This window comes from Pontivivens ytuae (assembly GCF_015679265.1).
In the GTDB taxonomy this organism is placed as follows: Bacteria; Pseudomonadota; Alphaproteobacteria; order Rhodobacterales; family Rhodobacteraceae; genus Pontivivens; species Pontivivens ytuae.
Genome location: NZ_CP064942.1, coordinates 171,102 through 224,889, shown reverse-complemented (window position 1 = coordinate 224,889; position 53,788 = coordinate 171,102). Strand labels below are relative to the sequence as shown.

58 protein-coding genes (2 of these 58 only partly in view) are annotated in these 53,788 nt (G+C 67.7%); 22 read left to right on the top strand and 36 right to left on the bottom strand.

Annotation, left to right across the window (positions count from 1 at the left end; all coding sequences use genetic code 11):
• Positions 1–910, top strand: the 3' portion of a protein-coding gene (locus tag I0K15_RS00910; protein ID WP_196103582.1) for a Hint domain-containing protein. It extends 146 nt beyond the left edge of the window; the window shows 910 of its 1,056 coding nt (coding positions 147–1,056); its start codon lies off the left edge, out of view; its stop codon occupies positions 908–910.
• A gap of 142 nt (positions 911–1,052) precedes the next feature.
• On the opposite strand, the gene I0K15_RS00905 is transcribed toward I0K15_RS00910, so the two are convergent.
• The 12 genes from I0K15_RS00905 to I0K15_RS00850 form a co-directional block, all read right to left on the bottom strand.
• The gene (locus I0K15_RS00905) at positions 1,053–3,260 is read right to left on the bottom strand and encodes a 3-hydroxyacyl-CoA dehydrogenase NAD-binding domain-containing protein (RefSeq protein WP_196103581.1); all 2,208 of its coding nucleotides are present in this window, start codon (positions 3,258–3,260) and stop codon (positions 1,053–1,055) included.
• Positions 3,257–3,832, bottom strand: coding sequence for an NADAR family protein (locus I0K15_RS00900; RefSeq protein WP_230374220.1), 576 nt, complete (start codon positions 3,830–3,832; stop codon positions 3,257–3,259). The genes I0K15_RS00905 and I0K15_RS00900 overlap by 4 nt, the downstream gene beginning before the upstream one ends.
• 73 nt (positions 3,833–3,905) lie before the next feature.
• On the bottom strand, positions 3,906–4,388 hold the full coding sequence (locus I0K15_RS00895) for a cupin domain-containing protein (protein WP_196103580.1): 483 nt from the start codon (positions 4,386–4,388) through the stop codon (positions 3,906–3,908).
• Positions 4,385–4,831 (bottom strand): hypothetical protein, encoded by a 447-nt coding sequence (locus I0K15_RS00890; RefSeq protein ID WP_422393998.1) that lies wholly within the window; start codon positions 4,829–4,831, stop codon positions 4,385–4,387. The genes I0K15_RS00895 and I0K15_RS00890 overlap by 4 nt, the downstream gene beginning before the upstream one ends.
• Positions 4,832–6,043 (bottom strand): acetyl-CoA C-acetyltransferase, encoded by a 1,212-nt coding sequence (locus I0K15_RS00885; RefSeq protein WP_196103578.1) that lies wholly within the window; start codon positions 6,041–6,043, stop codon positions 4,832–4,834.
• A gap of 16 nt (positions 6,044–6,059) precedes the next feature.
• Positions 6,060–6,404: a hypothetical protein gene (locus I0K15_RS00880; protein WP_196103577.1), complete on the bottom strand. Its 345-nt coding sequence runs from the start codon at positions 6,402–6,404 to the stop codon at positions 6,060–6,062.
• Between the two features lie 7 nt (positions 6,405–6,411).
• A complete protein-coding gene (locus tag I0K15_RS00875; RefSeq protein ID WP_196103576.1) occupies positions 6,412–7,038 on the bottom strand; it encodes a glutathione S-transferase family protein in 627 nt (208 codons plus the stop codon).
• 132 nt (positions 7,039–7,170) lie between these two features.
• Positions 7,171–8,325 carry an acyl-CoA dehydrogenase family protein gene (locus I0K15_RS00870; protein ID WP_196103575.1) on the bottom strand — a complete coding sequence of 385 codons (1,155 nt, stop codon included), beginning with the start codon at positions 8,323–8,325 and terminating at the stop codon, positions 7,171–7,173.
• A gap of 136 nt (positions 8,326–8,461) precedes the next feature.
• On the bottom strand, positions 8,462–10,237 hold the full coding sequence (locus I0K15_RS00865) for an acyl-CoA dehydrogenase C-terminal domain-containing protein (RefSeq protein ID WP_196103574.1): 1,776 nt from the start codon (positions 10,235–10,237) through the stop codon (positions 8,462–8,464).
• 49 nt (positions 10,238–10,286) lie between these two features.
• The gene (locus I0K15_RS00860) at positions 10,287–10,682 is read right to left on the bottom strand and encodes a MerR family transcriptional regulator (protein WP_196103573.1); all 396 of its coding nucleotides are present in this window, start codon (positions 10,680–10,682) and stop codon (positions 10,287–10,289) included.
• Positions 10,683–10,857: 175 nt separating this feature from the next.
• Positions 10,858–11,265 (bottom strand): DUF7282 domain-containing protein, encoded by a 408-nt coding sequence (locus tag I0K15_RS00855; protein WP_196103572.1) that lies wholly within the window; start codon positions 11,263–11,265, stop codon positions 10,858–10,860.
• Positions 11,266–11,340: 75 nt separating this feature from the next.
• Positions 11,341–11,484, bottom strand: a complete 144-nt coding sequence (locus I0K15_RS00850) for a hypothetical protein (protein WP_196103571.1) — start codon at positions 11,482–11,484, stop codon at positions 11,341–11,343.
• 89 nt (positions 11,485–11,573) lie between these two features.
• Between I0K15_RS00850 and I0K15_RS00845 the strand changes: the two genes are divergently transcribed.
• The 3 genes from I0K15_RS00845 to I0K15_RS00835 all read left to right on the top strand — a co-directional run bounded on the left by I0K15_RS00845 (position 11,574) and on the right by I0K15_RS00835 (position 14,381).
• A complete protein-coding gene (locus I0K15_RS00845) occupies positions 11,574–12,470 on the top strand; it encodes a LysR substrate-binding domain-containing protein (RefSeq protein ID WP_196103570.1) in 897 nt (298 codons plus the stop codon).
• On the top strand, positions 12,467–13,288 hold the full coding sequence (locus tag I0K15_RS00840; RefSeq protein ID WP_196103569.1) for a glutamate racemase: 822 nt from the start codon (positions 12,467–12,469) through the stop codon (positions 13,286–13,288). The genes I0K15_RS00845 and I0K15_RS00840 overlap by 4 nt, the downstream gene beginning before the upstream one ends.
• A 112-nt stretch (positions 13,289–13,400) precedes the next feature.
• Positions 13,401–14,381 (top strand): hypothetical protein, encoded by a 981-nt coding sequence (locus I0K15_RS00835; protein WP_196103568.1) that lies wholly within the window; start codon positions 13,401–13,403, stop codon positions 14,379–14,381.
• On the opposite strand, the gene I0K15_RS00830 is transcribed toward I0K15_RS00835, so the two are convergent.
• Entirely contained in the window at positions 14,378–14,767 is a 390-nt protein-coding gene (locus tag I0K15_RS00830; protein ID WP_196103567.1) for a MerR family transcriptional regulator, read from the bottom strand. The genes I0K15_RS00835 and I0K15_RS00830 overlap by 4 nt on opposite strands.
• Before the next feature lie 166 nt (positions 14,768–14,933).
• Between I0K15_RS00830 and I0K15_RS00825 the strand changes: the two genes are divergently transcribed.
• Positions 14,934–15,395, top strand: a complete 462-nt coding sequence (locus I0K15_RS00825) for a PaaI family thioesterase (RefSeq protein WP_196103566.1) — start codon at positions 14,934–14,936, stop codon at positions 15,393–15,395.
• On the top strand, positions 15,392–15,901 hold the full coding sequence (locus I0K15_RS00820) for a PaaI family thioesterase (RefSeq protein WP_196103565.1): 510 nt from the start codon (positions 15,392–15,394) through the stop codon (positions 15,899–15,901). Before I0K15_RS00825 ends, I0K15_RS00820 begins: the two co-directional genes overlap by 4 nt.
• Positions 15,902–15,949: 48 nt before the next feature.
• Here I0K15_RS00820 and I0K15_RS00815 read toward each other — a convergent pair whose 3' ends face one another.
• From I0K15_RS00815 to serS, 8 genes are all read right to left on the bottom strand, one after another.
• The gene (locus I0K15_RS00815) at positions 15,950–16,570 is read right to left on the bottom strand and encodes an HAD family hydrolase (RefSeq protein WP_196103564.1); all 621 of its coding nucleotides are present in this window, start codon (positions 16,568–16,570) and stop codon (positions 15,950–15,952) included.
• Positions 16,567–18,018: a M23 family metallopeptidase gene (locus I0K15_RS00810; protein ID WP_196103563.1), complete on the bottom strand. Its 1,452-nt coding sequence runs from the start codon at positions 18,016–18,018 to the stop codon at positions 16,567–16,569. The genes I0K15_RS00815 and I0K15_RS00810 overlap by 4 nt, the downstream gene beginning before the upstream one ends.
• Positions 18,019–18,085: 67 nt before the next feature.
• A complete protein-coding gene (locus tag I0K15_RS00805) occupies positions 18,086–18,745 on the bottom strand; it encodes a protein-L-isoaspartate(D-aspartate) O-methyltransferase (protein WP_196103562.1) in 660 nt (219 codons plus the stop codon).
• Positions 18,742–19,533 carry a 5'/3'-nucleotidase SurE gene (gene surE / locus I0K15_RS00800; protein ID WP_196103561.1) on the bottom strand — a complete coding sequence of 264 codons (792 nt, stop codon included), beginning with the start codon at positions 19,531–19,533 and terminating at the stop codon, positions 18,742–18,744. Before surE ends, I0K15_RS00805 begins: the two co-directional genes overlap by 4 nt.
• A gap of 67 nt (positions 19,534–19,600) precedes the next feature.
• Positions 19,601–20,296, bottom strand: coding sequence for a hypothetical protein (locus I0K15_RS00795; RefSeq protein WP_196103560.1), 696 nt, complete (start codon positions 20,294–20,296; stop codon positions 19,601–19,603).
• Between the two features lie 64 nt (positions 20,297–20,360).
• A complete protein-coding gene (locus tag I0K15_RS00790; protein ID WP_196103559.1) occupies positions 20,361–20,828 on the bottom strand; it encodes a DUF1203 domain-containing protein in 468 nt (155 codons plus the stop codon).
• Positions 20,829–21,011: 183 nt separating this feature from the next.
• A complete protein-coding gene (locus tag I0K15_RS00785; protein WP_196103558.1) occupies positions 21,012–21,800 on the bottom strand; it encodes a nucleotidyltransferase domain-containing protein in 789 nt (262 codons plus the stop codon).
• Positions 21,797–23,086 (bottom strand): serine--tRNA ligase, encoded by a 1,290-nt coding sequence (gene serS / locus I0K15_RS00780; protein WP_196103557.1) that lies wholly within the window; start codon positions 23,084–23,086, stop codon positions 21,797–21,799. Before serS ends, I0K15_RS00785 begins: the two co-directional genes overlap by 4 nt.
• Before the next feature lie 184 nt (positions 23,087–23,270).
• On the opposite strand from serS, the gene yajC reads away from it, so the two are divergent.
• From yajC to I0K15_RS00755, 5 genes are read left to right on the top strand one after another with little or no spacing between them, the layout of a single operon-like run.
• Positions 23,271–23,594 carry a preprotein translocase subunit YajC gene (gene yajC / locus I0K15_RS00775; protein ID WP_196103556.1) on the top strand — a complete coding sequence of 108 codons (324 nt, stop codon included), beginning with the start codon at positions 23,271–23,273 and terminating at the stop codon, positions 23,592–23,594.
• A 3-nt stretch (positions 23,595–23,597) separates the two neighbouring features.
• Positions 23,598–25,229, top strand: a complete 1,632-nt coding sequence (gene secD, locus I0K15_RS00770; protein ID WP_196103555.1) for a protein translocase subunit SecD — start codon at positions 23,598–23,600, stop codon at positions 25,227–25,229.
• Position 25,230: 1 nt separating this feature from the next.
• A complete protein-coding gene (gene secF / locus I0K15_RS00765; protein ID WP_196103554.1) occupies positions 25,231–26,220 on the top strand; it encodes a protein translocase subunit SecF in 990 nt (329 codons plus the stop codon).
• A complete protein-coding gene (locus I0K15_RS00760; protein ID WP_196103553.1) occupies positions 26,213–26,965 on the top strand; it encodes a sulfite exporter TauE/SafE family protein in 753 nt (250 codons plus the stop codon). The genes secF and I0K15_RS00760 overlap by 8 nt, the downstream gene beginning before the upstream one ends.
• 10 nt (positions 26,966–26,975) lie before the next feature.
• Positions 26,976–27,332 carry an Mth938-like domain-containing protein gene (locus I0K15_RS00755; protein ID WP_196103552.1) on the top strand — a complete coding sequence of 119 codons (357 nt, stop codon included), beginning with the start codon at positions 26,976–26,978 and terminating at the stop codon, positions 27,330–27,332.
• Positions 27,333–27,705: 373 nt separating this feature from the next.
• Here I0K15_RS00755 and I0K15_RS00750 read toward each other — a convergent pair whose 3' ends face one another.
• The 4 genes from I0K15_RS00750 to I0K15_RS00735 all read right to left on the bottom strand — a co-directional run bounded on the left by I0K15_RS00750 (position 27,706) and on the right by I0K15_RS00735 (position 32,431).
• The gene (locus I0K15_RS00750) at positions 27,706–29,523 is read right to left on the bottom strand and encodes an ABCB family ABC transporter ATP-binding protein/permease (protein ID WP_196103551.1); all 1,818 of its coding nucleotides are present in this window, start codon (positions 29,521–29,523) and stop codon (positions 27,706–27,708) included.
• 312 nt (positions 29,524–29,835) lie between these two features.
• On the bottom strand, positions 29,836–30,546 hold the full coding sequence (locus I0K15_RS00745; protein WP_196103550.1) for an anti-sigma factor: 711 nt from the start codon (positions 30,544–30,546) through the stop codon (positions 29,836–29,838).
• Entirely contained in the window at positions 30,543–31,097 is a 555-nt protein-coding gene (locus I0K15_RS00740; protein WP_196103549.1) for a sigma-70 family RNA polymerase sigma factor, read from the bottom strand. The genes I0K15_RS00745 and I0K15_RS00740 overlap by 4 nt, the downstream gene beginning before the upstream one ends.
• 83 nt (positions 31,098–31,180) lie before the next feature.
• On the bottom strand, positions 31,181–32,431 hold the full coding sequence (locus I0K15_RS00735) for an Ig-like domain-containing protein (RefSeq protein WP_196103548.1): 1,251 nt from the start codon (positions 32,429–32,431) through the stop codon (positions 31,181–31,183).
• 137 nt (positions 32,432–32,568) lie between these two features.
• Between I0K15_RS00735 and I0K15_RS00730 the strand changes: the two genes are divergently transcribed.
• On the top strand, positions 32,569–33,129 hold the full coding sequence (locus I0K15_RS00730) for an LOG family protein (protein WP_196103547.1): 561 nt from the start codon (positions 32,569–32,571) through the stop codon (positions 33,127–33,129).
• A gap of 111 nt (positions 33,130–33,240) precedes the next feature.
• Here the strand turns inward: I0K15_RS00730 and I0K15_RS00725 are convergent, their stop codons facing one another.
• Both I0K15_RS00725 and I0K15_RS00720 read right to left on the bottom strand, forming a co-directional pair.
• Positions 33,241–34,119 (bottom strand): metallophosphoesterase, encoded by an 879-nt coding sequence (locus tag I0K15_RS00725; RefSeq protein WP_196103546.1) that lies wholly within the window; start codon positions 34,117–34,119, stop codon positions 33,241–33,243.
• 3 nt (positions 34,120–34,122) lie between these two features.
• Positions 34,123–34,722 carry a superoxide dismutase gene (locus I0K15_RS00720; RefSeq protein ID WP_196103545.1) on the bottom strand — a complete coding sequence of 200 codons (600 nt, stop codon included), beginning with the start codon at positions 34,720–34,722 and terminating at the stop codon, positions 34,123–34,125.
• 150 nt (positions 34,723–34,872) lie between these two features.
• On the opposite strand from I0K15_RS00720, the gene rpe reads away from it, so the two are divergent.
• A complete protein-coding gene (rpe, locus tag I0K15_RS00715) occupies positions 34,873–35,574 on the top strand; it encodes a ribulose-phosphate 3-epimerase (RefSeq protein ID WP_196103544.1) in 702 nt (233 codons plus the stop codon).
• Positions 35,571–35,945: a DUF2237 family protein gene (locus I0K15_RS00710; protein WP_196103543.1), complete on the top strand. Its 375-nt coding sequence runs from the start codon at positions 35,571–35,573 to the stop codon at positions 35,943–35,945. The genes rpe and I0K15_RS00710 overlap by 4 nt, the downstream gene beginning before the upstream one ends.
• Before the next feature lies 1 nt (position 35,946).
• On the opposite strand, the gene I0K15_RS00705 is transcribed toward I0K15_RS00710, so the two are convergent.
• Positions 35,947–36,330: a hypothetical protein gene (locus I0K15_RS00705; protein WP_196103542.1), complete on the bottom strand. Its 384-nt coding sequence runs from the start codon at positions 36,328–36,330 to the stop codon at positions 35,947–35,949.
• Positions 36,331–36,447: 117 nt separating this feature from the next.
• Positions 36,448–37,452: a porphobilinogen synthase gene (gene hemB / locus I0K15_RS00700; protein WP_196103541.1), complete on the bottom strand. Its 1,005-nt coding sequence runs from the start codon at positions 37,450–37,452 to the stop codon at positions 36,448–36,450.
• 120 nt (positions 37,453–37,572) lie between these two features.
• Between hemB and I0K15_RS00695 the strand changes: the two genes are divergently transcribed.
• The 4 genes from I0K15_RS00695 (at position 37,573) to I0K15_RS00680 (ending at position 42,759) form a co-directional block, all read left to right on the top strand.
• Positions 37,573–38,097 (top strand): hypothetical protein, encoded by a 525-nt coding sequence (locus I0K15_RS00695; protein WP_196103540.1) that lies wholly within the window; start codon positions 37,573–37,575, stop codon positions 38,095–38,097.
• Between the two features lie 39 nt (positions 38,098–38,136).
• Positions 38,137–41,589, top strand: a complete 3,453-nt coding sequence (gene mfd / locus I0K15_RS00690) for a transcription-repair coupling factor (RefSeq protein WP_196103539.1) — start codon at positions 38,137–38,139, stop codon at positions 41,587–41,589.
• Between the two features lie 72 nt (positions 41,590–41,661).
• The gene (locus tag I0K15_RS00685; RefSeq protein WP_196103538.1) at positions 41,662–41,946 is read left to right on the top strand and encodes a hypothetical protein; all 285 of its coding nucleotides are present in this window, start codon (positions 41,662–41,664) and stop codon (positions 41,944–41,946) included.
• 75 nt (positions 41,947–42,021) lie between these two features.
• Positions 42,022–42,759, top strand: a complete 738-nt coding sequence (locus I0K15_RS00680; RefSeq protein ID WP_196103537.1) for a HugZ family pyridoxamine 5'-phosphate oxidase — start codon at positions 42,022–42,024, stop codon at positions 42,757–42,759.
• Between the two features lie 78 nt (positions 42,760–42,837).
• Here the strand turns inward: I0K15_RS00680 and I0K15_RS00675 are convergent, their stop codons facing one another.
• Positions 42,838–43,479 (bottom strand): DsbA family oxidoreductase, encoded by a 642-nt coding sequence (locus tag I0K15_RS00675; protein WP_196103536.1) that lies wholly within the window; start codon positions 43,477–43,479, stop codon positions 42,838–42,840.
• A complete protein-coding gene (locus tag I0K15_RS00670) occupies positions 43,476–44,957 on the bottom strand; it encodes an acetate--CoA ligase (RefSeq protein ID WP_196103535.1) in 1,482 nt (493 codons plus the stop codon). Before I0K15_RS00670 ends, I0K15_RS00675 begins: the two co-directional genes overlap by 4 nt.
• A gap of 53 nt (positions 44,958–45,010) precedes the next feature.
• Here I0K15_RS00670 and I0K15_RS00665 point away from each other — a divergent pair, with 53 nt between their 5' ends.
• Together I0K15_RS00665 and I0K15_RS00660 are read left to right on the top strand one after the other, a co-directional pair.
• Entirely contained in the window at positions 45,011–45,631 is a 621-nt protein-coding gene (locus I0K15_RS00665) for a helix-turn-helix domain-containing protein (RefSeq protein ID WP_196103534.1), read from the top strand.
• A gap of 201 nt (positions 45,632–45,832) precedes the next feature.
• Positions 45,833–46,180 carry a hypothetical protein gene (locus tag I0K15_RS00660; protein WP_196103533.1) on the top strand — a complete coding sequence of 116 codons (348 nt, stop codon included), beginning with the start codon at positions 45,833–45,835 and terminating at the stop codon, positions 46,178–46,180.
• 48 nt (positions 46,181–46,228) lie between these two features.
• Here I0K15_RS00660 and I0K15_RS00655 read toward each other — a convergent pair whose 3' ends face one another.
• The 4 genes from I0K15_RS00655 to I0K15_RS00640 form a co-directional block, all read right to left on the bottom strand.
• Entirely contained in the window at positions 46,229–46,834 is a 606-nt protein-coding gene (locus tag I0K15_RS00655; RefSeq protein ID WP_230374219.1) for a pyridoxamine 5'-phosphate oxidase family protein, read from the bottom strand.
• 111 nt (positions 46,835–46,945) lie between these two features.
• On the bottom strand, positions 46,946–47,965 hold the full coding sequence (locus I0K15_RS00650) for a hypothetical protein (protein ID WP_196103531.1): 1,020 nt from the start codon (positions 47,963–47,965) through the stop codon (positions 46,946–46,948).
• Positions 47,966–48,228: 263 nt separating this feature from the next.
• Positions 48,229–49,287, bottom strand: a complete 1,059-nt coding sequence (locus I0K15_RS00645; protein WP_196103530.1) for a patatin-like phospholipase family protein — start codon at positions 49,285–49,287, stop codon at positions 48,229–48,231.
• Between the two features lie 91 nt (positions 49,288–49,378).
• Positions 49,379–50,164: a 3-hydroxybutyrate dehydrogenase gene (locus I0K15_RS00640; protein ID WP_196103529.1), complete on the bottom strand. Its 786-nt coding sequence runs from the start codon at positions 50,162–50,164 to the stop codon at positions 49,379–49,381.
• 376 nt (positions 50,165–50,540) lie between these two features.
• On the opposite strand from I0K15_RS00640, the gene I0K15_RS00635 reads away from it, so the two are divergent.
• The gene (locus tag I0K15_RS00635) at positions 50,541–52,304 is read left to right on the top strand and encodes an extracellular solute-binding protein (protein ID WP_230374218.1); all 1,764 of its coding nucleotides are present in this window, start codon (positions 50,541–50,543) and stop codon (positions 52,302–52,304) included.
• Complete coding sequence (locus I0K15_RS00630) at positions 52,279–53,145, top strand: endonuclease/exonuclease/phosphatase family protein (protein ID WP_196103527.1); 867 nt, start codon at positions 52,279–52,281, stop codon at positions 53,143–53,145. The genes I0K15_RS00635 and I0K15_RS00630 overlap by 26 nt, the downstream gene beginning before the upstream one ends.
• Here the strand turns inward: I0K15_RS00630 and I0K15_RS00625 are convergent.
• A protein-coding gene (locus I0K15_RS00625; RefSeq protein WP_196103526.1) for a DUF502 domain-containing protein crosses the window boundary here: on the bottom strand, positions 53,142–53,788 show its 3' portion. The gene runs 82 nt beyond the window's last position; the window shows 647 of its 729 coding nt (coding positions 83–729); the start codon falls outside the window, past its right edge; the stop codon is at positions 53,142–53,144. The genes I0K15_RS00630 and I0K15_RS00625 overlap by 4 nt on opposite strands.

Here is a 53,788-nt window from a genome sequence, read left to right as displayed (position 1 = left end):
GTCGGTGTCCGATACCGATAGCGGGACGACATCGGGCTCCGGCGGTGTGCCCAACAGTATCGTGTTCCAGGACGGGACCGGCCGCAGCCAGGTGACGAACGAGGCGATCACTCTGACGGTCGATACCGGCTCGGGTCCCACGAGCCAGACGATCCCGGCAGGCAGCCAGATCCAGTCGGAGTTCGCTTTCGTGGCGAGCGATGCGGAGGGGAACAGCTACCGCTTCCTCGCGATCCGCTTCAATCCGCCCGGAAGTGGCAACAGCGATCTCGTCACGGCGGGCTACACCACCGATGGTCCGCCTCCCCCACCCGGAACGGCACTGACGGTCGACTCCACGTCGGACAACGGCAACACGCCCTATTCTGACATCCCCTGCTTTCGCAGCGGCACGCTGATCGCGACGCCGACTGGGGCGTGCCCGATCGAGCGGTTGCGGCCGGGTGATCTGGTGGTCACGGCCGATCGGGGGCCGCGGCCGGTGGGGGCCAACCTTGTCCGCCGCATCCGGCCCCGTACGCTGCGCGAGCGGCGCGACGTGGCACCCGTGGTGCTGCCGCCCATTGCGGGACACGCGCCCCTCCACGTCTCGCGCAACCACCGGATGGTGCTGCGGCGGCCGGAATGCCTGCCGCTCTTCGCGGTGGAGGAATGCTTCGTGCCGGCAAAGGCCCTGCTAGCGCTTTCACCCGGCGTGGTCAGCCTGTTGCTGGAGGAGGTGACCTATCATCACCTGATGCTCGACCGGCACGAGGTGATCTTCGCGAACGGCTACGCGGCGGAGACGTTGCTGGCCGGGGAAGGGGCATTCGACATGGCGCCCCGCCCGCCGGTTGCGGGTGGCGCCGCGCGGCTCTGCCTGACGCCAGCGGAGATCAACCTGCTCGACCGTCCCCGTCTGGTAGGCTGATCAGGCAAAGACGCCTGCGCGGCTCCAGAGCGCCCCGCCCCGTATCACTCTCTTCAAATACGCAAATCCGACGACCGCCGCCGGGCGATGCGAAAGGGGCGGAGCCTCAGGCCCCGCCCCCACTCTTGGAATCGGGCCTGGATCAGGCCGCGGCCTTCGCAGCCTCCGGACCGAAGCGCCCGTAGAAGCTGTCGCCTTTCGCCGCGAGGTCGCGCAGCAGCTCCGGCGTGGTGAACCGCTCGCCGAAGCGCGCGGTCAGGTCGTCGCAGATCGCCACCGCCCGCTCGGCGCCGAGGATGTCGAGCCAGGAGAACGGGCCGCCGGACCAGGGCATGAAGCCCCAGCCGAGGATCGCGCCCACATCGCCCTCGCGAATGTCGAGGAGCACGTCCTCCTCCAGCGCGCGCACGGCCTCGAGCACCTGCGCCATGGCGAGGCGGTGCTGCACGGTCACGAGGTCCGGCTGCTCCTCGGCGTTCGGCCACTGCGCGCGCAGGCCCTCCCACAACAGCTGGCGCTTGCCCTTCTCGTCGTACTCGTAGAAGCCCGCATTGGCCTTGCGGCCGAGCCGCCCGGCCTCGTAGAGCGCGGTGATCACGTCGTCCGCGCCGGACTGCGGATAGGCGTCGCCCATCGCGGCCTTGGTCGCTTTCATGATGTTGTAGCCGAGGTCGATCGAGGTCTCGTCGGTGAGCTGAAGGGGCCCGAGCGGCATGCCGAGCTGCTTGGCCGCATTCTCGATCAGCGCGGGCTCGACGCCCTCGGCCACCATCCGCGCGCCCTCGTTCACGTAGGGAATGATGCAGCGGTTGGCGTAGAAGAAGCGGGCGTCGTTCACCACGATCGGCGTCTTGCGGATCTGGCGCACGAAATCGAGCGCCTTGGCCACGGCACGGTCGCCGGTCTCGGCCCCCTTGATGATCTCGACCAGCAGCATCTTGTCGACGGGCGAGAAGAAGTGGATGCCGATGAACTGCTCAGGGTTTTTCGACGCCTTGGCAAGCTCCGTGATCGGCAGGGTGGAGGTGTTCGTGGCGAAGATGCAGTCCTCCCCGATCACCTCTTCCACGGCCTTGGTCACGGTCGCCTTGACGCCGACATCCTCGAAGACTGCCTCGACGATCAGGTCGCAATCGGCGAGGTGCGCATAGTCCGTGGTCGCGGTGATGCGGCCGAGCACCTCGGCCTTCTTCTCCTCCGTCACTTTGCCGCGCTTCATGCCCTTGTCGAGCAGGCCCTCGGAGTAGGACTTGCCCTTGTCCGCGGCCTCCTGCTTCTGGTCGATCAGCACGACCTCGATGCCCGCATTGGCGGAGACATAGGCGATGCCCGCGCCCATCATGCCCGCGCCGAGGATGCCGACCTTCTTCACCGTCTGATCGGCCACGTCGGGGCGGTTCGCGCCCTTCTCCAGCGCTTCCTTGTTGAGGAAGAGCGAACGGATCATCGCGGCGGAGGACGGGTTCATCAGGACCTTGGTGAACCAGCGCGCCTCGATCTTCAGCGCCACATCGAACGGCACCATGGTCATCTCGTAGGCGGCGGAAAGAAGCGCCTTGGCCGCCGGGAAGGCACCCTGCGTCTTGCCGTGCACCATCGCGGTCGCGCCGACGAAGGTCTGGAAGCCTGCGGGGTGGTAGGCCGCGCCGCCGGGCATCTTGTAGCCCTTGGCGTCCCACGGCTTCACGATGTCGGCGTCGGTCGCGCCCTTCACCCATTCCTTCGCCGCGCTCAGCAGCTCATCGGCAGGCACGACCTCGTCGACCAGGCCCGCGCCCTTCGCCTTCTTCGGCTCGACCATCTTGCCTTCGAGCAGGAACTGGGACGCGTTCATAACGCCCAGCATGTGGATCAGGCGCGTGGTGCCGCCCGCGCCGGGGAAGATGCCGACCATGATCTCGGGCAGGCCGATCTTGGCCTTCGGGTTGTCCGCGACGAAGCGGCGGTGGCAGGCGAGGCCGATCTCCAGCCCGATGCCCGCGGCGGTGCCGGGGCAGGCCCAGGCGACGGGCTTGCCGCCCTTGTTGGTCTTCGCATCCATGTTGTTGCGCTCGATCTTGCGCAGCAGGTGGTGCATCCGCATCGTGCCGTCGAAGAGGCCCTTGGCGGGTTCGTCGCCCGCATCCTCGCGCATCTTGGCGAGGATGTTGAGGTCCATGCCGCCCGCAAAATCCTTCTTCGCGGAGGTGATGACGACGCCCTTCACGCTCTCATCCGCGAAGGCCTTGTCGAGCCCGTCATTGAGCTCCTGAAGGCCCTCCAGCGTCATCACGTTCATGGACTTGCCAGGCAGGTCCCAGGTCAGCGTCGCGATGCCGTCGGCGTCGACGTCGTAGTGGAAGATGGTCATGAGCTTCCCTCTTTCATGATTCCTGTCGGCTCAACAGCCGGAATTTCGTTGGTGTGGGCGTCGCGCATGACATCGCGGACGCCCATGAGCACGCGGCCAAGCAGGTTCGCACCTGGCCATTGATCCGTTGGTGTCTGCGACGCATTCGTCGCGTCGAGGCCGATGCCCCAGATGAAGTCGATGGGGCTGGCTTCCGCGAGCGGGCGCTCGCCCGTTTGAAGCAGCTTGCGTCGCAAGCCCCGGTTCTGTTCGTATTTCGCGAGGCTCACTTCGGCGACGATCCGTACGCGCTCGGCGCTCCACGTTTCTTCGTCGAAGCCTCGAACCTTGCGGCCAAGAGCCTTCTGCCGGCCCGGATCATCGGTTTTGAGGATCTCTCCGGCGATCTTTCCATCGCCGAAGAGATGTGCCTTGCCGTACATCATCGCCTGCTCGGCGCATTCGAACCGCTTGCCCCAAACCTTGAACGTGGACATGTGCCACTGGCTGAACGGGCCCTTCCAGAAAAAGACCCATTGGTCCGGCCGAACTCCAATATCGGCCGGAGGAGGGGCAAGATGAAAGGCGCTCAAAATCCGCCTCCGATCAGCAGATCCCGGGTGAGCGCGGCCGCGCCACCCGTGTCGATACCGTATTGGGAGAGGGTCATGCCGCTCCTCCCTGAGTGGGTTCTATTCTGGTGCCGTCGCGCCGCGTCAGCCACGACCGGCCGTTATCGGTGTGCAGGACGAGATCGAGATCGGCGTAGTGGCAGCGGTCTCGCGAGGCACGACTTCCGACCACGAGAAAGCGCGCGGGGGCGTCGGACCGGTTCACCAGGTGATGACCGTTCTCGACCCCGGCCGGGAAGGCTGCGATCTCGCCGGACTGCATCTGCGTTTCGCCACCGTCGTCGATCAGCGTCAGCACGCCGTCGAGCACCACGACGAGTTCGTCCGTCCCGCTGTGCCAGTGGCGGTGCGAGGAGGCCGCGCCGGGATCGAGCGTCTCGACATTCGCACCGAGATGCCTCAGCCCCGCGGCCTGTCCGATGGCGCGGCCCTCGTAGGTGCCGAGCGGCCCGCCGAACGGCTCCGCCGCGTCCGGCCCGCTATAGCGCGGCGCATCGGAAGGGCGGACGACGCTCACACCTCGCCCCCGATCAGGAGGTCGGGATCGGCGGTTTCCAGGAACATCGGGCGGCGGACCGCCTCGTTGTGCGGGATGTGCAGCGAGATCTTGTAGCCGCCCGCCCGCCGCCGCAGACCGTAGGTGCAGTCGAAGCGGATGATCTCCTCGCCTTCCCCGGTCTGGTAGCGCCAGCGCACGTCGGCCATGACGATGCCGTGCTCGAAGGAGCGGACGTCGCGCAGATCCATCTCGATCCGGGCAAGGCCCAGCTTCGAATAGGTCTCGTGCACGTTCTTGCCGATAGCGAGCATCTCGGTCGGGCCGTCGCAGACCAGCGTCTGGTGGGGTCGCATGAGGACGACGCTCGTATCGTAGAGCTCCGACCACTCGTCGTGCCGGCCAGCCTCGAAGGCCGACCGGAACGTCTCAAGCGTTTTCTCGACGCCCGCCAGATGCATCAATCACACCCGCTCGATGATGGTGGCCGCGCCCATGCCCGACGCGACGCAGAGCGTGGCGAGCGCCGTGCCCTTGCCGGTACGCTCCAACTCGTCGAGGGCCGTGCCGATGATCATCGCGCCGGTCGCGCCCAGCGGGTGACCCATGGCGATCGCGCCACCGTTCACGTTGACCTTGTCGTGGTCGACGTCGAAGGCCTGCATGAAGCGCAGCACGACCGATGCGAAGGCCTCGTTCACCTCGAAGAGGTCGAAGTCGGAGATCGCCATGCCGGTGTCCTTGAGGATCTTCTCGGTCACAGGGACGGGGCCGGTCAGCATGATGGTCGGATCGGTGCCGATCTTGGCGGTTGCCTTGATCCTGGCGCGCGCCTTCAGCCCGTGCTTCTCGCCGAACTCCTTGGAGCCGATGAGCAGCCCCGCGGAGCCGTCGACGATGCCCGAGGAGTTGCCCGCGTGGTGGACGTGGTTGACCTTCTCGAGCTCCGGATACTTCAGGAGGGCGATGTTGTCGAAGCCGGGCATGACCTCGCCCATCTCCTTGAAGGCGGGCTTCAGGCCGCCGAGCGACTGCATGTCGGTGCCCGGGCGCATGTACTCGTCATGGTCTAGGATAGGCAGGCCGTTCTGGTCCTTCACCGTCATGACGGACTTCTTGAAACGCCCTTCTTCCCAGGCCTTTGCGGCACGTTTCTGAGACTCGACCGCGTAGGCGTCGGTATCGTCGCGGGAAAAGCCGTACTTCGTCGCGATGATGTCCGCGCCGATGCCCTGGGGCACGAAATAGGTCTTCATGGCGACGGAGGGATCGACCGCGATAGCCGCCCCGTCGGAGCCCATCGGCACGCGGCCCATCATCTCAACCCCACCGGCGATATAGGCATGGCCCGCGCCGCCCTTCACCTGGTTGGCGGCGAGGTTCACGGCCTCCATCCCGCTCGCGCAGAAGCGGTTGATCGAGAGGCCCGGCGCCTTCTCGTCGAAGTCGGAATAGAGCACCGCGGTGCGTGCGAGGCAGCCGCCCTGCTCGCCGACCTGGGTGACGTTGCCCCAGATCACGTCCTCGATCTCGTCCGTCGCCAGATCGTTGCGGTTCTTGAGCTCGTTGAGCACTTCGGCGGAGAGACGGGCGGAGGTCACCTCGTGCAGCGAGCCGTCCTTCCGGCCCTTGCCGCGCGGGGTCCGCACGCTGTCGTAGATATAGGCTTCGGTCATTTCGATCCGCCTTTCTTTAGCTGATCCAGGAATACCATAGACGCGCCACGGCGAGCGTGCCGAGTGCTGCGATCGCGAATTGCCACCGGTAGAGGGGGATGAGGCTGCGCGTCGTAGGGGCGAGCCGATAGGCGACGTAGAGCACGACGATTACCCCCATCGGCAGCACGACGCCCGCCTCGACCATCAGGAGGAGACAGGCGGACACGAAGGAGATTCCGGCCACCACCTGTGCCGCGGCGGGCATCAGCGGGTTCTCGGGGTCCATGTTGCTCGTGTCGGGCTGCGCCTCGCGCGCCGGCTGGATGACGAGGGCGAGGCCCGTCAGGAACAGTGCTGCAATCCACCAGAGTGCGGTCATTCGATCCTCATTTCGCGCCGGGCATCAGGTCATAGGGATGCTGCCACTTCGGCAGGTCCGCCACGCGGTCGAGCCACGCGGCGATGTTCGGCCACTCTGCCCGATCGAAGCCGAAGGGCTCCGGATAATACAGATAGGAGCAGCAGGACAGGTCCGCGATGGTGGGACGGTCCGCGGCGATCCAGTCACGGCCTTCGAGATGGTCGTTCAGCACCGCGTAGGCGGCCTTGAGCCGGCCCTGGGCGAAGGCGATGACGTCCGGGTTGCGCTTCTCCTCCGGCAGGAAGTTCATCAGGAAGCGGGTCATCCCGATCTGGGTGGAGAGCTTGTGGTTGTCCCACAGGATCCAGCGCAGCACCTCGCGCCCCTCCGCCTCGTCGGCCGGGGCGAACTGGCCGGTCTGCTTGGCGAGGTAGTCGAGGGCGACGCCGGACTGGCAGATGCGGGTTTCGCCGTGGTCGAGCACAGGAACCTCGCCCATCGCATTGATCTCGCGAAACTCGGGCGTGCGGGCCGCGCCCTTGAAGAAGTCGACGAAGACGGGCTCCCAGTCGCAGCCCGATAGTTCGAGCATGAGGGCCACCTTGTAGGCGTTGCCCGACTGGGCGAAGCAGTGGAGCTGGTACTCGGCCATGTGCTGTTCCTTGCCACCGTCCCAGCCGTTGCGCCGGGACCTTTCCAGACGGCCCCGGATCAGGTCCGGGGCGGTTCCTCGCGCGGATCCGTCCCGGCCAATGCGCCGGGACCGCCCGCGTTCACGCCACGCTCAAAGTCCCCGCCCGATGATCTCCTTCATGATCTCGTTGGTGCCGCCGTAGATCTTCTGCACCCGCGCGTCGGCCCACATCTCGGCGATGGGATACTCCATCATGTAGCCGTATCCGCCGAAGAGTTGCAGGCACTCGTCGATCACCTTGTTCTGCATGTCGGCGAGCCAGTACTTGTTCATCGCCGCCGTCTCGACGCTGAGCTCGCCGCGGACATGGGCCGCGATGCAGGCGTCGTTGAAGGCGCGGGCGGCGACCGTGTTCGTCTTGCACTCCGACAGCTTGAAGCGCGTGTTCTGGAATTGGAGGAGGTTGCCGCCGAAGGCCTCCCGCTCATTGCAGTAGTCGATGGTGCGGCGCACGGCACCTTCCATGGCACCCACGGCGCCGGTGCCGATCACCAGCCGCTCCTGCGGGAGCTGCTGCATCATCTGGTAGAAGCCCTGGTTCTCCACCCCGCCGAGCAGGTTTTCCGGCGCGATCTCCACCTCGTCGAAGAAGAGTTCGGAGGTGTCGGCGGCCTTCAACCCGACCTTGTCGAGGTTGCGGCCGCGGCGGAAACCCTCCGCGTTGTCCGTTTCCAGCGCCATGAGCGAGATGCCCTTCGCCCCCTGGCTCGGATCGGTCTTGGCCGCGACCAGGATCAGGTTGGCGTGCTGGCCGTTGGTGATGAAGATCTTGGAGCCGGTCATGCGGTAGGCGTTGCCGGATTTCACCGCGCGCGTCTTGATCGACTGGACGTCCGAGCCGGTGGAGGGCTCGGTCATCGCCAGCGCGCCGACCAGCTCGCCCGTCACCATCTTGGGCAGCCAGCGCGCCTTCTGCTCGTCGGTGCCGTAGGCGATGATGTAGTGCGCGACGATGGGCGTGTGGATGCCGTAGCCCCAGCTCGCGAGGTTTGCGCGGGAGCCCTCCATCAGGATCACCGCGTCGTGGGAGAAGTCGCCGCCCGAGCCGCCGAATTCCTCGGGGATGGAGGAGCCGAGCAGCCCGACCTCGCCGGCCTCCAGCCAGGTCTCCCGCTCCATGATCCCGTCATGGCGCCACTTTTCCATGCGGGGGGCCCATTTCTCGGCGATGAACTCCCGCGTCATGTCCTCGAGCATCACGTGCTCGTCGGTCATCCAGTCGGACTTGAGGTTCTGGAAGGTCATCGTCGGGCTCCCTTTGGTGCGGCCTCTGGCGGGCCTTTGGTGTGCGGGGAGGTGCCCCGCGAAGTGTGGGGGACTGCCCCCTCCCCAACCCTCCCCCCGCGAGGGGGAGGGGGCGATATGCGTGAGGCCCGGGGCCTCAGAAATTGGCGGCTTCGAGCGCCATGATGGTCTCGCCACCCGCCTGGACGCGGGTCAGCAGCAGGCCCGTCTCCGGCAGTTTGCGGGTCATGTAATAACGGCCCGTAACCAGCTTGCTCTCATAGAACTCCTTGTCGCCGGTGCCCGCGTCGAGTGCGGCGTAGGACGCCTTCGCGATCCGGGCCCACATCAGGCCGAGGCAGACATGGCCGAACATGTTGAGGAAGTCCTGCGCGCCGGACAGCGCGTCGTCGGGGTTCTTCATGCCGTTCTGCATGAACCACATGCCCGCGGCCTGCAGGTCCTTCGATGCGGCCTTCAGCGGCTCGAGGAACTCGGTCATCCGCTCGTCGTCGCCGTTCTCCTTGATGAAGGACTTCACCAGCTCGAAGAAGGCCATGACGTGCTTGCCGTTGTCGGAGGCGAGCTTGCGGCCCACCAGATCGAGCGCCTGGATGCCGTTCGTGCCCTCGTAGATCAGGGCGATGCGGCAGTCGCGGACGAACTGCTCCGCACCCCACTCCTTGGTGAAGCCGGAGCCGCCATAGACCTGCTGGGCGGAGATCGCCGCATCCAGACCCTTCTCCGTCAGGAAGGACTTCACGACCGGGATGAGGAGCGAGACCAGACCTTCGGCATCCGCGTCGTCGTTGCGGTGCGAGCGGTCGATCATCGTCGCGGCCCAGAGCATGAACGCACGGCCGCCCTCGACGAAGCTCTTCTGGTCCATCAGCATCCGGCGCACGTCCGGGTAGTGGATGATGCTGTCGGCGGCCTTCTCCGGCTCCTTGGTGCCGGTCACGGCGCGGCCCTGAATGCGGTCCTTCGCGAAGGCGAGGGCATTCTGGTAGGCGACCGAGGCCTGGCCGAGACCCTGCATGCCCACCCCGAGGCGCGCTTCGTTCATCATCGTGAACATGGCGCGCAAGCCCTTGTGCTGCTCTCCGATCAGGAAGCCGGTGGCGCCGTCGTAGTTCATCACGCAGGTGGCGTTGCCGTGGATGCCCATCTTCTCCTCGAGGCCGCCGCAGGACACCGCGTTGCGCTCACCGAGGGAGCCGTCTTCCTTCACCATGAACTTCGGCACGATGAAGAGGGAGATGCCCTTTACGCCCTCGGGACCGCCGGGGATCTTGGCGAGGACGAGGTGGATGATGTTCTCGGCCATCTCGTGCTCACCGGCGGAGATCCAGATCTTCTGACCGGTGATCTTGTAGGTGCCGTCGTCCTGCGGTTCCGCCTTGGTGCGGATCAGGCCCAGATCGGTGCCGCACTGCGGCTCCGTCAGGTTCATGGTGCCGCCCCACTTGAAGCTCACGAGGTTCGGCAGATAGGTCGCCTTCTGCTCGTCCGAGCCGTGGGCGTGGATCGCGGCATAGGCGCCGTGGGTCAGGCCCGGATACATCATCAGCGCCATGTTGGCCGAGGAGTGCATTTCACCCACCGCGACCGACAGCGTGTAGGGCATGCCCTGGCCGCCATATTCCGGATCGCAGTCGAAGCCGGTCCAGCCGCCGTCGCGCAACACGTTCACCGCATCCTCGAAGCCCTCCGGCACGCGCACCACGCCGTTTTCCAGCTTGCAGCCCTGCTCGTCGCCCACCCTGTTGAGCGGGGCGAGCACGTCGCGCGCGATCTTGCCGGCCTCTTCGAGCACCGCACCGGTGAAGTCGCGGTCCATCTCGTCGAAGCCGGGGATGTCCTGCTCGTTCACCTTCAGGACATCGTGGAGAACGAAGTCGAGGTCTTTGGTCGTGGGCTCGTAGAAGGGCATGTCTCTCTCCGTAGGACTAGGTGCGGCGCGGAGCCGTCATTCTTGATTGTTACGCGGCCACGGCGACACCGCGGGCGCGCAGGATGTCGCGGGCGGTTTCCATCTGCTCTTCGAGCTCGCCGATGGCCGCCGTCAGTTCGTCGCGCTGGGCCTTCATCGCGCTCAGCCGCTCCATCGCGACCTCGTAGGTGCGGGCAAGCTGGGTGCGCTGCTGGTCGCCGATGTCGTAGAGGTCGAGGAGCTGCCGGATCTCCTCCAGGCTGAAGCCGAAGCGCTTGCCCTGCAGGATCAGCTTCAACCGCGCGCGGTCGCGGCGGGTGAAGAGCCGGCGCGAGCCGTCGCGCACGGGAAAGAGCAGTTCCTTGGATTCGTAGAAGCGCAGGGTGCGCGGGGTGACATCGAACTCGGCGCACATCTGGCCGATCGTGCTGAAGGTCTCGCTCATCGGTTACCCCTTTTCAGGTCTTGGCGGGAACGTGCCAATGCGCCGAGGGGGTTTCAACCGTCAAGTTGACGTTCACGTAAAGCTTCACGCAACGTCACGGAACGAGAGGCGGCGGATGGCGGGGCTGCCATCCGCCCCGGTGCGCGGGAAGGGGGGACGCGCGCACCGGATCGCCTCACTGCGCGGTGATGACCGTCATCACCAGATCGCCGTCGAGGCGGTAGGGCCCGTCCTCCGGCGCGCCGAGGGTGTATTCGAAGATGCCGGTCTGCGTCCCGCCGTCCTCGCCGTGGATCATCAACATCAGCATGTCGCCGGGGGTGACATCTTCGGTCAGGATCGCGGTCACCTCGGCATTTGCGCCCGCGCGCAGGGGCGCGTGGCCGACCACGGGGCCGGGCGTGCGGTCCGCGTCCGTGCGGTGCACGACCATCCAGCCATTGGCCGGGGCCACGACGCTGTCCGCGACGACGGTGCCGCCCGACACGTCCTGGTCCATGGCGCTGACGCCCAGCGTGGTGTGCCCCGCGGCGAAGAGCGGCGCGGCGGCGAGCAGGCTTGCAAGAAGGATTGCGGGTCTCATGACATCTCCCTTTCGATCAGGCCCCGGGTCCGTGCCCGGCGCGATCTCAGCCACGAAGCCGACGGTGCGGGAGTTTCAGCGGCGGCGCAGCGCCTCACGAAGCGGTGATGGCAGGTCGTCGCGTTCGTGCTGTGTCATACGCCGGATCTCGGGATGGTCGAACGGGTCGGGTGCGGGGGCCGGTGGCCTGCGGAGCGCGGCGAGAAGGGTGCGCCACATGAGCTGTCCTTTCAGATTTTCTCAGCCTCTACCGTTTCTAGGAGGAGTTTTCACTGGAGAAGGATTGGCCGCAGGTTTAGAAAAACTGCATGAACGAGCTCAGTCGCATCCACCTGAACGGCCTGCGCGCGGTGGAGGCCGTGGCGCGGGAGGGCTCGCTGGCCGGTGCCGCGGCCCTGCTGGGCGTGACCCCCGGTGCGGTCAGCCAGCATGTGCGGCGGGCGGAGGCGCAGCTCGGCTGCACGCTCTTCGATCGCGGTGCGGGCCACCTTGTCCCGACGCCGCTGGGGGCCGAGGTGGCCGACGAGCTTGGCCGCGGCTTCGGCTTGCTCGCCGCCGCGGTCCGGCGCGCGCGGCAGGCGGGGCAGGGGACGCTCACCGTCTCCGTCGCGCCGATCTTCGCCTCGAAATGGCTGGTCTGGCGGGTGCAGGACTTCGCGGCGGCGCATCCCGAGCTCTCGCTGAGGATCGATGCGGCGGTGGAGATGGTCGATCTCGACCGCTCCGACACCGATCTCGCGATCCGGGTGGGGCGAGGCCCGTGGCGCGGCGTGCGGGCGGAGCGGCTCGCCCGGCAATACGTCTTCCCGGTCTGCAGCCCGGCGCTGGCGGAGCGGCCGCTCGCCGAGATCCCGATGCTGGTCGACCGCAACGGCCCGGACTGGTGGGCCGCGTGGCGGCAGGCGTCGGGCAATGCGGAGCCCGCCGGTCCGCCCGGCCCGGTCTATTCCGATGGGGCGCTCTGCCTCGATGCGGCGATCGCGGGGCAGGGGGTGTTCCTCGCCTGGCCGACGCTGGCGGGGGATGCTATCGCGCGCGGCCAGCTTGTGATCGCGCGGCCCGGCGTGCTCGACACCGGCGCCTCCTACTGGATGGTGACGCGGGCGGGCGAGCCGCGGTTGCCCCCGAAATGCGCGGCCTTCGCGGCGTGGCTGCGCGCGGCCTTGGCCGAGAGCCACGCGGCCCTGGGACTGGAGACCTCATGAGCGGACCGATCGGTGTCTTCGACAGCGGCCATGGCGGCCTGACGACGCTTGCCGCCCTGCGCGCGCGCCTGCCCGACCGGCCCTTCGTCTATCTCGGCGATCACGCCAACGCGCCCTATGGCGTGCGCAGCCCGGCGGAGATCTCGGCGCTGACGCAGGCCAGCGTGGAGCGGCTGTTCGCGGAAGGCTGCGAACTCGTCATCCTCGCCTGCAACACGGCGGCCGCCGTCGCGTTGCGCGGCCTGCAGGAGGGTTGGCTGGCGCGAGAGCATCCCGAAAAGCGGGTCCTCGGTGTCTTCGTCCCGGTCATCGAGGCGCTGACCGGGCGGCCCTGGGCGGCGGACGGCCCGCCGGTCGATCTCGCGGGCCTGCGCATCGCGGTCTTCGCCACGCCCGCGACGGTAGCGAGCGGAGCGTTTCCGCGCGAGCTCGCCTTCCGCGCGCGCGGCGTCGAGGTTACGCAGGTCGCGTGCCCCGGCCTCGTCGATGCACTGGAGGAGGCGCGGCACGCCGACGCGCGGGAGCTCGCCCGCGGCTTCGCGCAGCAGGCCGCCGGGGCCTGCCCCGAGCGCGCCTTCCTGGGCTGCACCCACTATCCGCTGGTCCGCGACGCCTTTGCCGCCGGCTTGCCGGAGGGGGTCGAGATCCTCTCCCAGCCCGACCTCGTGGCCGCGAGCCTCGCCGATTACCTGCAGCGCCATCCTCAGCGCGCAGGCCATGGCGCAGCCCTCACCTGCCTGACCAGCGGCGATCCTGAGGCGGTGTCCGCCGCCGCCCGCGCCCTGACTGGCGAGGACTATCGCTTCCGCCCCGCCTGAGCGGGCTTCTCTCCGCCTGCGAGAGCGATTAGACCGGGCGCACCGAAGCCGGAGAGCCGCCATCTACGCCCTCGCAGACATCTGGAACCGCGCGACCGCGCACAGGCGCGCGATGCCGAAGCCCGGGGCGCTCTCCGTCGTCTTCGTCATCGATGTGGGCAAGTTCGAGTGGCAGTCCGTCTTTCTCGTGAGCTCCCTCCTGCACCACTTCCCGCCCGGACTGATCGAGATCAGCGCCCACGTTCCGGCGCGCGCCATCGACAACGTCAGCCGCGACGTGCTCGATTTTCATGAGCGCAACGGCGTCGAGGTCGCCACCTTCCGGCGCAAGCGCGCCGGCTTCGCGACGCCCTACCGGCATGGCAACAAGATCCTCGCCTGCCTCACGCCGCGCCCCTCGGACTGGACGCTGTTCCTCGACACCGACACGATGGTGCTGCGCCGCTGCGATCCGGTGGCCGCGGCGGGCGAGGCGCTGCTGGCGGCGCTGCCGAGCAGCTTCGGCATGTGGGGGGCGAACCGGCAGAACCGCTGGCACGACGCCTACCGCGCGGTCGGGGCGCGCGGGGAGGATGTGCTGGCGCGGCACGGCGGCTTCCCCCATTTCAACGGCGGCGTCGTCCTCTATCGCAATGGTGCGCGGTACGGACCCGGCGGGGACATGCCCTTCGCCGAAGCGTGGCTCGACATCGCTCAGCGGCTCGACCACGCGCCCTACGTGCGGAATAAGCGGCCCTGGCTCGACCAGATCGCGCTCGGAACGCTGGCGGGGCTGATGGAGCCGGAGCAGATCGCGCCGCTCGACGGTTCGTGGAACATGTCGCTCGTTCGCAAGCAGGCGCGGGTGCCCTTCGGGACCAACATCCTGCACTACCACCGGAACAGCGTGCACCGGCCCGATCAGCTTCTGGGGCGGCGCGTGGTGGAGCGGATGCTGCGCGACCGCGCGCCCTTCGACAGTATCGAGGCGATCGCCACCCATCTGGCGGGCAGCATCGAGGGGCACAGGGTGCCCGGCTACAGTGCGAAACGGAATGCGAGGCAGGATGCGCGGCGCGCGCGCAAGGCCGCCGAACGGCGCGGTGAGCGCTAGCCGGCCTGCTGCTGCTCGGCGAGCGCGTCCTCGGCCACGCTGCGCAGGCGCTTGAGCTCGGTAATCGCCTCATCCAGCTCCTTTTTCCGGCTTTCCAGCTCGGTGATCTGACGGGTCGAGAGGTCGATCCACTCGCGATATTGCGTGGTCTGGTTGTCCTCCAGCTCGTAGAGTTCCAGCCACTGACGGATCTCCTCGAGGCTGAAGCCGAAGCGACGACCGCGCAGGATCAGGGTGAGCCGGGCGCGTTCCCGCGGACCGTAGAGACGCTTGCGCCCTTCGCGCTCGGGCGAGAGAAGTTCGATGTATTCGTAGTAGCGCAGCGTGCGCGGTGTCACCTCGAATTCCTCGCACATCTCCTGAAGAGTCTGTTTTTGCTCACTCATTCGGTGCGCTCCCCGTTTTTTCGTTCTTGGTGACGTTACGTCTATTGTCGTAGTGCATCTGTGAAAATCAAGGGTTGCAAGGCTTTCGTAGGGGAAGGTTGATGGCCTCGACGCGGTGCGGCGGGGCAGCCTATATGGTGCGGCGACCGAATGCAGCGAGGCCCCGATGAGCGACAGGCAGACCGACGATCCCCGGCTGGAGATGGCGCGGAGGATGACGGCGGTGATCCCGCACTCCGCCGCACTCGGCATGCACGTGCACGAGATCGGAGACGGTTTGGCCGTGATGTCCGTGCCTTACGACCGGAAGCTGGTGGGCGATCCGGCGACCGGCGTGATGCATGGCGGGGTGATCACGACGCTTCTGGACGGGTGCTGCGGGACGGCGGTAATGACCCATCCCAAGGCGCCGGGCGGCACCGCGACCATCGACCTGCGCATCGATTACATGCGCGCGGCAACGCCGGAGCAGCCGGTGACCGCGCGCGCCGAATGCTACCGTATCACCCGCAATGTCGCCTTCGTGCGCGCCATCGCCCATGACGGCGATCCCGACAATCCGGTGGCGCAGGCCAACGGGGCCTTCACCGTCGAGGGGCGCGGCACCAAGATCGGAGAGACGGCATGAGCGCGCGGCCCCGGCCCGAGCCGGTCCAGGTGGTGAAGTCGCGCCGGGATGCGGCCCTGGAGCGGCTGACGGGCTCGGTGCCCTACATGGAGTTCATGGGCATCTCCTTCGAGCGGCGGGGGAACGAGCTGACCGCTGTGCTCTCCTATTCCGATCACCTGATCGGCAACCCGATGCTGCCCGCGCTCCACGGTGGGGCGATCGGGGCGTTTCTTGAGTCAGCGGCATTGATGGAACTGATGTGGTCGCAGGTCTGGGAGCGGATGGAATCCGGCGGCGTGGCTGCCGAACGGATCGAGGCCGGAGACTTCCCCGGCTGGCCCAAGGTGATCGACATCACCGTGGACTACCTCCGCTCCGGCCTGCCGCGCGACGCCTATGCCCGCGCCACGATCACGCGCGCCGGGCGGCGCTATGCCTCGGTTCGAGCCGAGGCCTGGCAGGACGACCGCTCCAAGCTCTTCGCCGAGGCGTCGGTGCACTTTCTCATGCCGCAGGAGGGGTGAGAGGGCAGGACCGCCTCCGGCGGGCGTATTGGCCGGAAAGATGAAGGATCAGGCGAGTCGCGTCGGGAGCTCTGTGAGGCTGTCGATACGTTCAACGTGGGCTGGTGCGGTGCGAAGGTGGGCCCAGGGGCCGCGGTGCAGCCAGATGGCGCGCAGGCCCGCCGCCCTGGCCGGGGCGACGTCGTTGTCGTAGCGGTCGCCGACATGGACCACCTCCGCCGGGGCGAAGCCGCTTTCCGCCACGATCCGGTCGAAGAAGCGCGTGTCGGGTTTCGAGACTCCCCAGGTATGGGAAGAGCCGAGGCCATCGGCCTCGATCCCAACGCGGGCGAGCGCGGCCTCGGAGCCCTTCGGCTGGTTTCCCGCGATCCCGACGAAGAGGCCCTGCGCCCGCAATGCGGCGATGCAGGGCAGGGCGTCGGGGTAGAGGCTAGTGGCCGGGATCTCGTAGGGCTCGCCCGCGTCCTCCCGCGCCGGATCGAAGTCGGGGTCGAAATGGGAGAAGACTGCGCGGTGCGACCGGCCTTGCGCGATCAGGGCGCCGGGCACCGTGAAGAAAGTGAGCCGCGGGACGCGCATCGCGTCGGCCCAGCAGCTCCAACAGGTGGTCTCATCCACCAGTGTCTCGCCCACGTCGAACAGGATGGCGCGTGGGCGAGGCGGGTTCAAAGGTATTCGGCGGGGTTCGTGTGCTGCATGCCACGGCGGACCTGGAACTGGACCGAGGGCTCGCTCCGGTCGGCGACGACCCCGATGCTCTGCCCGCGCGAGACGCTGTCGCCGCGCGCCACCGTCACCCCGGTGATGCGGCCATAGACTGTCACGAGGTTGTTGGGGTGGCGGACCATCACGATGGTGTCGAGATCGCCGACGGAGCGGGAGACCAGCACCACCTCGCCATCACCGGCCGCACGCACCGACGTACCGGCGGCGGCGGCGAAGTCGATGCCCTCGTTGCGGTTCGCACCGCCCGTGGGGGCGTAGCCGCGCAGGACGGGCCCGTCGACCGGCGGCACGAAGACCGCGTTGGAGGCGACCGGTGCCGGGGCGGATTCGGCATCCGTCGCCGTTCCGGGCGGCAGGGACGCGACCTCGGTTTCCACCGGGGCCGTCGCCGCGGGTGCGGCTGCGACCGGAGCAGCGGTGGCCGGTGCAGCAGGCGCAGGTGATGAGGTCACCGGTGCCGCCTCGGTCGCCGTCGCGACCTCGGTACCCGCGCCCGAACGATACTGGTCGAGATTGGGGCTCGCGGGCCGCTCCACGGCGAGGGTGATGTCGTCGGGCAGCGGCTCGGCGGACGAGGGCGGCGGCGTCAGTGCGCCCGCGCCGGAGCCCGGCAGCGGTGTGTCCGCGCCCACCGGCGTCGTCGATTGCGGCAGGGCGACGGGCGGCACGCTCGCCACGACCGTGCCGGTGGCGCCCGCGGGCGGGATCTCGATCACTTGACCGGGGCTCAGCGCGAAGTCGGCGCCGAGGCTGTTCCAGTCGGCGAGTGCCGTGACCGGCGTGTTGTAGGAACGCGCGATGGAATAGAGCGTCTCGCCCGGGGCGACCGAGTGGCGGACCGCATTGCTCGCCACTGCGCCGGTCGCTGCGGGGGCGGCGGCAGGCAGGGGCTCGACACCCGCGGTGGGCGCGAGCACGTCCTGCTGGACCGGCGCCTGTCCGGCCCGGTCGATGGCGGCCTGGGCGAGGTCGAGGCTCCACCCGTCCGCGCTGCTCGGCGTTCCGGCCGCGACGCTTGCGTAGCGGTCGGCGCGCGGCGGCAGCACCAGCTCCTCGCCCGCGACGGGGTTGTAGCCGGCGGGCAGGCCATTGTAGGCGGCGAGCTCGCCTTCAGGCAGACCGGCGCGCTGCGCGACGGTCGCCACGCTGTCGCCCTCGACCACCTGGATCGTCTGGTAGCTGCCGCGGTCGATGATGCCGCGCCCGTCGACGGTGCCGGCGCTGGCGACCACCGGGGCGGCACTCGTCACGCCCGGCGCGGGGTCGGAGCCGCGGAACACGACCGGAGCGACGGTGCCGTCGCCGGTTTCGGTGCAGGCGGCGAGGAGGAGGGCGCTGCCGAGCATAAGCAGCCCGGAGCGGGTATGCGGGATCATGCGGATGCGCGTCATCGCGTGGAACTTTCCTGTTTGCTCGGACCCTTTGCGGGTCGACTGTCTTGCCTCAAAGTTTTCGGGTCTATCCGTCCGCCAGATCGTCCGCCACGCCTTCGAGAAGCGGAACAAAACGCACGTCGCCCAGTTCAGTATACTCCATACCGTCCTCGGTCTTCACCCCTTTTATGAGATGCTGGACGGTGTCCGACTGGCCCACCGGGATCACGATGACGCCACCGACGCGCAATTGGTCGATCAGAACCTGCGGCGGGTCCTCGGCCGCGGCGGTAACGATGATGCGGTCGAAGGGGGATTGTTCGGGCAGGCCGGAGGTGCCGTCGCCGGTGATGACGGTCACGTTGTCGGCCCCGATCGCCGCGAGAGCCGCCCGCGCCTGCCGCGACAGCGGGCGGTGCCGCTCGATGGTGTAGACCCGCCGCGCGAGCTTCGCGAGCACCGCCGCCTGGTAGCCGGAGCCCGCGCCCACCTCCAGCACCTTGCAGCGTGGGTTCAGGTCCAAGGCCTGGGTCATCAGCCCGACCACCGAGGGCTGGCTGATCGTCTGTCCGCAGGAGATCGGGAGGGGGATGTCCTCCAGCGCGCGCGCCTTGAAGATCCCGTCGAGGAACGCCTCGCGCGGCACCGCCTCGATCGCGTCGAGCACCGCGCGGTCGCGCACGCCGTTCCGGCGCAGCGACATGACGAAGGCCATGCGGGCCTCGCGTTCCTCCTCGGGCGTCATGCCAGCAGCTCGTCCAGCCCGTCGACGAGATCGCGTGCCGTCAGGTCCGCGCGCAGTGGCGTGACCGTGATGCTGCCTTCGAGGGCCTCGCGCGCGTCCGTGCCGGGCGCGCAGGTGGCGTTGCCCATACCGTGCTTGATCCAGAGGTAGCGGCGGCCGTTCGGGGCCGTCTGCGGCTCCAGCCCGAAGGGCGAGCCGCCGCGCTCGCCCTGCCGCGTGGCGACGGTGCCCTTGACCTCCGCCGGATCTAGAAGAGCGGGGAAGTTCACGTTGTAGAAGACGCCGTAGCGCCCTTCGACCTCCCACCGGGCCTTGTCGTAGAGCTGGCGGACGATGCGCGCGCCATGGGCACGGGCGGTGGCGAACCCGTCCTCGGCCTGCCAGGTCTCCGCGCTGTAGTACTGCGACATCGCGATGGCGCGCACCTGGTGGATCGCCGCCTCCATCGCGCCGCCGATCGTGCCGGAATAGAGCGTGTCCTCGGCCACGTTATGCCCCCGGTTCACGCCCGACAGGACGAGATCCGGCGGATTGTCCTTCATCACCTCGAAGAGGCCCGCCATGACGCAATCGGCCGGGGAGCCCTCCACGGCGAAACGGCGTTCTCCGTGTCTTTCCAGACGCATGGGGCGGATGTAGCTGATGCAGTGGCCGACGCCGGACTGCTCGAAGGCGGGGGCGACGACCCAGACCTCGCCGTCGGGTCCCGCGATCTCCTCCGCAATGGCTTCGGCCACCTTCAGGCCCGGGGCGGTGATGCCGTCGTCATTGGTGATGAGGATGCGCATGGGTCGAGATCTCCGCCGTCTTGCCTAGCCCCAGCACTAAAGAGGGCGCCCGGAACGGTCCAGCATCTCAGGCGGTTTTGCGCCCCCGCGTGGCGATAAGGACACCGGCGATCAGCACGATGCCCAGGGTGGCGAGCGCGACCATGCCGCGGCTGCCATCCATGTTGGTCGCGATCACCCCCAGCAGCGCCCAGGCCACCGCCGTGGCATAGCCCGGCACGAAGCCGAGGCCGAGCTGGTACATCGCGGCGAGCCCGATGACGATGACCAGGAACACGTAGCCCCAGCCCGACGCGTCGAAGACGAAGCCGTAGCCTGCGCAGAGGAGTGCGAGCGACACGCCCGTCGCCGCACTCAGCCAGCCCGCATAGAGCCCCAGTGGCAGGTCGGTGAGCCACGGATCCCGCGCCGCCCGCCCGACGAGAAGAGCGGAGAGCGCGCCGCCCAGCATCAGCGTGATGAGGATCGTCGCCCAGACCGGGCTCACCTGCGCAATCGGCAGCCAGACGGAGCCTACGCCGAGCGACAGGATCAGCGGCGGCCGGATCGTCCGGTCCTCAAGCTTTGGGCGCAGCACCTGCCGCGCGCCGTGGGCGATGAGGGCGAGGTAGATCGGTCCCCAGATCGCGAAGGCCCAGCCCGCAGGCTGGATCGGCGGATCCTCCTGCGGGACCGGAAACGCCTCGGGGTCGAAGCCGTCGAACGGGGTGAGAAACGGCACCAGCGCAAAGACGATGGCGAGGCCGAGGACGAGGTAACGCATGGGGAACCGCCGCTTTGTTGCCCAATCCGAGATATCGCCCCGGCGGCCCTGGGCCAACACCTCCTTACGGACGTGTGATGCGCACATGGAAGCAGTTGTTCCGCGCCGAACGCACATCCACGAAAGCGACATCGGGGTCCTCGAGGATCCGCTCCGCCGCCTCCGGAATACTGCTGGTCGGCACGATGGCGCCCGTGCCGTAGCAGATCCGGTGATCGGCGGTGTAGCCCTTGATCAGGTAGTCGGGACTGGTGAGGAAGGCCGGGATCTTCGCCGATGGCGCGGGCGCTTCGCACTCCTCGGCACACAGGAAGATCGGCCCGACCTCGGCATAGGGCTGCGCTTCGGGAAAGGGCCGCCAGGCGAGAGTGAGGTACGCGGCCCCCGCAGGCACCGGTTTCAAGCAGTGCCGACAAGGCACACCGTCCCCGTCGCTGATGGCCCGGTCTGGCGCGCCTCCCCAGAAATCGGGACCGCCCCGTTGGACGGCACGGACCTCGTCGGTGGGCAAGGCGTGGAAGCGGATCGGCATGGCAAACTCCTCGGGACGCTGTCCCGGGGACATTGCGTCCGCCGGCGGATCTCCTCCACCCGGATCATGCCGTGGTGCCTCCGAATGTCGTTTCGCGCTGCCGACTTCGCCTCTGGCGAAGGCCTTCGGCGAGGATATTTGGAACAAGCTGGAAAGTGGCGCAGATGCCGATGGCGCCACAGTTCAGACGGCGTAGACCCAGTGGCGAAAGATGTCCTCCGCCTCTTCTCGCAGGTCTGGTTGGGTTCGATCCCGGGGTTCGGAGGTCCTCGCTGCCGCCTGCTCCAACGCGTCACGGACGAAAGCCACGATGGTTTGCGGCGCCGGCGCAGTGCCGAGTTCCCGTGTCCGGGCCTTGCGCGCTATGAGTGCGTCGGTTTCATCCTGAAGCCCCTGTGGCAGCTCCAGCCCGGACATCAGTGCGCCGATCTGCATCGGCGGCGGGTCGGTGCGCTGCTCCAGCCAAGTGAGAGCCAGGGCCGGGCGCAGCGCGTAGAACAGTTTCTTCAGTTTCACCTCTTGCCCATCGCCCGCGGCCTTCCGCGCTCCGTCGGCGAGGCGCAGGTAGTGCCATGTCAGTGCCCGCCGATCGAGCGCGCGCTCTGCGAACTCTAGGAGTGCTGCCCGCAGCTCCGGGTGGTCGCGGTAGCGGATCGGCGATTGCAGCCATTCCAGCACCACCGCGTTCGACTTCAGGATCAGCCGCAGTGCCTTGCCGAGATCCCAGCCGTTCACGTCGAGATCGCCAGTGATCTCCCGCTCGATCACGTCGCGATCCCGCTCCAGCCGCAGATAGCGCTCCGGAGCCCGCAAGTAGATGAACCGCGCGTCGTAGTCGCTGTCGGGCGACGGAAAACCCCAGGCGCGTGAGCCGCTTTCGATCGCGATCGGGATGCGCACCGCGTCGTCAACGGCGATGGCGTCGAGCGCAGCCTCGACCCGCGCCCGCGCTTCCGCCGGGATAGTCGTCACGCCAGCACACCCTCCGCCGTGACCCGGGTCTTGCCGCCCAGATAGGGGTGCAGCGCCTGGGGCAGCAGCACGGAGCCGTCCGCCTGCTGCCCGTTCTCCAGCACCGCGATCAGCGTGCGGCCCACCGCGAGGCCGGAGCCATTGAGCGTGTGGACGAACTCGGGCTTGCCGCCACCCTCGGGCCGGAAGCGGGCATTCATCCGCCGGGCCTGGAAGGCACCCGTGGTCGAGCAGGACGAGATCTCGCGGTAGGTGTCCTGGCCCGGCAGCCAGACCTCGATGTCATGGGTGCGCCGCGCGCCGAAGCCCATGTCTCCGGTGCAGAGCACGACCGTCCTATAGGGCAGGCCGAGCCGCTCCAGGATGTCCTCCGCACAGCGGGTCATGCGCTCGAGCTCCGCGTCGCTCTCGTCCGGGTGGGTGATCGAGACCATCTCCACCTTCTCGAACTGGTGGTGACGCAGCATTCCGGCGGTGTCACGCCCCGCGCTCCCCGCCTCGGAGCGGAAGCACAGGGTGTGCGCCGTCATGCGGCGGGGCAGGGTGGCCGCATCGAGGATCTCGCCCGCCACCGAATAGGTGAGCGTCACTTCGGAGGTCGGGATCAGCCACCAGCCATTGGTGGTCTGGTAGCTGTCGTCGCCGAACTTGGGCAGCTTGTCGGTGCCCAGCATCGCCTCGTCGCGCACGAGGACGGGGGTCGCCGTCTCCTCCAGCCCGTTCTCGTTGACGTGCACATCGATCATGAACTGGGCGAGCGCGCGGTGCAGCCGCGCCATCGCGCCGCGCAGCACCACGAAGCGCGCGCCGGACAGCTTCGCCGCCGTTTCGAAATCGAGGCCCTTGGCAGCGGGGAGCTCGTAATGCTCCTTCGGCGTGAAGTCGAATTCCGGCGGCGTGCCCCAGCGGCGCAGCTCGACATTGTCGGCCTCGTCCGCACCGTCGGGCACGCTGTCATAGGGCAGGTTGGGCAGGCGCATCAGGTGGTCGTCGAGCTCCTCCTGCGCGGCCTTGGCCTCCTCCTCCAGCCGGGCGATCTCGTCCTTCTTCTCGGCCACAAGCGCGCGCAGGCGCTCGAATTCCGCTTCGTCGCCCCGGCCCTTGGCGGCGCCGACCTCCTTCGAGGCGCGGTTGCGCTCCTGAAGCGCCGCCTCCGCCGCCTGGATCGCGGCGCGCCGCCGGGCGTCGATGGCGAGCAGTTCGGAGGACACCGCAGCCTCGCCGCGCCGCGCAAGCGCGGCATCGAAGGCGTCGGGATTGTCGCGGATCATGCGGATGTCGTGCATGGTGTCCTCCGGTTTCTGAACGTCGCCGGCGCCTTATGCGCAATCGCGCCTGCCCGCGCAATCGCCTCGGCCTTCATCTTTCCCCAAATACGCGATCGGACCATCCGCCACCCCGCCTTGCACCCGCCCATGGGGCGCTATACGTTCCGCGCGACCCTAGACACCCCAACGATAAGGGATGCCCATGATCGTGACCCCCGCCTACGCGCAGGCTGCCGGTGGCGCCGGCTCCGGCCTTGCCTCCTTCCTGCCGATCATCCTGATCTTCGCGATCATGTACTTCCTGCTGATCCGCCCGCAGCAAAAGCGGATGAAGGAGCACCGGAACATGGTCGAGGCGCTGCGCCGCGGCGACCAGGTCGTCACGCAGGGCGGGCTGATCGGCAAGGTCGTGAAGGTGAAGGAGGACAACGAGGTCGAGGTGGAACTCGCTGAGGGCGTCAAGGTCCGCGTCGTCAAGAACACCGTCGCCCAGGTGCTGTCGAAAACCGAACCCGCGAAGGACTGAGCAATGCTCGACTTCCCGCTCTGGAAGAAGCTCGGCGTGGTGGTCCTCTGCCTCGCCGCGCTGGTGTTTTCCGCCCCCAATCTGTTCTACAGCCAGGTCGAAGCGTCGAACGACGCCATCGCCGAGGGGGAGAGCGGGACCTGGCCCGGGTTCCTGCCATCGAGCCTGGTGAACCTCGGGCTCGACCTGCGCGGCGGCGCGCATCTGCTGGTCGAGGTGCAGGTCGAGGACGTCTATCAGGAGCGGATGGAGGGGATCTTCCCCGAGGCGCTGCGCGTGCTGCGCGACATCCGCGATGAGGTGGGCACCGTGCGCCGCGTCGACACGGTCGAAGGCGAGCTCCTGCTCCGCATCGGTGAGCCCGCGGGGCAGGATGCCGCCGTCACGGCGCTGCGCACGCTGGCGACGCCGATCACCACGCTCACCGGCATCGGCCAGACCGATATCGAGATCGTGCCCGAGGGCAGCGACCGCATCCGCATCCGCCTCAGCGATGAGGAGAAGGCGGCGACCGACAACCGCACGCTGCTCCAGTCCGTCGAGATCGTGCGCCGCCGGGTAGACGAGACCGGCACGCGGGAGCCCACGATCCAGCGGCAGGGCTCGGACCGCATCCTGATTCAGGTGCCCGGCGTCGGCTCCGCCCAAGAGGTCATCGACATCATCGGGACCACCGCGCGCCTCGGCTTTCACGAGGTTGTGAGCGTCACGTCGGACGAAAATGCGCGGCCGGGTGGGGGCAACATGGTGCTGCCGTCCGTGGATGAACCCGGCACGTTCTATGTGTTAACACGTCGTCCCATCGTGTCGGGCGAGCAGCTCGTGGACGCGCAGCCGGGCTTCGATCAGAACAACCGGCCTGCCGTCACCTTCCGCTTCAACGCGACCGGCGCGCGGATATTCGGGGACTACACCGCCGCCAATATCGGCCAGCCCTTCGCCATCGTGCTGGATGACGAGGTGATCTCGGCCCCGCGGATCCAGAGCGCCATTCCCGGCGGCTCAGGCATCATCACCGGACAGTTCACGCCCGAAAGCTCCAACAACCTCGCGATCCTGCTGCGCTCCGGTGCGCTGCCGGCGGAGATCGTGGTGCTCGAACAGCGGACCATCGGGCCGGAGCTTGGCGCAGACTCCATCGAAGCAGGGCGGCTCGCCACCATGGTGGCCTTCGCCGCGGTGCTCGTCTTCATGGCGCTGAGTTACGGGCTCTTCGGGCTCTTCGCGAACGTGGCCCTGATCCTCAACGTCTCGATGATCTTCGCAGTGCTTTCGGTGCTCGGCGCCACTTTGACCCTGCCGGGCATCGCCGGGATCGTGCTGACGGTCGGCATGGCCGTGGACGCCAACGTGCTGATCTTCGAGCGAATACGCGAAGAGCTGAAATCGGCGAAAGGCCCCGCCCGCGCCATCCAGCAGGGCTACGACAAGGCGTTCTCGGCCATCGTCGACGCCAACATCACCACCTTCATCGCCGCCGTGATCCTGTTCGCCATCGGCTCCGGCCCGGTGCGCGGCTTCGCCGTCACGCTGGGTGTCGGGATCATCACCAGCGTCTTCACCGCGCTCTTCGTCACGCGGCTCTTCGTGGTCACGTGGTTCGACGCGCGGCGGCCCAAGACTATCGAGGTTTGACATGCGCCTGAGACTGGTGCCGCAGGGCACGACCCTCGATTTCTTCAAGATCCAGGCCGCAACCTTCGGCCTGTCGCTGATCGCGGTCATCGCCTCCATCGTGCTGTTCTTCACCGTCGGCCTGAACTACGGCATCGACTTCCGCGGCGGCTCGATGATCATGACCGAGACGGTGGAGCCGGTGGCGACGGAGGACTACCGCGCGCTCCTCGGTGAGCTCGACGTGGGCGACGTGACGGTCAGCGAGATCAGCGATCCGGCGGCCGATCTCACCGGTGCCGCCGCCAACGCCGCGATGATCCGCATCGAGCAGCAGGACGGGGCGGAGGCGATCCAGCAGGAGACGATCAACCGCGTCGTCGAGGCTCTTCGGGCCGAGTTCGCGGGCCTCACGATCCTGGCCACCGAAAGCGTCGGGGCCAAGGTCTCGGGCGAGCTGGTCCGCGCCGGCGCGCTCGCCGTCTGTCTCGCCGTGGGCGCCGTGCTCTTCTACATCTGGCTGCGCTTCGAGTGGCAGTTCGCGCTGGGGGCCGTGGCGGCACTGGTGCACGACGTGGTGTTGACGATCGGGATCTTCAGTCTGCTGGGCATTGAGTTCAATCTCGCCATCATCGCCGCCATCCTGACCATCGTCGGCTATTCGCTGAACGACACTGTCGTCGTCTTCGACCGGGTGCGGGAGAACCTGCGCCGCTACAAGAAGAAGGCGCTGCGCGACGTGCTGAACCTGTCGCTCAACGAGACGCTGAGCCGGACCCTGATGACCTCCGTCACCACGCTGCTCGCGCTGATCTCGCTCTACGTGCTGGGCGGCGAGGTGATCCGCGGCTTCACCTTCGCGATGATCTGGGGCGTCATCATCGGGACCTATTCCTCGGTCTTCGTCGCCGCCCCGATCCTGCTGCGCCTCGACGTGAAGCGCGACTGGTCGAAGGACGGCAGCGGCGGCGGGCCGAAGGGCGGCACGAAGTTTGCCCATATCGATGCCTGAGGCGCTGGGGGCGGTCGCGGCCACCCCCGGTTTCTTTCTCGTTGTTCTCGCCATCGTCGCGGCCGGGCTGGTGCTCGGCTTTGCAGGCTTTGGCGCGGCACTGATCTTCCTGCCGGTGGCCACCACCGTTCTGCCGGTCGAGGAGGCGATCGTGGCGATGTCGGTGACAGCGCTCGGGACGACCGTCTCGCTGGTGCCGCGAGCCTGGCGGCAGGCGGATCGCGGGGAAGTAGGGCTCTTGCTGCTCGGCGCGGCGGTCCTGTCCCCGATCGGCGTGGCGCTGCTCAAGATCGTGCCGCAGGAGGCGCTGCGCTGGACCGTCGCGGGCGTCGCCGTCATCACCCTCGCCGCCCTGATCGCCGGCTGGCGCTGGCGCGGCACGGTGCGGCGGCCGGGTCTCGTCGGTCTCGGCGGTGGGGCGGGGCTGATAGGTGGGATGACGGGGCTCACCGGTCCGGTCGTCATACTCTTCTACCTCGCCGGCCCCTCGGGGGCGGAGAAGGTGCGGGCCAACACGCTCCTCTTTCTCAACCTCCTCGGCATCATCCTGATCGGCGTGCTCTGGGCGCAGGGGTTGCTGACGGCGCGCGCTTTGGCCGCTGGCGCGCTTCTGGTGGTGCCATACATGGTGGCGGGACGGATCGGGCAGGCCATGTTCCGCCCCGAGGCCGAGACGACCTACCGCCGCATCGCCTACGCGGTGATCGCGCTCGCGATCCTGACGGGCCTGCCGCTGTTCGACTGAAGGAAAGACCATGCGACTGAACGAGATCACCTATGACGGATCGAAGCCGGTGGACGGCTACGGCGAGGGCTTCTTCCGCGTCGGCGGCCAGGTGATCGAGGGCGGAGCGGCCTTGCTGCCCTCCGGCCCCGTCGCCTGGTCGGGTGAGGCCGCCCCGCTGGTCGCGGAGGCCGAGGCGATCGACGTCGTGCTGCTCGGCATGGGCGCGGACATCGCCAACCCGCCCGAGGATCTGGTCGCCGAGCTGGAGGCCGCCGGGATGGGCGTCGAGGTCATGTCCTCGCCCTCGGCCTGCCGCACCTACAACGTGCTCCTGAGCGAAGGGCGGCGCATCGCGGCAGCGGTGTTCCCGGTGGTGGCCGGCTGACCGGCCTCCGGCGGGGATATTTGGAGAAGAGAGAGCGGTGCCACTCGGTCCTGCTGCTTCGGTGGAAGGGCAGCCGCTGCGATCCCGGCGTTTGTCCCGGAGTTCGATCGGTCTTCGCTGACCAGAGATCTCTCGATTCGCCGCCCCGTACCTGCTGGCAGTAACGGTCCTCTAAGGAACCGCACCACCCCGGACTTGATCCGGGGTCTTCGGGTTTCGATGAACGGCGGGTTTTTAGGGAGTGAGCGGTCCCGGCGCTGCGGCCGGGACGGTGGTATGGTGGGCACCAGCCATTCGGATCCTTTCCTGGGTCTCCGTCCTCCAAGCGCAAGGAGTGGAGCAAACGGTCCCGGATCGGGTCCGGGACGGCCGCCTACTCCGCGGCCACGCCTTCCTGCTCATCCTCCTCGGCGGCCTGGCGGGCCCACATGCGGGCGTAGCGGCCGTTGAGGGCGATCAGCTCCTCGTGGGTGCCCTGCTCAGCCACCTCGCCCGCGTCGAGCACCACGATCCGGTCGGCGTGCACGATGGTGGAGAGCCGGTGGGCGATGGTGATGACCGTGCGGCCCTCGCCCATCTCCGTGAGGCTGTCCTGTATGCCTTGCTCGGTCTCCGTATCGAGCGCCGATGTGGCCTCGTCGAGCAGCAGGATCGGCGGGTTCTTCAGGATGGTGCGGGCGATGCCCACGCGCTGCTTCTCACCACCTGACAGCTTCAGCCCGCGCTCGCCCACCTTGGTGTCGTAGCCCTCGGGCAGGCTCGCGATGAAGTCGTGAATGCGGGCGGCCCGCGCGGCCTCCTCAATCTCCTCCTGCGTGGCACCGGGGCGGCCATAGGCGATGTTGTAGCCGACCGTGTCGTTGAAGAGCACCGTGTCCTGCGGCACGACGCCGATGGCGCAGCGAAGGCTCTCCTGCGTCACGTCGCGCAGGTCCTGCCCATCGATGCGGATGGCACCCCCGGTCACGTCGTAGAAGCGGAAGAGCAGCCGCCCGATGGTGGACTTGCCCGAGCCCGAATGCCCGACCAGCGCCACCGTGTCCCCGGGCGGCACGTCGAGGGTGATGCCCTTCAGGATCTGCCGGTCGCCGTCATAGTCAAAGCGCACGTTGTCGAGCTCGATCCGCCCGCCCTTCACGTCGATATCCGGCGCGTCGGGCTTGTCCGTGATCTCCGCCGGCTGCTCCAAGAGGCCGAACATCTCCCCCATGTCGACGAGCGCCTGCCGGATCTCCCGATAGACGGTGCCGAGGAAGTTCAGCGGCATGGTGATCTGCATCATGTAGAGGTTCACGGCCGTGAACTCGCCGACCGTCAGATCCCCCGCCACGACGCCGCGCGCCGCCATCACCAGCACGATGACGAGGCCGCCGGTGATGATGAGGGACTGGCCGAAGTTGAGGGCGGTCAGCGAGAGGGCGGTCTTGATCGCCTCGCGCTCGTAGCCCTCCATCGACCCGTCGTAGCGCGCGGCCTCCCGCCGTTCGGCGCCGAAATACTTCACCGTCTCGAAGTTCAGGAGGCTGTCGATCGCCTTCTGGTTCGCGTCGGTGTCGCGCTCGTTCATCCGGCGCCGGATCGCGACGCGCCACTCGGTGACCTGGAAGGTGAAGGCGGTGTAGAGCCCGATCGTGGCCAGCACGACCACCGCGTAGATCGGCCCGAACATGTACCAGAAGATGCCCGCCATCAGCGTCAGCTCGACGATCAGCGGCCCGATGGAGAAGAGGACGAAGCGCAGGAGGAAGTCGACGCCCTTCACCCCCCGCTCGATGATCCGGCTCAGGCCCCCGGTCTTGCGCGTGATGTGATAGCGCAGCGAGAGGGCGTGGATGTGCTCGAAGGTCTCGATCGCCAGCCGCCGCAGCGCCCGCTGGCCGACCTTGGCAAAGACCGCGTCGCGCAGCTGGGCGAAGAAGACCTGGCCGGTCCGCGCGAGGCCGAAGCCGATGACCAGGGCCACCGGCCCGACGAACAGAAGGAAGCTCGTGTCGGGCTCGCCCCCCAGCGCATCGACGGCATTGGCGAAGAAGAGAGGCGTGGCCAGCGTGATGATCTTGGCGAGCACCAGCATCAGGAGGGCCGCGACGACCCGAACCTTCATCTCCGGCTGCCCGGCGGGCCAGAGATACGGCACGACCTTCGGCAGGACGGAGCCGTCGGCGCGTGGCGGATCTGTCTGGGCTGTCATTCGGCGCGGGCTCCTGCACGATCTACGCCTCAGATAACGCCGTGGTGAGGATTTCGCCAGAGAGCGCGGTGATGAGGCACCGATAACAGGGAGTGGGCGACGAGCCGGTCGGGGATGAAACTGTCAACCGACTCGCCGCCGAGGCAGCAGAAAAAGCGACGTTGCTACCTCATTCCGCCGGGGCGCTTGCCGCCGGTGAATTCTGATCACTGCGTTGCAGATATCAGTATAACCACACCACAGATGGGTTGGTTCCGATGGTCTGTCACCATTGGCAAAATAATCGTGAACACCCTTGAAGATCAGGGTCGATCAGATCGGCGCGATGGGTCCGATGGCCAGGATCGCGCCCGTCGGCGCGCCGGTCGGGGAGCCGCCCGGAGGCTCGTCGCTGATCGCGAAATATCCAGCGGGACCAACGCTCTGCGCGAGATCTGCGGGCAGGGGAACGTCGACCCGGGCGGCATCGGTGATGAGGCCGAGCGAGCGCGGCGCCGCCTCCGCATCGGGCGCGAACCACAGCTCCAGCTCGCGACCCGGTGACGCAGCTCCAGCCACGCGGTTGAGGCGCAGCACCGCGGCCTCCCGATCGTAGAGGCCGAGGACGCCGAGACTGCCGTCGACCGAGTAGAGCGCGGTGACGAGCGGGGGCTCTGCGGGCGGGGGAAGCAGCACCGGCCGCACCGCGAAGAAGACGGCGGCGAGCACGCCTGCGACGGCGATCCCGCGCCACAGCGCGGCGCCGCGCCACAACCGGGCGAGGAGGGAGACATCCTCCTCCCGCTCTTCGAACAGATACTCTTCGAGCGCGCTCTTGATTGCCGGTGGCGGGCTCACCTCGGCGAACTCGTAGTCGAGCTGCGTGAGCCGCTGCCGCCAGCCGGCCACTTGCGCCGCGAAGTCGGGGTCATAGCTCGCCCGCGCCAGCGCCGCGGCCCGCGCCTCGCCCTCGAGTAGATCGAGGGCGAGCTCGGCGGCGAGGTAGCCCTCCTCGGGCGGCTGCTCTTCGGTGCGCTCGCTCATCGCGCGCCTCCGGTGCCACCCATGCAGGTGCGCAGGGCGATCAGCGCGCGCCGCAGCCAGGTGCGCATGGTGTTGAGCGGGACCCCGTGTCGGGTGGCGAGCTCCTTGTAGGTCAGCCCGTCGAGATAGGCGCCGCGCACCGCGTCGGCCCGCGCGACCTCAAGCTCGCCGAGGCAGTCGTCGATCCTGCGGCGGGTGTCGGCGGCGAGTGCTGCCGCCTCCGGCCCCGGGGCCGGGTCGGCGATCGCGATCGCCTTGTCGATCTCCACCTCGGTATCCCTCCTCTGGCGCAGCCGGTCGATGGCGGCATTGCGCGCGATGGCGACCATCCAGCTAATGGGGCTGTAGCCGCCGGCGCGGTAGCGGCCCGCCGCGCGCCAGATCTTGATGTAGACCTCCTGCAGGACCTCCTCCGCCGCGGCGCGCTCCTTCAAGATACGGAGGCACACGCCGAACAGTTTCGCGGACGTGCGATCGTAGAGCGCGGAAAACGCGGCACGATCGCCCAGCGCGCAGCGCGCGAGCAGGTGTTCCAGTTCTTCTGCGGTCACGGGCCGGGGGGTCCCCTGAGTGCATGCGTGTGGCCCCACTCGGCACCCGCGGGACGGCTTCTGTCAAGTCGCGCGGCGCGCGCTCAGTCTTCGGGAAGGGTGAAGATCTGGCCCGGATAGATCAGGTCGGGGTTGCGGATCTGGTCGGCATTGGCCGTGAAGATCTGCGTGTAGAGGAACCCGTCGCCGTACCGCTCCCGCGCGATGGTCCACAGGTTGTTGCCCGGCTGGACGACGATCTGCTGGAACGCCGTGCTCGCCTCGGTCTGGGCCGCGGCGACGAGCTCCGGCTCCTCCCGGCGGAAGGGGCTTTCGGCGCGGCTGGTCACGCTTCCGTCAGCGGCGAGCTCGTCGACGCGCAGGGTGTAGTTGCCGGTCGTCAGCGTCTCGACCACCACCGACCAGGTGCCGTCCGCCCCGATCGAGGTGAAGGAGACCGGGCGCCCGTTGGCGTAGATCCGGGCCGAGGCGCCGGGCGTGCCGCGCCCGCTCAGCACCACGCCGCCGGTGTTGGAATAGGAGATCGCGTCGAGCACGATCTGGTCGCTCGGCCCCGGATCGGGGGCCTGCAGCACCTCCGTCGCCTCGGGTGTGGAGAGAAGCACGACCGGCGGGGCAGGGTCTTCCTCCGTCTCCGCCTCGGGCTCGACCAGGACGATCACGGTTTCCTCGGACCGGCTGGTGTTGCCGTCGGCCCCTTCGGTCTCGAGCCGCAGCTCCTGGGCGAGGCCGGTCTGCGGCGTGTCGACGAGGGCCACGAACTCGCCGCCGCTGCCCGCGATCGCGGTGCCGATCACCTCGCCATCGGCGGTGACGTTGACCTCGGTGCCGGGCTCGGCACGGCCGGCGATGACGGTGGAGCCGTCGGGCTCGACCCGGACGAGGTCGAAGGTGGGTGCGGTCTCGTCAGCGGCTTCCTCGGCAGGGGCCTCCGTTTCGGGCGCGTCGGCCGAGGCGACCTCGGTCTCCTCCGCCGGGACGGTCTCGTCTGCCTCATCGGTCTGCAGGACGCGGGCCGCGGGTGGCGTCACCGGTTCTTCCTCGACGGGAACGGCGGGAAGGAGGTCCGCGCCCGGCACCTCGGCGGTCGTCGTGCTTGGCGCCTCGTCGGCCTCGTCGCTCGGCGGCGTGGTTTCGGCCGGCTCCGCGGTCACGATGACGGTGTTGGTGTCGCGCGCCGGCGCATCGTCCTCGGCGGGCAGCTCCTGCTGCGATGCGACGATGTCGGTCGGCGCGTCGGCGCCCTGCTGCATGGACCACAAGAGCCAGATCGCGACAGCCACCCCGACTGCCCCGATCCCGAGTGCGATCCGTTTTCCGTTGGTTCCCGACATCATGGTCCCGCAATTTGTCCGGGGGCGTTCATCCACCCTCGTATTTTGCGCACACTGTTATAGTAATGTCACGGTCAGGCAATCTCTTGCCGACGACGGCCTGCCCGTCACCCTTCCATCTGAGGCAACGAGGTCACATGACATCCGCCATCCCCCTGAGTGTGTGCGTGTTTTGCGGCTCCCGCAACGGGTCCGATCCTGACTTCCGCGCGAGCGCCGAGGCCGCGGGCCGCGAGATCGCACGCCGCGGCTGGCGCGTGGTCTGGGGCGCAGGCGAGATCGGGCTTATGGGCGCGGTGGCCAAGGCCGCTCAGGACGCGGGCGGCGAGGTTTTCGGCGTCATTCCCCAGCACCTCGTCGACCGGGAATTCGGCAAGCGCGACGCGGACAAGTACGTCGTGACCGACAACATGCACACGCGAAAGACGGTGATGTTCGCCAATTCCGGCGCGGTCCTGGCGCTGCCGGGCGGGCCGGGGACGCTTGACGAGCTCTTCGAGGTGCTGACCTGGCGGCAGCTGGGTCTCCACGACCGGCCCATCGTGCTCCTGAACATCAACGGCTACTGGGACGGTCTGGTGGCACTGATCGACCACGTGATCGCACAGGGCTTCGCCGAGCCGAGTTTCCGGGCGTTCCTAACGGTGACCGAAACGGTGGAGGAGGCGATGAAGGTGCTGGACCGGTACGCGGAGTAGAGCGCGCAGAAAAGCTGTTCCGCCGGGCTGACAGGCCGGGCAGCGCCCGACCCGCCCCCCAGGGCGGGCGCTTCTCGCCCACCTACGGGTCGGGCGCTGCCCTCCGCTCCCTCAAGCGGAGCTCAGCTCGACCACCGTGATCTCGGGCATCCGCCCTAGACGAAGTGGGATCGTCGAGCAGCCAAGCCCGCCGGACACCACCAGATCCCGACCGCCCTCCCGGATGTGCCCGTAGGCGTAACGGGTGCCGTGCCGCGAGGGCACGACCAGCGCCCGCCCGAAGGCGGTGAGCTGCCCGCCATGGGTATGCCCGCAGACACTCAGCGCGATCCGCTCGGGCACCTGCGGAAAGGGATCGGGCTCGTGCATCATCAGGATCGCGGGGTCATCGCCCCTGATCGCCGCCAGCGTCGCGTCCAGATCCGCCGTCCCGGGATCGAGCCGCCCCTCGCCGAAGATCCGCTCCGTGCCCATCCCGGCGAGCCAGAAGGCTCCGCCCGCCCGCTCGATCCGAACCGCGCGGTTCTCGAGCACCGGGATGCCCGCGGCTTCCAGCGCGCGGCCGATCCGGGGCAGGTGCGGCTGGTCGCGCAGAGCCGCGTAATCCTCCCGCCAGTCGTGGTTGCCGAGCACCGCATAGCGGCCCAGCGGCGCCTCCAGCCGAGCGAGAACCTGCACCACCTCCTCGGGATGCGGACGACGCGGCATCCGCTTCAGCCCGAAGGAGACGTCGCCCGGCAGCAGCATGATGTCGGCCCCCAGCGCATTGGCCCGCGCCACGATCCGCGCCACCCGCTCCAACCCCATCACCGGCACCTGCGCGTGCAGGTCCGAGATCACGACGATCCGCAGCGGCGCGCCCGCCCACCGCTCGCTCCGCACCACATGGCGCACCACGTCGAAGCGCAGCGACGGCTCCACCGCCCATCGCGCAAAACGACGAAGGGCACCGCGCCGGGTGCCCTTCGCATAGACCTTCAGAAGGTGCATCGCTCAGAGGCGGGAGGCGACATTCTCCCAGTTCACCAGCTTCTCCAGGAAGTTATCCAGGTAAGCCGGTCGCTTGTTGCGGAAATCGATGTAGTAGGAGTGCTCCCACACATCGCAGCCCAGCAGCGCCGTCTGGTCGAAGCAGAGCGGGTTCACGCCGTTCTCGGTCTTGGTGACCTTCAGCGAGCCGTCGGTGTCCTTCACCAGCCACGCCCAGCCGGAGCCGAACTGGCCCGCGCCGGCCGCCTTGAACTCGTCCTTGAACTTGTCGACCGAGCCGAAGCTCTCGGTAATCGCGCTTTCCAGCTCACCCGGCATGCCGGTCTGGCCCGGGCCCATCATCTCCCAGAACTGGTTGTGGTTCCAGAACTGGGAGGCGTTGTTGAAGATGCCGTTCTGCGCGACCGCACCGGCCTGGTAGGTGCCCTTCACGATCTCCTCGACGGACTTGCCTTCCCACTCCGTCCCTTCGATCGCCTTGTTGCCGTTGTCGACATAGGCCTTGTGGTGGATGTCGTGGTGGTACTCCAGCGTCTCCCGGCTCATGCCGAGATCGGCGAGCGCGTCGTGGGAATAGGGCAGGTCGGGAAGAGTGAAGGCCATTTTTCGGCTCCCTGTCAGAGTTTGCGCGTTGGCACGGGCACCATGGCCCGGCTGCTCCGCCATATACGTCTTGTTGAGCCCGTGGAAAGGGTCGCGTTGCGGGCCGTCGCGATGGGGGCTACATCAGCGGCAGACCAAGGAGCCCTGCCCATGACCTTCGACCGCTCGATCAAGATCGCCCCGTCCATCCTGTCCGCCGACTTCGCCAATTTCGGTGCGGAATGCGAGGCGATCGAGGGGCAGGGCGCGGACTGGGTGCATGTGGACGTGATGGACGGGCATTTCGTGCCCAACATCACCTTTGGCCCGGCGACCTGTGCGGCGATCCGCCCGCATATCAAGGGCGTGATGGACGTCCACCTGATGATCGCGCCTGCCGATCCCTATCTGGAGGCGTTCGCGAAGGCCGGGGCGGACGTGCTGACCGTCCATGCGGAGGCCGGACCGCACCTCCACCGCTCGCTCCAGGCGATCCGGGCGCTCGGCTGCAAGGCCGGGGTGGCGCTGAACCCCTCCACGCCCGCGAGCGCGGTCGAGTACGTGCTCGACCAGATCGACCTGATCTGCGTGATGACGGTGAACCCCGGTTTCGGCGGGCAGAGCTTCATCGAGAGCCAGGTGGAGAAGGTCCGCCAGCTCCGCGCCCTCATCGGCGCTCGCCCGATCCATATCGAGATCGACGGCGGTGTGACGCCCGCCACCGCCCCCAAGGTCGCGGCGGCGGGAGCCGACGTGCTGGTCGCGGGTTCGGCGGTGTTCAAGGGCGGCTCCGTCTCGAACCCCGCACCCTATGGTGAGAACATCCGCGCGATCCGCGCGGCGGCCGAGCAGGCGGTCGGGGTGATGGCATGACCCCGGACGAGAGCCTCAACGTCTTCGGCCAGCCCCTGATCGTCTGCGGCGCGGACCCGGTGACGGGCTGGTACCGCAACGGGAAATGCGACACCTGCGCGGAGGATACCGGCTCCCACACCGTCTGCGCGGTGATGACCGAGGAGTTCCTCGCCTTCTCGAAATACGTGGGCAATGACCTGTCGACGCCGAGGCCCGAATACGGCTTCGCGGGGCTGAAGGCGGGCGACCACTGGTGCCTCTGCGCCGCCCGCTGGGCACAGGCCGCCGCCGAGGGCTGCGCCCCCCAGGTCCTGCTCGCCGCCACCCACCAGAGGGCGCTGGAGGTCTGCGACTTCGAGACACTGAAGCAGCACGCGGTGGATATCTGACTCAACTGCTACGGAACCGTCCGAAGCATCGAAAGCTTGCTCTAACGAGCTGCCGCAGCTTCAATCCGCTGTCAGGCTCGATCCTGTAGATCCGTCTCGGACCTGTTTCGTCGTAGAATACCGCACCATCCATCAGGATCATCACGGGATCCTCCAGTCGGCGCAATTCGTCGTGCTCGTGCTTGAATACCGACCGGCAGTTGGGGCATTTCGGCGCCTCGCCCGGTCTGAACCGGCCACCACAGCAGCAGGCGGGTAAGTCCTCTCGCACACGAGCTAGAAGGACAGCAGGATCTTCACCCTCGCGCATGGCGTGGTAGTCGCTTTCGCGCCGGATGACGTTCGAGCAGCAGTCGCAGAAGAAATGCGGGTAGCTCTCGCTCATGCCGCTGGTCCGGAACGCGCCTGTTATGGTTCCGCATTCGCGGCACTTCATCGACCCCACATGCGGCTGCCCAATGCGGCGCTTTATGACTGGGAGGTCGGTTAATGCCACCGGCACTCAGCTCTCCTCCGCCAGCCACTCCGCCACGTCCTTCGCGAAGTAGGTGAGGATGCCGTCGCAGCCCGCGCGCTTGAAGGCCGCCAGGCTCTCCAGCATCGCCTTTTCGCCGTCGAGCCAGCCGTTGGCGGCCGCGGCCTTGATCATCGCGTACTCGCCGGAGACCTGGTAGGCGTAGGTCGGCACGCCGAACTCGCGCTTCACGCGGGTGCAGATGTCGAGATAGGGCATCCCGGGCTTCACCATCACCATGTCCGCCCCTTCGGAGAGGTCGATGGCGACCTCGCGAAGTGCCTCGTCGGAATTGGCGGGGTCCATCTGGTAGGTCGTCTTGTCGCCCTTGAGGGCGCCCGAAGCGCCCACGGCATCCCGGAACGGCCCGTAGAAGGCGCTCGCGTACTTCGCCGCATAGCTCAGGATCGAGACATCGGGGAAATCGTTCGCCTCCAGCGCCTGCCGGATGATCGCGACCCGCCCGTCCATCATGTCCGAGGGCCCGAGGATATCCGCGCCGGCCTCCGCATGGGCCAGGGCCTGCTTCTCAAGCCCCATCAGGCTCTCGTCATTGAGCACAACGCCGTCGCGCAGGAACCCGTCATGGCCGTCGGAGTTGTAGGGATCGAGTGCGACATCGAGCATCACGCCGATGTCGAGCACCTGCTTCTTGATCTCGCGGGTGGCGCGATTCACGAGGTTGTCGGGGTTCCACGCCTCCTCCGCCCCCGGCGTCTTTACCGCCGGGTCGGTATAGGGAAAGAGCGCGATGCAGGGGATGCCGAGGCCCGCCGCCTCGTTCGCCTTTTCCGCCACCAGATCGACGCTGACCCGCTCGACGCCGGGCATGGATTCGATCGGCTGGCGCACCCCCTCGCCATCGACGACGAAGAGCGGCCAGATCAGGTCGTCCACGCTCAGCCGCGTCTCCCGCACCAGGCGGCGCATCCAGTCGGACTGGCGCAGGCGGCGGGGACGGGTCATCGGGAAGGGTGCGGCGGGGTGCGGCATGGGGCTCTCCTGAAGCTGTGACCGATGTCGCACGGTCACAGCGGCGCGCTCAAGCGGAAATCGGCTTGTTGCGGATCGCGGCGCCGCTATGCTCCGGCTCGCACGCCAGGGAGGATGTCCGTGGGGGACGTGGTCCGCAACTTCATTGATTTCGACAGCTTTTCATCGCTTTGGTACTGGATCTTCATGGCGCTGGCCTGGACCTCCCGCACGCATTGGACCATCGGCGTTCCCTTCGATGCGATCATCCGCGCGGACCGCCGCGGCCCGCCGTGGGAGGAGCATGTCGACGTCATCGCCCACGCGATGGCGGCCCGCTTCCACCTGTTCGTGCGGCGCGGCGGGGCCTGGGTCGTCGGGGTCACGACCTTCGCACTGACTGCGGTCGGCACCGCGGCGCTGCTCTTCGGGAACGAGTTCGCGCAGGCGATCTTTGCCGTCGCCCTGCCGATGGTGATCGCGGAGGCGGGCGACGTCCGCCTCGCCCTGCGCATCCATGACGAGCAGCTGTCGGGCTACGAGCTGCGCCGTGCCATCGTCTGGCGGCGCTTTCTCAACCAGGCGACCGGGCTCTTCTCGATCCTTCTGGCGAGTGCCTTTGCGACGTTCCAGTTCCTTCAACAGGCAGCCCTTGCGATCTGGTAGCTCTTGCGGCGGCTGCGCGGGCGGGCTACCTCGCCGCGCATGAAGGATGGCGGACCCCTGACGACAGGCTCCGTGCTGGTCGGCGGCGCGCCCGAGGGCTACGACGCTCAGCTCGTGGCGGATTATGTGCGGCGCGAAGGTGCGCCGCTCATCCATGTCGCGCGCGACGATGCCCGGCTCGCGGCCCTGCGCGCCTCGCTGCGGTTCGTCGCACCCGACCTGCCGGTGCTGGAGTTCCCGGCCTGGGACTGCCTGCCCTACGACCGCATCTCGCCCAATGCCGAGGTGTCGGCCCGGCGTATGGCGACACTGGCGGCCCTGGCCGACGGCTTCGACCGGCCTGCGGTGGTGCTGACCACGCTCAATGCCGCGACCCAGCGGGTGCCTGCGCGCAGCACCGTGGCCGATGCGAGCTTCACCGCCACGGTGGGCGGACGGCTCGATGAGGCGCGGCTGCGCGGCTGGCTCGCCCGCATGGGCTTTTCCCAGACGCCCACGGTGACGGAGCCCGGCGACTACGCCGTGCGCGGCGGTCTCATCGACATCTATCCGCCGGGCCCGCTCGGCCCCGTCCGTCTCGACCTCTTCGGCGACGTGCTCGACGGCGCGCGCCGGTTCGAGGCGGAGAGCCAGCGCACCACCGACACCGTCGACCGGGTGGAACTCGCGCCCGTCTCCGAGGTCGTGCTGGACGAGGACTCCATCCAGCGCTTCCGCCGCACCTATCGCGAGACCTTCGGCCAGCCTGGCCCCGACGATGCGCTCTACGAGAGCGTCAGCGCCGGGCGGAAGCATCAGGGCTACGAACACTGGGCGCCCTTCTTCCACGAGAAGATGGAGACGCTCTTCGACTACCTGCCCGACGCGCCCGTGACCCTCGACGACCAGACCGAGCCCGCGCGCGAGGCCCGGTGGGAGACGATCGAGGATCACTACCGCGCCCGCCAGGACGTGCTGAAGGAGAAGGGCCGCCGCGACGGCGCCTACAAGCCGGTGCCGCCGGGCCAGCTCTATCTCGACGAGGCGGCATGGGAGGACGCGCTGGGCGCCCGCGCGGTGCGCCGTTTCTCCCCGAACCCGCAGCCGTCGGGCCCAGGCGTGATCGATGCGGGCGGGCGGACGGGCCGCAACTTCGCGCCCGAGCGGCAGGCGGAGGACCTGAGCCTCTTCGGCGCGCTCGCCGACCACATCGCGAAGAAGCGCCGCAACGGCGCCGTCATCCTCGCCAGCTACTCCCAGGGCGCGCGGGAGCGGATGGCGAGCCTGCTCGCCGATACTGGCGTCGCCGATGCGAAGCTCATCGACCGTTTCAGTGAGGCGGGCGGCAAGGGCTCGCTCTCCCTCGCCGTGTGGGAGCTCGAGGCCGGTTTCGACGCCAATGGCCAGACGGTGATTGCGGAGCAGGATGTGCTCGGCGACCGCCTCGTCCGCCGGGGCCGCCGCAAGAAGCGCGCCGACAACTTCCTGACGGAAGCCGCCAGCCTCTCCCCCGGCGATCTCGTGGTTCATGTGGAGCACGGCGTCGGCCGCTATCACGGGCTGGAGACGATCACCGCCGCGGGCGCCCCCCACGAATGCCTCGCGCTCGAATACGCCGACAACGCCCGCCTCTACCTGCCGGTGGAGAACATCGAGCTTCTGACCCGCTACGGTCACGAGGAAGGGTTGCTCGATCGCCTCGGCGGCGGCGCTTGGCAGGCCAAGAAGGCCAAGCTCAAAGAGCGGATCAAGATGATGGCCGAGCGCCTGATCCGCGTCGCGGCCGAGCGTGCGCTGCGCAAGGCCCCCATCCTCACACCGCCCGAGGGGCTGTGGGACGAGTTCTGCGCCCGCTTTCCCTATCAGGAGACGGAGGATCAGCTTTCGGCCATCGAGGACGTGCTCGACGACATGGGCAAGGGCACGCCCATGGACCGGCTGATCTGCGGCGATGTGGGCTTCGGCAAGACCGAGGTCGCACTGCGCGCCGCCTTCGTGGCGGCCCTGTCCGGCGTGCAGGTGGCCGTGATCGCACCCACCACGCTGCTCGCCCGCCAGCACTACAAGGCCTTTGCCGAGCGGTTCCGCGGCCTGCCGGTGAAGGTCTGCCAGATGTCGCGCTTCGTCTCGACCAAGGAGATGGCGCAGACCCGCGAGGCGCTGGGCCGCAACGAGATCGAGATCGTCATCGGGACCCACGCGATCCTCGCCAAGGGGGTGAAGTTCGCGAACCTGGGCCTGCTCATCATCGACGAGGAGCAGAAATTCGGCGTCCAGCACAAGGAGCGGCTGAAGGAGCTCCGCTCCGACGTTCACGTGCTGACCATGACCGCGACGCCGATCCCGCGTACGCTGCAACTCAGCCTGTCGGGCGTGCGCGAGCTCTCCATCATCGGGACACCGCCTGTCGATCGCCTCGCCGTGCGCACCTACGTCTCCGAATTCGATCCGCTGACGGTGCGCGAAGCTCTGCTGCGGGAGAAGTATCGCGGCGGGCAGGCGTTCTACGTCGTGCCCCGCGTCAGCGACCTCGCGGAGATCGAGGAGTTCCTGCGCGAGGAGGTGCCCGAGGTCACCTTCATTACCGCCCACGGCCAGATGGCGGCCGGTGAGCTCGACGAGCGGATGAACGCCTTCTACGACGGGCAATACGACGTGCTGCTCGCCACCACCATCGTGGAGTCGGGCATCGACATCCCGGCGGCCAACACGTTGATCGTGCACCGCGCCGACATGTTCGGCCTCGCCCAGCTCTACCAGATCCGCGGCCGCGTCGGCCGGTCGAAGATCCGCGCCTACGCCTACCTCACCACCAAGCGCCGCAAGAAGCTGACCCCCGCCGCACAGAAGCGCCTGCGCGTCCTCGGCTCGCTGGATTCGCTCGGCGCGGGCTTCGCGCTGGCGAGCCAGGATCTCGACATCCGCGGTGCCGGCAACCTTCTGGGCGAGGAGCAGTCCGGCCAGATCCGCGAGGTCGGCTACGCGCTCTACCAGGACATGTTGGAGGAGGCGATCAACAAGCTGAAATCGGGGCAGGGCGAAGGCCTCTCCGACGACGGCCAGTGGTCGCCGCAGATCAATCTCGGCGTGCCGGTGCTGATCCCCGAGGACTACGTCCCCGACCTCGACGTGCGCCTCGGCCTCTACCGTCGCCTCTCGACCCTCGACAAGAAGGTGGAGCTCGAGGGCTTCGCTGCTGAGCTCATCGACCGCTTCGGCCCGCTGCCGGGCGAGGTCGACATGCTCCTGAAGATCGTCCGGGTGAAGGCGATGTGCCGCAAGGCCAATATCGGCCGCATCGACGGCGGGCCGAAGGGTGCGACCGTGCAGTTCCACGAGAACCGCTATGCCCGCCCAGAGGGCCTCGTCCAGTTCATCCAGGACCAGAACGGCCGCGCGAAGATCAAGGACAACAAGGTTGTCGTGGCCCGCAACTGGCCCGACGAGAAGGCCCGCCTGAACGGCGCCTTCACCATCGCGCGCGACCTCGCCCGCCTCGCCAAAGCGGGCTGAACGGGAACTATTCGCGACCGCAGCACGTTTCTCACCCAGATCCACATTGGGATTCAAGGAACGGAGTTTGTTATGAAATATGCTATTGCCATTGCCGCCGCGGTCGTCGTCGCCCTCGGCCTCGTCTATTTCGTCGACGTGGACCAGACGCAGGAAGCCGCACTGCCCGAGGTGACCATCGAAGGGGGTGAGCTGCCCGCCTACGACGTGGAAACCGGCGATGTCGAGATCGGCTCGACCGAAGCCACCGTGGAAGTGCCGGATGTCGACATCAGCACCAGCGAAGAGATCGTGACGCTGCCGACGATCGACGTCGAAAGCCCCGAGGAAGACAACCGGACCGCCGAGAGCAACTGATCCCGGCCGGAGCCATTCGAAGGGCTGCGCATCCCCGCGCGGCCCTTTTCCTTTGCGAACCCTATATGCTGGGGCATGACCCGTCCCGAGACCCTCCAGCCCGTCACCGATGAGGCGATCCGCCTCGCCAAGACCCTGCTCCGGACCGAGCGCCACGGTGCCCTTGGCACGCTGGAGCCGGGCTCGGGTGCGCCGCAGGTCAGCCGCGTCTCTCTCGCCACTGACCCGACCGGCGCGCCGCTCATCCTGATCTCCCGCCTGTCGGCCCATTTCGCGGCCCTCGAAGCGGATCCACGCTGCTCGCTGCTGCTTGGAACGCCGGGCAAGGGCGATCCGCTCGCCCATCCGCGCATGACGCTGGCCGCCTGCGCCGAGATGCTGGACGGTGACGCGCGGCAGGCGGCCCGCACCCGCTTCCTCGCCCGCCATCCGAAGGCCGCGCTCTATGCCGATTTCACCGATTTCGCCTTCTGGCGTCTGACGCCGCAGGGCGCCTCGCTCAACGGCGGCTTCGCCCGCGCGTTCGAGCTGACCGCCGACCACCTCGCCACACCCGCGATGCCGGACCTCACCGCCCTCGAACCCGACGCCGTGGTGCACATGAACGAGGACCACCGCGACGCCATCAAGCTCTACGCCGAGACCCTACTGGGCGAGCCCGAAGGCGACTGGCGCATCGCAACCCTCGATCCCGAAGGCATGGACCTGATCCACGGCGACCGCGTGGCCCGCCTCTCGTTCGACCCGCCACTCCGTTCCGCCGACGAACTGCGCCCGCGGCTTGTGGCCCTCGGCAAACGCGCCCGCGCCTGACCTTCTTCTTTGCAAAAGTACGCTTGGGGGTTCGGGCCGGGAACGGGCCAACGGGGCAGACAGCCCCCCGATTCCGTCTCAGCCCTGCGCTTCGACCGCCGCGGTGAGGTCGGCAATCACCTTCTCCCACACCGCCGGCTCCTGCGCGCCCTGCACCACGTAGCGCCCGCCGATCAGGAAGGTCGGCACGCCGCTGACGCCCATCTCGCGCGCCTGCGTGTCCTCGGCGATCACCTCCGCCCGGTCCGCGTCGCCCGCCAATAGCCGCTCGACGATCTCACGCTCCATCCCCGCGCTCTGAGCCACGTCAAGCAGCACGGCGTGGTCCGAAATGTCCTGCCCCTCCTTGAAATACCGCCGGAAAAGCTGGCTCACGACCGCGGACTGGTTGCCGGTGGTCTGGGCCCAGCGGATCACACGGTGCGCATCCACGGTGTTCGGCGTCCGCGCGATCTTCGCGAAGTCCACGTCGAGCCCGGCCTCCTGCGCCGCCTGCTCGATCCGGGCATAGAAGCCCTTCGCGTTCTCCTTCCCGAACTTCGCCTCCAGATACTCCGTCCGGTCCATTCCCTCCGCCGGCATGTCGGGGTTGAGCTGGAAGGGCCGCCACGTGATCTCGAACGGATTGCCCCCGGCCTCCAGCGCCCGGTCGAGCTTCGCCTTGCCGATATAGCACCACGGGCAGATCGGGTCGGAGATGATGTCGAGGCGGGTGGTCATGGCAGCTCCGGGTCGTAGAGGGCGGGCAGGGCGCGGCGCGCGAGCTTTCCGGTCGGTCCGCGCGGCAGGTCGGCGACGATCTGAATATGCTTCGGGCACTTGTAGGCGGCAAGGCGGGCGGCAAGCTGCGCCTTCACACCTGCGGCATCCGCGGGACCCGTTATGAAGCCCGCGATGATCCGGGTGCCGGGCTTCGGCGAGACCTCGCAGACCCCGGCTTCGGCCACCTCCGGTAGCGCCTCCAGCGCCGCCTCCACCTCCAGCGGCGAGACGCGGTAGCCCTGCGCGGTCATCAGGTCGTCGGTCCGGCCGAGATAGCGGATGGCGCCATCTTCAAGCATCTCCACCCGGTCGCCGGTGCAGAACCAGTCGCGGGGCGGGTCCTCGCCGAGATAGCCGAGCATCAGGCCGGGGTCGGAAGCGTGAACCGCCAACTCGCCGGGGTCCCCGCGGGGCACCGGACCATTCTCGTCCAGCACCGCAACGCTCCGCCCCGGCTGCGGCCAGCCGGTGATCCCGTCCGGCGCGGGGCGGGCGGGCGAGGACGAGACATAGGTCGACACCTCCGTCATCCCCAACGCTTCGTGCAGTTCCAGCCCGGTGCGGCGACGCCACTCCGCGCGCAGCGATGCCTGCAGGCTCTCCCCTGCGCTCAGCCCGTGGCGCAGGCTCGCGCAGGCGACGTGCAGGTCACCGTCCCACTTCAATATCTGCCGGTAGACACCTGGAACGGCCGCGAAAATCGTCGGCCGCTCCGCCGCGATCACCTCCGGCAGCGCGCCGTCCCGCCGGATCAGTGCCGTAACTCCGGCCGCCCACGGATCCATAAGCCCGGTGCCGAGCGTATAGGTCCAGTTGAAGGCCCCGGCGTGGAACAGCACGTCGTCCGGCGTCAGCCCGTACCAGCCCTCCCACATCATCCGCCGCGCCCAGACCGCACGCTGCGCATGGACCACTGCCTTCGCGCGGCCGCCGGAGCCGGAGGTGAAGACGATATAGGCCGGGTCATCCTTCGCGGTGTCCGCAAAACCGACCGGCGCGGCCCGGCGCAGCGCCGCGAGATCCGTCAGCACCGGCGCCTTCACCGGCGGCAGGTCCAGCCCCTCGCCCAACGCGACCATCTTCGGCCCTAGCAGCGCGATCATCGGCGAAAGCTCCGCCGCCGCGAGCTGTGCGGAGACCGGCACCGGTACCGCCCCCAGCGCATTCGCGCCGAGGAAGAGCAGTGGAAAGTCCACCTCGTTCCCCAGCCGCAGCAGCAGCCGATCCCCCCGCTCCAGACCCACTGCGGCGAGGCCCCCGGCCACCCGCTCTACCGTCTCGATCAGGCGGGCGTAGCTCCAGCTCTCCCGCCCCGCACCCACCAGCCGCAGCGCCTCCTTCTCCGGCACCGCACGGCCCGCGGACAGCACGTAGGCGGCGAGGTTGAAGCGCTCGGGGCAGGGGGGCGGCGTGCCCCGGACGATGCTCGGTTCCATGGGCCCACCCGTCCCATATTGCCCCGCCCCCGTCCATCGCCTATCAGCACCCCATGTCAGACGAGACGCCATCCGTCCTGCGCATCGCCCGCGAGGGCGCGCCCGAGGAAACGCCCGAGCCCCTGCGCCTCGGCGAGCGGGTGCGCGCGCTGCGCAAGGCCCGCAACTGGACGCTGGAGCAGGCGGCCCGGCAGGCGGGGCTCGCCCGCTCGACGCTGTCGAAGATCGAGAACGAGCAGATGTCACCGACCTTCGACGCGGTGCAGAAGCTCGCCAAGGGGCTCGACATCTCCGTCCCCCAGCTCTTCACGCCGCCGTCGGAGGAGCGCACGATGGCGCGCCGCGCGCTGACCAGGCGGGGCGAGGGCAAGCCGCTGATTACCGCGACCTACGAGCACGAACTCCTGTCGGGCGAGCTCACCCGCAAGAAGATGCTGCCCTACCGCGCCCGCATCCGCGCCCGCTCCTTCGAGGAGTTCGACGGCTGGGTCCGCCACGACGGCGAGGAGTTCCTCTATGTCCTCACGGGCCGCATCCGCTTCTTCACCGAGTTCTACGAGCCGGTGGAGATGCAGCGCGGCGACAGCGCCTACTACGACGCCGCCATGGGCCACAACGTCATCTCCATCTCCGACGACGACGCGGAGATCCTGTGGGTGACCTCGCTGGGGTGAGGGAACAGAGATTCGCTTCATGGCGCGGCCACGATGCCGTACGTTTCCGGCACCGTAAATCGCCGGACGTTTCCCGCTTCACATAGAAATGCCCAAATCGATTTTTAAGAAGGGCCGAATACCAATCAAAGGTGGCTTGCCGTGAGGGTAGTGTCAGCTTTTATCATCGCTCCAATCGTTCCCGCACTTTTGGCTCTGGGAATGAGCTGGACGATTGATGATCACGTGCATGTGGAGTTCGTCTTGGGTATTGGGGCGACTTTTGGTTATGGGATTGCGGTGCTTGCTGGATTGCCGGCCTATCTATTTTACTTTAGACAGCTGGATCCTGTTCGAGTTATGCCATTCATTTATTTTGCATTATTGATTTCGATGATAAATTTTTACTTATTCGGTATCATCACCATATACCAGTCGGGCTCAGTGTTAGCTTTGCTGTCGGTGACTTACCTCGGCTATAGCCTCCTATTCGCCTTATCTACTGCGATTGCGGTATCTGCATTCTATATGATCGCATTCTACAGCTTCGGCAAACGGTCTCAGCGCTGAACTTGGCCGCCGCATAGTATTCGCTCTGCCTGCCCATCCGTTTCTCGGTTATCCCCTCAGCGCCGCCAGTTCCGCCTCCAGCCGGGCGATCTTTTCGTCGCGTTCGGCGAGGGCTTTGGAGACGTCCTCGGCGCCGAACATCTGGGGGATGTGCTGGGGGCAGTTGGTGTCCCAAGCCGCGACGGTGAAGACGATCGCCTGTTCGGGGCGGGCGCGATAGTTTTCGGGCATCAGCCGCTCGACGAGGAAGGGGTCGTCCTCGATCACCTCCGCCGTGCCCCAGATCTTCACCCGGCGCTGGTTCATGTAGTCCATCAGGAAGAGATACGCCTTGGGGTTCTCCGTCAGGTTCCCCTGGCTGATGAACTGCTTGTTGCCCTTGTAGTCCGCGAAGCCGATCCGGTGGGCGTCGAGCGGGACGAGGAAGCCTTTCGGCCCGCCGCGGTGCTGGATATAGGGCTGCCCGTCTGCCGTCGCCGTGGCGAGGTACGCGCTGTTGCGCTCGGCGAGGAAGGCGCGCAGGTCGGCGGTGATCTCCGTCCGCCAGCCCGTGCTCTCCTCCATCCTGGCATACGCCGCGCGGGAGCCCTTGCGGGCCTGGATCTCCTTCACGGCGGGGGTGAATGCGACGTCGCTGGGATAGGGCCGGGTCATGGCATCCTCCATCGGTGATGATGGGGATATGGACCGATCGGTCCGTAACGACAAGATCCGCGCGGAAACGTGATCGCTCCCGGCCTTATGGCATTGGTCGCGACGCCGTGCCTACTTCTGCGACTGCCAGGTCTCCACGAGTTCCTGCTCGCTTCCGACCGAGCGCCAACGGTCCACGTGGAACTTCGTGACGCAGTTGTCGACGTCGGCCCGGTCCGGCTGGCCGCACAGGAAACGGCCGGTTTCAAGAGCTTGCCGGGACACATCGTAGTGTCTCCGGAAGCGATGCTCGAACGTGTAGGAGTATCGGCTGAACGGATTGTAGGGGATCGCGGCCACGCGCCGTTCCATCGTCAGAACGCTGAAGACCGGTTCGTCGCCGTTGATGTCGAAGGTGGCCAGGTCAGTCGGGGCGTACACCCGTGTATGGTACCGGACCGGCATGTAGCCGCGCTCGTCCTCCGTCAGCTCGCCATTCACCATGTCGGCGAGATCGCTGCCCGCGGGGTTGAAGCCTGCAACGGCGACGTAGTCGATCTGGACGCTCGACAGATCGGCCACGCTGTCGGTGACCCATGGCTGCATTTGGAGCGCCTCTTCGGGTGTCGGTGGCCGTCCGCGCCTGCGGGCCCGGGGCAGCGTCGGGTCTTCCATGATGACTTGCCGCGCCGGCACGGCCCGCAGATCCACGATGCCACTCTCGAACTGCCTGCGGAGCCCGGGCACGACGCCGGCCGCGAGCAGATAGACCGCATCGGGGGTATCGGTCATCACCAGTGCGTCGCAGGCGAAGTAGCAGCCCCCGTGCGCGACGTCCTCTTCAGCCAGGAACAGGATGGTCTTTCCCGACAGATCGATCGGTTCGCCGAGGATCTCGATCGCCGCCACGGCCGCGAGCTGGTCCCTCAGGATCAGGCGATCGGCGATCGGGGGATAGACGAAAACGGAGAGGAAAAGAGCGAGCGCGGCCGCACCGGCAGCGATGTGATACCAGAACAGCAGCAGCGCCAATCCACCGAGGATCCAGTTCAGCGCGACGGCATTGGCGAGCGGGACGTTTCCGTTCGCGGCGATGAACCCGTGCGCCGCACCGCCTGATGCCAGCAGCACCAGGACCCACTTGATGTTCATGCATCCCCCACATGCGTTCTTCAGGATCGTCGGCGTGCGTCCTGGTCAACGGCGCCTCGGATCCAATCCGGACGCGGCCTCTTCGGTTGATGTGCTGAGTGGCTATCTTGCTGGATTCTATCGGAAAAACGAGTTCAACGCAAAATCGCTCGCGCGGACCGTCGCACGACCTTTCGAGAGGGCGCAAGAATTGACGCCCGCGCGGGTGGCTTTCAAGCGCGAGTGTTGGTGTCGAGATACAGCCTTGGCGTGTGTGGGGCCGCCTACTGGAACATCGCCCGCAGATCGACGGTGGAGCGTTCGTTGAGGTCGTTCCAGTGCGCCTTGAGGAACGTGTTCGCGGCCTCGCGCCCCTTCGCCTTCAGCGCCTCCAGCATCGTCCGGTCCGGCTGCAGCTTGGTCGCGACGCCCAGCTTCGCCATCGTCTCGTCATCGCGGATCGAGTGGATCAGTACGTCCTTGAAGCGGTTGCCCCAGCGGGCGTTGCGCAGCACGCCCTCCTCGATCAGGCGGCGGACGAAGTCGATGTTGCGGAGCTCGCGCAGGAGCGAGGAGTTGAAGCTGATCTCGTTGATGCGGTTGAGGATCTCGTGCGCCTTGCGCGGCACCTCCTCCCGCTCCAGCGGGTTGATGTGGACGATCAGCACGTCGCGCGTCTTGGTCTCGTAGAAGAGGGGGAAGAGGGCGGGATTGCCGATATAGCCGCCGTCCCAATAGGCCTCCATCTCGCCGGTCGCGGGATCCGGGATCTCCACCGCGCGGAACAGCGTGGGCAGGCAGGCCGACGCCAGCACCGCGTCGATTGAGATCTCGGCCCCCTCGAACACCTTGATCTTGCCGGTCCGCACATTGGTCGCGCAGATGAATAGCTTTGGCCCCTCCGGATCCTCCATGTGGAAGCAGACCTGGCTCAGCACGTCGCGCAGCGGGTTCACGTCGAGCGGGTTGAGCTCGTAGGGCGAGAACATGCGCGTCAGCGTCTCGCCCGCGAAATAGGCCGGGTTCGACTGGAGCGCGGCGACGGTGGAGGCGATGTCGGGGCTGAGGAACCGCAGCCATTCCAGCGTCGGATTGGACTGCGCGGCGCGGGTGGCGATCTGGTCCCAGAACCAGTCGAGCTTCGCCTTCGCGCCCGCATTTCCGCCCTCGACATAGCCGCATTTCAAGGCAGCCGCGTTCATCGCCCCGGCGGAGGTTGCGGTGATGCCCTCGATCACCAGCTTGTCCTCCTCCAACAGCCGGTCGAGCACGCCCCAGGTCAGCGCCCCGTGCGCGCCGCCGCCCTGCAGCGCCAGATTTACAGCCTTCGTTCCCCGAGCCATGACCACACCCCCTTGGTCCTGCCCCGAAGCTTCTCCGGGGTCTTTCTCAAACTATGGAAGGTCCCGGCGCGGCGGCCGGGACGGTGGCGCGTCAGAGCGCGGTCCAGCCGCCGTCCACGCTGATTGTCGTGCCGGTGATCTGCTCCGCCGCGGGTGAGCACAGGAACGCGACCGTGCCGCCGATCTGCTCCACCGTGGCGAACTGCTTGGAGGGCTGGCGGTCGAGCAGCACCTCCTTCACCGCCGTCTCCCGATCCATGTTGTACTTCTCCATGGTCTCGGGGATCTGCTTTTCCACCAGCGGCGTCATGACGTAGCCGGGGCAGATCGCGTTGCAGGTGATCGGCTCCTCCGCCGTCTCCAGCGCCACGACCTTCGACATGCCCACGACGCCGTGCTTGGCCGAGACGTAGGCGGACTTGTAGGGCGAGGCGGTCAGGCCGTGGGCCGAGGCGATGTTGACGACGCGGCCCCAGCCCGCCTTGCGCATCAGGGGCAGGGCGGCGGCGGTGGTGTGGAAGGCGGAGGTCATGTTGATCGCGATGATCGCGTCCCACTTCTCCGCCGGGAACTCGTCGATGCCCGCGACGTGCTGGATGCCCGCATTGTTGATCAGGATGTCGACCTTGCCGAAGCGCTCCGCCGCCTTTTCGACCAGCGCGCGGCACTCGTCGCCCTTCGACATGTCCGCCTTGATGTAGACGGCCTCCGTCCCGTGTTCGGAGGCGATCTTCTCGGCCAGTTCGTGATCCTCGGGATTGTCAGAGAAGGAGTTCAGCACCACCTTAGCCCCCTGCCGGGCCAGCTCCTCGGCCACGCCGAGGCCGATGCCCGAGTTCGATCCGGTGATGACGGCGACCTTGTCTTTGACGGACATTGGGGGAGCTCCTTCTTCGTGCGACATTCCGTTCCGCAACACATAGATGCTGCGCGTGCGAAGGCGACCGGAAATCGCGATTCTGAACCCTTCGGGACGGATCGTGCGCTCGGGAGCCTCGCGGGCAGGGGAATGGGGCGCGATCAGGCCCTTGGAACCACGCAGAAAAAAACCCCCTCGCAAGCGAGGGGGTTGAGTGTTGAGGCAGGTTTCATACAGGCAAGAAACCTATCGAGCAGTGGCTTCAATATAGGGATCAGGGCCCTCCAACACAAAGATAATTTTTTGCGCCGCCCCCCGCCGCCCTGTAGGGTTGCGCGAAGAAATCCATAACAAACAGGCAGATGGTGCAGATATGTCACGAGTGGTCTTAGCTTTGGCAACAGCGTTCGCCCTCACCTCCCCCGCGGTGGCCGAGCCGCAGCATGGCATCGCTATGTACGGTGAACCGGCCCTGCCACCAGATTTTGCGCATCTGCCCTACGCCAACCCCGCCGCGCCGCAGGGCGGGGCGATCATCTACGGCGAGGCCAGCACCTTCGACAGTCTCAATCCGTTCATCCAGCGCGGCCGTGCGCCCTGGGGCGTGCGCGCCCATACGGTCGAGAGCCTGATGGGCCGGAATTACGACGAGCCCTTCGCACTTTACGGTCTGCTCGCCGAATCGGTGGAGACCGGACCGAATCGCGAATGGGTGGAATTCACCCTCAACCCCGCCGCCCGCTTCTCCGACGGCAGCCCGGTCACGGTCGAGGATGTGGTCTGGTCGATGCAGATCCTTGGCGAGGAGGGCCACGGCCGCTACCGCGCGGCCTGGGACGGCGTCGAAAGCTGGGAGCAGACGGGCGAACGCTCCGTCCGCTTCAACCTCACTGGTGAGAACCTGGAGCTGCCGCTGATCCTCGCCATGCGCCCGATCCTGAAGAAGGGCGACTGGGACGACCGCGATTTCACCGCGAGCAACCTCGACCCCTTCGTCGCCTCCGGCCCCTATACGGTCGGCGCATTCGAGCCGGGCCGCTTCATCGAGTTCGACCGCAACCCCGACTACTGGGGCAACGAGCTCGGCTTCAACCGCGGGCGGCACAATTTCGAGACCATCCGCTACGAGTTCTTCGGCAATGGGGACGCCGCCTGGCAGGGCTTCACCTCCGGCGAGACAAACATGCGGGTCGAATGGGACGCGGCGCGCTGGGCCACCGAGTACGACTTCCCGCGCGCAGAGCGGGGCGAGGTCGTGCTCAGCGAGGTGCCGCACCAGCGCCCCACCGGGATGGAGGGCTTCGTGATGAACACGCGGCGCGACATCTTCGCCGACATCCGCGTGCGCGATGCCATGATCCACGCCTTCAACTTCGAATGGATCAACGGGCGCCTGAACGAGGGGCTGCCAGAGCGCATCACTTCCTACTTCTCCAACTCCCAGCTCGCCTTCGAAGGGGAGGCCACGGGGCTGGAGCGCGAGTTGCTGGAGCCCTTCGCCGACACGCTGCCCGCCGACGTGTTCGAGGCCTATGCCTTGCCCGAGGGCGACGACGACGTGCGCAACCGCCGCAACCTGCGCACCGCGCAGCGACTGCTCGCCGACGCCGGCTGGACGCTTCAGAACGGCGCGCTGGTCAACGAGGCGGGCACGCCCTTCGCCTTCGAGATCCTGCTCGGCGCCTCCGAAAACGAGCCCGTCGCCAACATCTACGCCGACGCGCTCGGGCGGCTCGGCATGGACGTGACCATCACCCTGGTCGATAGCGCGCAGTACACCGAACGCCTGCTCGACTACGACTACGACATGGTGCCGATCACCTGGCGCATGTCGCTGTCCCCGGGCACCGAGCAGCGGCTCTACTGGGGCTCGGACGGGGTGACGGAGCAGGGCAGCCGCAACTACATGGGCGTGGACAGCCCGGCGGTGGACGCACTGATCGAGAATCTCATTGACGCAGGCTCGGAGGAGGAGTTTCTGGCCACGACCCGGGCGCTCGACCGCGTGCTGACCACGGGTCGCTATGTCGTCCCGTTCTGGCACACGCCCGTCACCCTTGTCGCCCATGGCGCGGAGCTGCACTACCCCGAGGAGCTGCCCATCTATGGTTACTGGATCGGCTTCGCCCCCGATGTCTGGTGGTACGAGGCGAACTAGCCGGCTGCTGCTCCAGCTCGCGCGACTCGGCGCGCTGGCGGGGTTCTGCTTCGGCTATCTCGGCGCGCTGCATCCGTTCTTCGACAGCTTCGCGCCGTTCCGGCTGCACCTGCTGGCGGTCGTGGTGGCGCTGTCCCTGTTGCTCGGCTGGCGGCGCATGGTGGTCGCCGCGATCCTAGTGGTGATCGTCGCGCAGGACGTGTTCGCGACCGGCGCGCCGGTGGCCGGCGAGCCCCTGACGGCGTGGAGCCACAACTTGCGCTTCGACAATCCCGCGCCGCTGGCCGAGGCCGAGCGGATCCGCGCCGCCGACCCGGACCTCGTGATGCTGCAGGAGGTCTCCACCCCCAACGCCGCGATCGTCGAGGCGCTTGCCGACCGCTACGAGGGCCGGCTGATCTGTCCCGGCGTGACCGCGGTGGGCGGCCCGGCGGTGATGGCGCGCGAGGCCTTCCTCGACCAGGGCTGCGAGCTCGGCCTCGCCTGGGCCCGGATCGAAACGGTGCACGGTCCGCTCACCGTCGCCTCGCTCCACGTCCACTGGCCCTGGCCCTTCGAGCAGGCGGAGGACATCGCGCGCCTCTCCGCGGTGGTCGAGACCCTGCCGCGACCGCTCATCGTCGCCGGTGACTTCAACAACTCCGCCTGGAGCCACGCGGTCCACGCCATGTCCGACGCTGCCGCGGCGCAGGCGATCCCGGGCTGGCGCAACACCTTTCCCAGCTTCGCCGTCCACCTCGATCACGTGCTGCTGGGTGCGGGCTGGACCGGGGAGGTCGACGTGCGCGCGGTCGGCGGCTCCGACCACACGGCGCTCCTCACCCGGTTCGGGCCGCGCTAGACGCTCTCACGCCGCTTCGTCGGCTCGCCCCGGCGGTTGGCGACGCGCACGCCCGCGGCCTTTTCGGCGGCGGTGGGCGGCGTCACGAGCCCAGCGGAGATGATGAGCTTCGCCGCATCCTCCACCTCCATATCGAGCATCACGACATCGCGCCGCGGCACGAAGAGCAGGAAGCCGCTCGTCGGGTTCGGCGTCGTGGGCAGGAAGACGGAGATCAGCCGATCGTCCGGCAGCTTCTGCGCCACCTCACCCTTCGTCTCGGTCGACACGAACGCGACGGCCCAGATGCCCTGCCGCGGATACTCGATCAGGCAGGCCTGGGAGAACGAGCTGCCGTTCTGGCTCAGGATCGTCTCGGCGATCTGCTTGATGCCGTTGTAGATAGAGCCCACGACCGGCGTCCGCTCGAAGATCCCCTCGTACCACCGCAGGATCGACCGCCCGACGAGGCCGCGCGTGATATAGCCGACCATCGCAGTGAAGAGGAGGAAGATGATGACGCCGAAGCCCGGAACGCCGCGGCCCAGATAGGTCGCGGGGTTGTAGACCGCGGGCACCAGCGGCACGACGCGCGCGTCGATCGCGGTGATCACGGTCCAGGTCAGCCACAGCGTGAGCCCCACCGGCGCCACGATGACGAGGC

What these genes read in the sequence shown, in the direction of transcription:
- I0K15_RS00905 (WP_196103581.1), bottom strand. Translation starts at nt 3,260, where the DNA reads ATGACCATCTTCCACTACGACGTCGACGCCGACGGCATCGCGACGCTG.
- I0K15_RS00885 (WP_196103578.1), bottom strand. Translation starts at nt 6,043, where the DNA reads ATGACCGAAGCCTATATCTACGACAGCGTGCGGACCCCGCGCGGCAAG.
- I0K15_RS00880 (WP_196103577.1), bottom strand. Translation starts at nt 6,404, where the DNA reads ATGACCGCACTCTGGTGGATTGCAGCACTGTTCCTGACGGGCCTCGCC.
- I0K15_RS00875 (WP_196103576.1), bottom strand. Translation starts at nt 7,038, where the DNA reads ATGGCCGAGTACCAGCTCCACTGCTTCGCCCAGTCGGGCAACGCCTAC.
- I0K15_RS00870 (WP_196103575.1), bottom strand. Translation starts at nt 8,325, where the DNA reads ATGACCTTCCAGAACCTCAAGTCCGACTGGATGACCGACGAGCACGTG.
- I0K15_RS00865 (WP_196103574.1), bottom strand. Translation starts at nt 10,237, where the DNA reads ATGCCCTTCTACGAGCCCACGACCAAAGACCTCGACTTCGTTCTCCAC.
- I0K15_RS00860 (WP_196103573.1), bottom strand. Translation starts at nt 10,682, where the DNA reads ATGAGCGAGACCTTCAGCACGATCGGCCAGATGTGCGCCGAGTTCGAT.
- I0K15_RS00855 (WP_196103572.1), bottom strand. Translation starts at nt 11,265, where the DNA reads ATGAGACCCGCAATCCTTCTTGCAAGCCTGCTCGCCGCCGCGCCGCTC.
- I0K15_RS00850 (WP_196103571.1), bottom strand. Translation starts at nt 11,484, where the DNA reads ATGTGGCGCACCCTTCTCGCCGCGCTCCGCAGGCCACCGGCCCCCGCA.
- I0K15_RS00845 (WP_196103570.1), top strand. Translation starts at nt 11,574, where the DNA reads ATGAACGAGCTCAGTCGCATCCACCTGAACGGCCTGCGCGCGGTGGAG.
- I0K15_RS00840 (WP_196103569.1), top strand. Translation starts at nt 12,467, where the DNA reads ATGAGCGGACCGATCGGTGTCTTCGACAGCGGCCATGGCGGCCTGACG.
- I0K15_RS00835 (WP_196103568.1), top strand. Translation starts at nt 13,401, where the DNA reads ATGCCGAAGCCCGGGGCGCTCTCCGTCGTCTTCGTCATCGATGTGGGC.
- I0K15_RS00830 (WP_196103567.1), bottom strand. Translation starts at nt 14,767, where the DNA reads ATGAGTGAGCAAAAACAGACTCTTCAGGAGATGTGCGAGGAATTCGAG.
- I0K15_RS00825 (WP_196103566.1), top strand. Translation starts at nt 14,934, where the DNA reads ATGAGCGACAGGCAGACCGACGATCCCCGGCTGGAGATGGCGCGGAGG.
- I0K15_RS00820 (WP_196103565.1), top strand. Translation starts at nt 15,392, where the DNA reads ATGAGCGCGCGGCCCCGGCCCGAGCCGGTCCAGGTGGTGAAGTCGCGC.
- I0K15_RS00810 (WP_196103563.1), bottom strand. Translation starts at nt 18,018, where the DNA reads ATGACGCGCATCCGCATGATCCCGCATACCCGCTCCGGGCTGCTTATG.
- I0K15_RS00805 (WP_196103562.1), bottom strand. Translation starts at nt 18,745, where the DNA reads ATGACGCCCGAGGAGGAACGCGAGGCCCGCATGGCCTTCGTCATGTCG.
- surE (WP_196103561.1), bottom strand. Translation starts at nt 19,533, where the DNA reads ATGCGCATCCTCATCACCAATGACGACGGCATCACCGCCCCGGGCCTG.
- I0K15_RS00795 (WP_196103560.1), bottom strand. Translation starts at nt 20,296, where the DNA reads ATGCGTTACCTCGTCCTCGGCCTCGCCATCGTCTTTGCGCTGGTGCCG.
- I0K15_RS00790 (WP_196103559.1), bottom strand. Translation starts at nt 20,828, where the DNA reads ATGCCGATCCGCTTCCACGCCTTGCCCACCGACGAGGTCCGTGCCGTC.
- serS (WP_196103557.1), bottom strand. Translation starts at nt 23,086, where the DNA reads ATGCACGACATCCGCATGATCCGCGACAATCCCGACGCCTTCGATGCC.
- yajC (WP_196103556.1), top strand. Translation starts at nt 23,271, where the DNA reads ATGATCGTGACCCCCGCCTACGCGCAGGCTGCCGGTGGCGCCGGCTCC.
- secD (WP_196103555.1), top strand. Translation starts at nt 23,598, where the DNA reads ATGCTCGACTTCCCGCTCTGGAAGAAGCTCGGCGTGGTGGTCCTCTGC.
- secF (WP_196103554.1), top strand. Translation starts at nt 25,231, where the DNA reads ATGCGCCTGAGACTGGTGCCGCAGGGCACGACCCTCGATTTCTTCAAG.
- I0K15_RS00760 (WP_196103553.1), top strand. Translation starts at nt 26,213, where the DNA reads ATGCCTGAGGCGCTGGGGGCGGTCGCGGCCACCCCCGGTTTCTTTCTC.
- I0K15_RS00755 (WP_196103552.1), top strand. Translation starts at nt 26,976, where the DNA reads ATGCGACTGAACGAGATCACCTATGACGGATCGAAGCCGGTGGACGGC.
- I0K15_RS00750 (WP_196103551.1), bottom strand. Translation starts at nt 29,523, where the DNA reads ATGACAGCCCAGACAGATCCGCCACGCGCCGACGGCTCCGTCCTGCCG.
- I0K15_RS00745 (WP_196103550.1), bottom strand. Translation starts at nt 30,546, where the DNA reads ATGAGCGAGCGCACCGAAGAGCAGCCGCCCGAGGAGGGCTACCTCGCC.
- I0K15_RS00735 (WP_196103548.1), bottom strand. Translation starts at nt 32,431, where the DNA reads ATGTCGGGAACCAACGGAAAACGGATCGCACTCGGGATCGGGGCAGTC.
- I0K15_RS00730 (WP_196103547.1), top strand. Translation starts at nt 32,569, where the DNA reads ATGACATCCGCCATCCCCCTGAGTGTGTGCGTGTTTTGCGGCTCCCGC.
- I0K15_RS00725 (WP_196103546.1), bottom strand. Translation starts at nt 34,119, where the DNA reads ATGCACCTTCTGAAGGTCTATGCGAAGGGCACCCGGCGCGGTGCCCTT.
- I0K15_RS00720 (WP_196103545.1), bottom strand. Translation starts at nt 34,722, where the DNA reads ATGGCCTTCACTCTTCCCGACCTGCCCTATTCCCACGACGCGCTCGCC.
- rpe (WP_196103544.1), top strand. Translation starts at nt 34,873, where the DNA reads ATGACCTTCGACCGCTCGATCAAGATCGCCCCGTCCATCCTGTCCGCC.
- I0K15_RS00710 (WP_196103543.1), top strand. Translation starts at nt 35,571, where the DNA reads ATGACCCCGGACGAGAGCCTCAACGTCTTCGGCCAGCCCCTGATCGTC.
- I0K15_RS00705 (WP_196103542.1), bottom strand. Translation starts at nt 36,330, where the DNA reads ATGAGCGAGAGCTACCCGCATTTCTTCTGCGACTGCTGCTCGAACGTC.
- hemB (WP_196103541.1), bottom strand. Translation starts at nt 37,452, where the DNA reads ATGCCGCACCCCGCCGCACCCTTCCCGATGACCCGTCCCCGCCGCCTG.
- mfd (WP_196103539.1), top strand. Translation starts at nt 38,137, where the DNA reads ATGAAGGATGGCGGACCCCTGACGACAGGCTCCGTGCTGGTCGGCGGC.
- I0K15_RS00685 (WP_196103538.1), top strand. Translation starts at nt 41,662, where the DNA reads ATGAAATATGCTATTGCCATTGCCGCCGCGGTCGTCGTCGCCCTCGGC.
- I0K15_RS00680 (WP_196103537.1), top strand. Translation starts at nt 42,022, where the DNA reads ATGACCCGTCCCGAGACCCTCCAGCCCGTCACCGATGAGGCGATCCGC.
- I0K15_RS00675 (WP_196103536.1), bottom strand. Translation starts at nt 43,479, where the DNA reads ATGACCACCCGCCTCGACATCATCTCCGACCCGATCTGCCCGTGGTGC.
- I0K15_RS00670 (WP_196103535.1), bottom strand. Translation starts at nt 44,957, where the DNA reads ATGGAACCGAGCATCGTCCGGGGCACGCCGCCCCCCTGCCCCGAGCGC.
- I0K15_RS00665 (WP_196103534.1), top strand. Translation starts at nt 45,011, where the DNA reads ATGTCAGACGAGACGCCATCCGTCCTGCGCATCGCCCGCGAGGGCGCG.
- I0K15_RS00660 (WP_196103533.1), top strand. Translation starts at nt 45,833, where the DNA reads ATGAGCTGGACGATTGATGATCACGTGCATGTGGAGTTCGTCTTGGGT.
- I0K15_RS00655 (WP_230374219.1), bottom strand. Translation starts at nt 46,834, where the DNA reads ATGACCCGGCCCTATCCCAGCGACGTCGCATTCACCCCCGCCGTGAAG.
- I0K15_RS00650 (WP_196103531.1), bottom strand. Translation starts at nt 47,965, where the DNA reads ATGAACATCAAGTGGGTCCTGGTGCTGCTGGCATCAGGCGGTGCGGCG.
- I0K15_RS00645 (WP_196103530.1), bottom strand. Translation starts at nt 49,287, where the DNA reads ATGGCTCGGGGAACGAAGGCTGTAAATCTGGCGCTGCAGGGCGGCGGC.
- I0K15_RS00640 (WP_196103529.1), bottom strand. Translation starts at nt 50,164, where the DNA reads ATGTCCGTCAAAGACAAGGTCGCCGTCATCACCGGATCGAACTCGGGC.
- I0K15_RS00630 (WP_196103527.1), top strand. Translation starts at nt 52,279, where the DNA reads ATGTCTGGTGGTACGAGGCGAACTAGCCGGCTGCTGCTCCAGCTCGCG.